Origin of the sequence: Hyphomonas sp. CY54-11-8 (genome assembly GCF_000682735.1) — a bacterium.
Taxonomy (GTDB): Bacteria; Pseudomonadota; Alphaproteobacteria; order Caulobacterales; family Hyphomonadaceae; genus Hyphomonas.
In genome coordinates, this window is record NZ_AWFD01000037.1 from 113993 (window position 1) to 170107 (window position 56115).

General features: G+C 62.1%; 57 protein-coding genes (2 of these 57 only partly in view). 18 read left to right on the forward strand and 39 right to left on the reverse strand.

Going from position 1 to position 56115, the window contains the following annotated elements; translation table 11 throughout:
* The 13 genes from ctrA to HY17_RS17700 form a co-directional block, all read right to left on the reverse strand.
* Positions 1-49 carry the 5' end (the start) of a response regulator transcription factor CtrA gene (gene ctrA, locus HY17_RS17640; RefSeq protein ID WP_034769101.1) on the reverse strand. The gene continues 665 nt to the left of window position 1, outside the view, so 49 of the gene's 714 nt are visible here — the first part of the coding sequence; it begins with the start codon at positions 47-49; its stop codon lies beyond the left edge, outside the window.
* A gap of 134 nt (positions 50-183) precedes the next feature.
* Positions 184-1026 carry an AAA family ATPase gene (locus HY17_RS17645; RefSeq protein WP_034769103.1) on the reverse strand — a complete coding sequence of 281 codons (843 nt, stop codon included), beginning with the start codon at positions 1024-1026 and terminating at the stop codon, positions 184-186.
* Between the two features lie 4 nt (positions 1027-1030).
* Entirely contained in the window at positions 1031-2041 is a 1011-nt protein-coding gene (locus HY17_RS17650; protein ID WP_034769106.1) for a flagellar biosynthesis protein FlhF, read from the reverse strand.
* A 213-nt stretch (positions 2042-2254) separates the two neighbouring features.
* Positions 2255-2521, reverse strand: coding sequence for a FliM/FliN family flagellar motor switch protein (locus tag HY17_RS17655; protein ID WP_034769108.1), 267 nt, complete (start codon positions 2519-2521; stop codon positions 2255-2257).
* The gene (locus HY17_RS17660; RefSeq protein WP_034769110.1) at positions 2518-2937 is read right to left on the reverse strand and encodes a hypothetical protein; all 420 of its coding nucleotides are present in this window, start codon (positions 2935-2937) and stop codon (positions 2518-2520) included. The genes HY17_RS17655 and HY17_RS17660 overlap by 4 nt, the downstream gene beginning before the upstream one ends.
* The gene (locus tag HY17_RS17665; protein WP_034769112.1) at positions 2937-3869 is read right to left on the reverse strand and encodes a flagellar motor switch protein FliG; all 933 of its coding nucleotides are present in this window, start codon (positions 3867-3869) and stop codon (positions 2937-2939) included. Before HY17_RS17665 ends, HY17_RS17660 begins: the two co-directional genes overlap by 1 nt.
* On the reverse strand, positions 3866-4528 hold the full coding sequence (locus tag HY17_RS17670; RefSeq protein ID WP_034769115.1) for a hypothetical protein: 663 nt from the start codon (positions 4526-4528) through the stop codon (positions 3866-3868). The genes HY17_RS17665 and HY17_RS17670 overlap by 4 nt, the downstream gene beginning before the upstream one ends.
* 82 nt (positions 4529-4610) lie before the next feature.
* Complete coding sequence (locus HY17_RS17675; protein WP_034769116.1) at positions 4611-4883, reverse strand: DUF1153 domain-containing protein; 273 nt, start codon at positions 4881-4883, stop codon at positions 4611-4613.
* Positions 4884-5089: 206 nt separating this feature from the next.
* Positions 5090-6175 (reverse strand): phosphotransferase, encoded by a 1086-nt coding sequence (locus tag HY17_RS17680; protein WP_034769118.1) that lies wholly within the window; start codon positions 6173-6175, stop codon positions 5090-5092.
* Entirely contained in the window at positions 6141-6797 is a 657-nt protein-coding gene (locus tag HY17_RS17685) for a hypothetical protein (RefSeq protein ID WP_034769121.1), read from the reverse strand. Before HY17_RS17685 ends, HY17_RS17680 begins: the two co-directional genes overlap by 35 nt.
* Before the next feature lie 15 nt (positions 6798-6812).
* Entirely contained in the window at positions 6813-7619 is an 807-nt protein-coding gene (proC, locus tag HY17_RS17690) for a pyrroline-5-carboxylate reductase (RefSeq protein WP_034769122.1), read from the reverse strand.
* 4 nt (positions 7620-7623) lie between these two features.
* Complete coding sequence (locus HY17_RS17695; RefSeq protein ID WP_034769124.1) at positions 7624-8127, reverse strand: YbjN domain-containing protein; 504 nt, start codon at positions 8125-8127, stop codon at positions 7624-7626.
* Positions 8128-8257: 130 nt separating this feature from the next.
* Positions 8258-8515, reverse strand: coding sequence for an accessory factor UbiK family protein (locus HY17_RS17700; RefSeq protein WP_034769126.1), 258 nt, complete (start codon positions 8513-8515; stop codon positions 8258-8260).
* An 89-nt stretch (positions 8516-8604) separates the two neighbouring features.
* Here HY17_RS17700 and lgt point away from each other — a divergent pair, with 89 nt between their 5' ends.
* A complete protein-coding gene (lgt, locus tag HY17_RS17705) occupies positions 8605-9561 on the forward strand; it encodes a prolipoprotein diacylglyceryl transferase (RefSeq protein WP_233348863.1) in 957 nt (318 codons plus the stop codon).
* On the forward strand, positions 9513-10604 hold the full coding sequence (locus HY17_RS17710) for a class I SAM-dependent methyltransferase (RefSeq protein WP_065383043.1): 1092 nt from the start codon (positions 9513-9515) through the stop codon (positions 10602-10604). Before lgt ends, HY17_RS17710 begins: the two co-directional genes overlap by 49 nt.
* Here the strand turns inward: HY17_RS17710 and HY17_RS17715 are convergent.
* Positions 10601-11023: a secondary thiamine-phosphate synthase enzyme YjbQ gene (locus HY17_RS17715; RefSeq protein WP_034769128.1), complete on the reverse strand. Its 423-nt coding sequence runs from the start codon at positions 11021-11023 to the stop codon at positions 10601-10603. The genes HY17_RS17710 and HY17_RS17715 overlap by 4 nt on opposite strands.
* A 108-nt stretch (positions 11024-11131) precedes the next feature.
* Here HY17_RS17715 and HY17_RS17720 point away from each other — a divergent pair, with 108 nt between their 5' ends.
* From HY17_RS17720 to HY17_RS17730, 3 genes are all read left to right on the forward strand, one after another.
* Entirely contained in the window at positions 11132-11980 is an 849-nt protein-coding gene (locus HY17_RS17720; protein WP_034769130.1) for a neutral zinc metallopeptidase, read from the forward strand.
* A gap of 113 nt (positions 11981-12093) precedes the next feature.
* A complete protein-coding gene (locus tag HY17_RS17725; RefSeq protein ID WP_034769132.1) occupies positions 12094-13380 on the forward strand; it encodes an O-acetylhomoserine aminocarboxypropyltransferase/cysteine synthase family protein in 1287 nt (428 codons plus the stop codon).
* A gap of 84 nt (positions 13381-13464) precedes the next feature.
* Positions 13465-14016: a GIY-YIG nuclease family protein gene (locus HY17_RS17730; protein ID WP_034769137.1), complete on the forward strand. Its 552-nt coding sequence runs from the start codon at positions 13465-13467 to the stop codon at positions 14014-14016.
* 76 nt (positions 14017-14092) lie between these two features.
* On the opposite strand, the gene rpoD is transcribed toward HY17_RS17730, so the two are convergent.
* The 4 genes from rpoD to HY17_RS17750 all read right to left on the reverse strand — a co-directional run bounded on the left by rpoD (position 14093) and on the right by HY17_RS17750 (position 19484).
* Entirely contained in the window at positions 14093-16078 is a 1986-nt protein-coding gene (rpoD, locus tag HY17_RS17735) for an RNA polymerase sigma factor RpoD (protein WP_034769138.1), read from the reverse strand.
* A 65-nt stretch (positions 16079-16143) separates the two neighbouring features.
* Positions 16144-18024, reverse strand: coding sequence for a DNA primase (gene dnaG / locus HY17_RS17740; RefSeq protein ID WP_051600277.1), 1881 nt, complete (start codon positions 18022-18024; stop codon positions 16144-16146).
* Positions 18025-18135: 111 nt separating this feature from the next.
* Positions 18136-18900, reverse strand: a complete 765-nt coding sequence (locus HY17_RS17745) for a PRC-barrel domain-containing protein (protein ID WP_034769139.1) — start codon at positions 18898-18900, stop codon at positions 18136-18138.
* Positions 18901-18986: 86 nt separating this feature from the next.
* Entirely contained in the window at positions 18987-19484 is a 498-nt protein-coding gene (locus tag HY17_RS17750; RefSeq protein WP_233348864.1) for a GatB/YqeY domain-containing protein, read from the reverse strand.
* Between the two features lie 133 nt (positions 19485-19617).
* Between HY17_RS17750 and carA the strand changes: the two genes are divergently transcribed.
* Entirely contained in the window at positions 19618-20805 is a 1188-nt protein-coding gene (gene carA, locus HY17_RS17755) for a glutamine-hydrolyzing carbamoyl-phosphate synthase small subunit (protein WP_051600278.1), read from the forward strand.
* Between the two features lie 26 nt (positions 20806-20831).
* The gene (locus HY17_RS17760) at positions 20832-21503 is read left to right on the forward strand and encodes a 2OG-Fe(II) oxygenase (RefSeq protein ID WP_051600279.1); all 672 of its coding nucleotides are present in this window, start codon (positions 20832-20834) and stop codon (positions 21501-21503) included.
* Here the strand turns inward: HY17_RS17760 and HY17_RS19735 are convergent.
* The gene (locus tag HY17_RS19735; RefSeq protein ID WP_051600280.1) at positions 21500-22087 is read right to left on the reverse strand and encodes a TetR family transcriptional regulator; all 588 of its coding nucleotides are present in this window, start codon (positions 22085-22087) and stop codon (positions 21500-21502) included. The genes HY17_RS17760 and HY17_RS19735 overlap by 4 nt on opposite strands.
* 223 nt (positions 22088-22310) lie before the next feature.
* A complete protein-coding gene (locus HY17_RS17770; RefSeq protein WP_051600302.1) occupies positions 22311-23282 on the reverse strand; it encodes a M48 family metallopeptidase in 972 nt (323 codons plus the stop codon).
* Between the two features lie 122 nt (positions 23283-23404).
* Here HY17_RS17770 and HY17_RS17775 point away from each other — a divergent pair, with 122 nt between their 5' ends.
* The 7 genes from HY17_RS17775 to HY17_RS17805 all read left to right on the forward strand — a co-directional run bounded on the left by HY17_RS17775 (position 23405) and on the right by HY17_RS17805 (position 31043).
* On the forward strand, positions 23405-24142 hold the full coding sequence (locus tag HY17_RS17775) for an MBL fold metallo-hydrolase (protein WP_051600281.1): 738 nt from the start codon (positions 23405-23407) through the stop codon (positions 24140-24142).
* 100 nt (positions 24143-24242) lie between these two features.
* Entirely contained in the window at positions 24243-24581 is a 339-nt protein-coding gene (locus HY17_RS17780) for a YMGG-like glycine zipper-containing protein (RefSeq protein WP_034769142.1), read from the forward strand.
* An 89-nt stretch (positions 24582-24670) separates the two neighbouring features.
* A complete protein-coding gene (locus HY17_RS20315) occupies positions 24671-25231 on the forward strand; it encodes a hypothetical protein (RefSeq protein WP_155843669.1) in 561 nt (186 codons plus the stop codon).
* A gap of 125 nt (positions 25232-25356) precedes the next feature.
* Positions 25357-28620, forward strand: coding sequence for a carbamoyl-phosphate synthase large subunit (carB, locus tag HY17_RS17790; RefSeq protein ID WP_034769146.1), 3264 nt, complete (start codon positions 25357-25359; stop codon positions 28618-28620).
* A 67-nt stretch (positions 28621-28687) separates the two neighbouring features.
* Positions 28688-29161, forward strand: a complete 474-nt coding sequence (greA, locus tag HY17_RS17795) for a transcription elongation factor GreA (protein WP_034769148.1) — start codon at positions 28688-28690, stop codon at positions 29159-29161.
* Positions 29162-30238, forward strand: a complete 1077-nt coding sequence (locus tag HY17_RS17800) for a mitochondrial fission ELM1 family protein (RefSeq protein ID WP_034769150.1) — start codon at positions 29162-29164, stop codon at positions 30236-30238.
* A gap of 73 nt (positions 30239-30311) precedes the next feature.
* On the forward strand, positions 30312-31043 hold the full coding sequence (locus HY17_RS17805; protein WP_051600282.1) for a LuxR C-terminal-related transcriptional regulator: 732 nt from the start codon (positions 30312-30314) through the stop codon (positions 31041-31043).
* A gap of 7 nt (positions 31044-31050) precedes the next feature.
* On the opposite strand, the gene mnmA is transcribed toward HY17_RS17805, so the two are convergent.
* The 8 genes from mnmA to HY17_RS17845 all read right to left on the reverse strand — a co-directional run bounded on the left by mnmA (position 31051) and on the right by HY17_RS17845 (position 38711).
* Positions 31051-32235 carry a tRNA 2-thiouridine(34) synthase MnmA gene (mnmA, locus tag HY17_RS17810; protein ID WP_034769152.1) on the reverse strand — a complete coding sequence of 395 codons (1185 nt, stop codon included), beginning with the start codon at positions 32233-32235 and terminating at the stop codon, positions 31051-31053.
* A gap of 92 nt (positions 32236-32327) precedes the next feature.
* Entirely contained in the window at positions 32328-33173 is an 846-nt protein-coding gene (locus HY17_RS17815; RefSeq protein WP_034769154.1) for a protein-glutamate O-methyltransferase CheR, read from the reverse strand.
* Positions 33174-33242: 69 nt separating this feature from the next.
* Positions 33243-33608: a PleD family two-component system response regulator gene (locus HY17_RS17820; protein ID WP_034769156.1), complete on the reverse strand. Its 366-nt coding sequence runs from the start codon at positions 33606-33608 to the stop codon at positions 33243-33245.
* Between the two features lie 86 nt (positions 33609-33694).
* The gene (locus HY17_RS17825; protein ID WP_034769158.1) at positions 33695-34342 is read right to left on the reverse strand and encodes a histidine phosphotransferase family protein; all 648 of its coding nucleotides are present in this window, start codon (positions 34340-34342) and stop codon (positions 33695-33697) included.
* 102 nt (positions 34343-34444) lie between these two features.
* Complete coding sequence (locus tag HY17_RS17830; protein ID WP_034769160.1) at positions 34445-34684, reverse strand: hypothetical protein; 240 nt, start codon at positions 34682-34684, stop codon at positions 34445-34447.
* Positions 34685-34727: 43 nt separating this feature from the next.
* Positions 34728-35075, reverse strand: a complete 348-nt coding sequence (locus HY17_RS17835) for a YdbL family protein (RefSeq protein WP_034769162.1) — start codon at positions 35073-35075, stop codon at positions 34728-34730.
* A gap of 19 nt (positions 35076-35094) precedes the next feature.
* On the reverse strand, positions 35095-35280 hold the full coding sequence (locus tag HY17_RS17840; protein WP_034769164.1) for a YnbE family lipoprotein: 186 nt from the start codon (positions 35278-35280) through the stop codon (positions 35095-35097).
* 77 nt (positions 35281-35357) lie between these two features.
* Positions 35358-38711: a YdbH domain-containing protein gene (locus HY17_RS17845; protein ID WP_034769166.1), complete on the reverse strand. Its 3354-nt coding sequence runs from the start codon at positions 38709-38711 to the stop codon at positions 35358-35360.
* Positions 38712-38900: 189 nt separating this feature from the next.
* On the opposite strand from HY17_RS17845, the gene HY17_RS17850 reads away from it, so the two are divergent.
* Complete coding sequence (locus HY17_RS17850; RefSeq protein WP_051600283.1) at positions 38901-40274, forward strand: M23 family metallopeptidase; 1374 nt, start codon at positions 38901-38903, stop codon at positions 40272-40274.
* A gap of 73 nt (positions 40275-40347) precedes the next feature.
* On the opposite strand, the gene clpB is transcribed toward HY17_RS17850, so the two are convergent.
* From clpB to HY17_RS17885, 7 genes are all read right to left on the reverse strand, one after another.
* Positions 40348-42963, reverse strand: coding sequence for an ATP-dependent chaperone ClpB (gene clpB, locus HY17_RS17855; RefSeq protein ID WP_034769168.1), 2616 nt, complete (start codon positions 42961-42963; stop codon positions 40348-40350).
* A gap of 195 nt (positions 42964-43158) precedes the next feature.
* Positions 43159-43830, reverse strand: coding sequence for a DUF4167 domain-containing protein (locus HY17_RS19740; RefSeq protein ID WP_051600284.1), 672 nt, complete (start codon positions 43828-43830; stop codon positions 43159-43161).
* A 196-nt stretch (positions 43831-44026) separates the two neighbouring features.
* Positions 44027-44881, reverse strand: coding sequence for a peptide chain release factor N(5)-glutamine methyltransferase (prmC, locus tag HY17_RS17865; RefSeq protein WP_175354408.1), 855 nt, complete (start codon positions 44879-44881; stop codon positions 44027-44029).
* Between the two features lie 35 nt (positions 44882-44916).
* Positions 44917-45993 (reverse strand): peptide chain release factor 1, encoded by a 1077-nt coding sequence (gene prfA / locus HY17_RS17870; RefSeq protein WP_034769173.1) that lies wholly within the window; start codon positions 45991-45993, stop codon positions 44917-44919.
* A gap of 52 nt (positions 45994-46045) precedes the next feature.
* Complete coding sequence (locus HY17_RS17875) at positions 46046-46480, reverse strand: MAPEG family protein (RefSeq protein WP_034769175.1); 435 nt, start codon at positions 46478-46480, stop codon at positions 46046-46048.
* Between the two features lie 49 nt (positions 46481-46529).
* Positions 46530-47816 carry an alpha/beta hydrolase gene (locus tag HY17_RS17880; RefSeq protein ID WP_034769177.1) on the reverse strand — a complete coding sequence of 429 codons (1287 nt, stop codon included), beginning with the start codon at positions 47814-47816 and terminating at the stop codon, positions 46530-46532.
* Positions 47817-47902: 86 nt separating this feature from the next.
* The gene (locus tag HY17_RS17885) at positions 47903-48739 is read right to left on the reverse strand and encodes a LytTR family DNA-binding domain-containing protein (protein ID WP_034769179.1); all 837 of its coding nucleotides are present in this window, start codon (positions 48737-48739) and stop codon (positions 47903-47905) included.
* 182 nt (positions 48740-48921) lie between these two features.
* Here HY17_RS17885 and HY17_RS17890 point away from each other — a divergent pair, with 182 nt between their 5' ends.
* The 3 genes from HY17_RS17890 to HY17_RS17900 are packed head-to-tail and all read left to right on the forward strand — an operon-like array spanning position 48922 to position 51319.
* Positions 48922-50127 (forward strand): acyltransferase family protein, encoded by a 1206-nt coding sequence (locus HY17_RS17890; protein WP_034769181.1) that lies wholly within the window; start codon positions 48922-48924, stop codon positions 50125-50127.
* A 56-nt stretch (positions 50128-50183) separates the two neighbouring features.
* The gene (locus HY17_RS17895; protein ID WP_034769183.1) at positions 50184-50789 is read left to right on the forward strand and encodes a DUF1214 domain-containing protein; all 606 of its coding nucleotides are present in this window, start codon (positions 50184-50186) and stop codon (positions 50787-50789) included.
* Positions 50786-51319 (forward strand): DUF1254 domain-containing protein, encoded by a 534-nt coding sequence (locus HY17_RS17900; protein ID WP_034769184.1) that lies wholly within the window; start codon positions 50786-50788, stop codon positions 51317-51319. Before HY17_RS17895 ends, HY17_RS17900 begins: the two co-directional genes overlap by 4 nt.
* 3 nt (positions 51320-51322) lie before the next feature.
* Here HY17_RS17900 and ispG read toward each other — a convergent pair whose 3' ends face one another.
* The 4 genes from ispG to HY17_RS17920 all read right to left on the reverse strand — a co-directional run.
* Entirely contained in the window at positions 51323-52456 is a 1134-nt protein-coding gene (gene ispG / locus HY17_RS17905) for a flavodoxin-dependent (E)-4-hydroxy-3-methylbut-2-enyl-diphosphate synthase (protein ID WP_034769186.1), read from the reverse strand.
* 83 nt (positions 52457-52539) lie between these two features.
* Positions 52540-53457, reverse strand: coding sequence for a helix-turn-helix domain-containing protein (locus HY17_RS17910; protein WP_034769188.1), 918 nt, complete (start codon positions 53455-53457; stop codon positions 52540-52542).
* 91 nt (positions 53458-53548) lie between these two features.
* Entirely contained in the window at positions 53549-55813 is a 2265-nt protein-coding gene (gene ptsP / locus HY17_RS17915) for a phosphoenolpyruvate--protein phosphotransferase (protein ID WP_034769190.1), read from the reverse strand.
* A gap of 25 nt (positions 55814-55838) precedes the next feature.
* Positions 55839-56115: the end of an aspartate kinase gene (locus tag HY17_RS17920; RefSeq protein WP_034769192.1), read on the reverse strand. It continues 971 nt past the right edge of the window; the window shows 277 of its 1248 coding nt (coding positions 972-1248); its start codon lies beyond the right edge, outside the window — the gene reads right to left on this strand; it ends in the stop codon at positions 55839-55841.

Consider the following 56115-nt stretch of genomic DNA (forward strand, 5'->3'; position numbering starts at 1 on the left):
CGATGGAACGCGCGACGGCGCTATCGTCTTCAATTAGCAGGACGCGCATGTGTCGTCTCCCGAATCAGCCTAACGACAAGCTAGTCGTTTTTATTAACTCTGAGAATCCTATAGGCTGTTTCTTTAACACTAGTTAACAGAGCCCTGCGATTCCCCGCGAAATCCCCCAAATCTTCACACAGATTAATTGCCAAGCTCCGCTGCCGGGGCGTCACCGATCAGCATCTGGCTGATGGCGATGGCGTCCTGAATAGGTTGAGCCTGAGGATCTGTGGAAATCAGTGTTTTCTGGCAGCGGATCGCATCGCGGACCTTCGGGTCGCGGATCACCACACCCGCGAGATGCGGGCGGAAGCCGAGGAATGTCTGGCAGGCCCGGGCTATTGCCTCATAAGTCCGCTGTCCGGCCGCACGGCTGTCGGCCTGGTTGATGCAGACTACCGGCTCGACATTCGGTGCATAGCCGCGCAGCACCTTGATGAAGGCGTAGGCATCGGTCATCGATGTCGGTTCATCCGTGATCACCATCAGCGCCTTGTCGGCGGCGCGGGCAAGCCGCATGCAGTTGGCTTCGATCCCGGCGCCAAGGTCGAGGACCACCTGGTCATATTGCAGGGCCAGCGCCGAGAGGCCGGCCGCGAGGCGGGCAACTTCTTCCGGCGGCAATTCGGCCAGCGCGCCAGAGCCTGACCGGCCCGGCAGCACATCGAACCCGCCACCTGCGGCGCCGCCATCGACCGGGGTCACGGCATCATCGAGCTCGACCCAGCCCGCGATCACCGCAGCAAGGTCTGTTTCCGGTGCAATGCCAAGCTGGACGTCGACATTGGCGAGGCCAAGGTCCCCATCCACCAGCAAGGTGCGTTTACCGGCCTGGGCAAAGGCTGAAGCCAAAGTGATGGCCATGAACGTCTTGCCGACGCCGCCCTTCCCGCTCGCAACCGCGATGATCGAAGCAGGCTCGACCCGCCGCGGTGTAGGCCGCGGCGCCGGACGTTCCTGCGATTTGCGCATCATGAAACTCATGGGATTACGCGGCTCCTTTCAGGGCGATCACGTCGCCCGGGGCGTCTTCCATCAACAGGGCAGCAAGGCGCATGGGCGCTGCCGGGACCAGTCCGCCACCGATGAACGGGGTGACTGCAAGATGGGAGAAGGCGATGCCGGCCGACGACAAGGCGGAAATGGCCCCGCCCCTCCTTCGGACAACATCAAGTTTGGTGAGGATGGCCCGCTTGATACCGGCGCGCGCGAAGCCGCGAGCGGCTTCAAGCTGATCATCCGGGTGGCCTTCGGCCGACATGACAAGAACAGGCTCAGCGCGGATGACCGAAATCAGGTCCTGCAGGCTGGCCATGTCGTCATCATCGAAAGGATTGATGGCTGGCAGGTCGATCACGCAGCGGCGGTTTTCGGTCTTCAGCGTTTTCAGTGTCGCAAACAGCTCATCCGGCGAGTGGCAGGTGCGGATCTGGCCCTTCTCCCGTTCGAGGTAGGCTGCCAGCTGGTCTCCGCCGGCCGTGCCGTCGAGATCAGCCGCAACGGGTGCGATTTCCGCCCGCGCCATAGCAGCGCGGCGGGTCAGTTTAGCAGCCGTTGCCGTGCGGCCGTGTCCCGGAGGGCCGACCAGAAGAATGTCGCGGTCGAGGCGCGCCGGCAGCGGATCGCAGGTCACGATGCGGGCAAGACCTTCGGCAATGGCCTCTTCCGGATCTGTCAGATGCTGAGCGCGGCCCGCACCTTCCGCAGCCGTACGATCTGCAAAGCGCTGCGGGGAGCCATGCCAGAGCAGCGCGTCACGCACGCGGCTGAAAAGCGGATTCTCAGAACCCCGGCCATGGCCGCCTCCGCGCGCATCGCGCAGGAACAGCGGCTCATTGGGAACCATGCCGACGCCGCCCATCTTGTCGACCGCCGCCCGGACTTCCACGCCACCATCAATTTCGCGCTCGGACAGGATGACCGCATCGGCTCCCATCTCGGCAAAAATCATCGCCTTGGCAGCCTCGAAGGTCTCGGCGGCGAACATTTTCATACGCATACGGCGGCGTCCTTACTCTCGAACAGACCCGCCTTCCCCGCGCCCCAGACGCGAACGGGCCACACTCTCCCGTAACCATTAGTGTCGTCTAAAGGTTAACAAATTCCTCTTCGGTGTTAGGAATTGCCGAATTCGGAAGGCGCAGACAGCCCATTCCTGCAGTGCCGGGCACACCGGCCTGCAACGCATTGTTAACCATGGGTTTTCCCGCAGTTACGCGGCTTCGCGCGAGTCCACGATCTCCGAAAGTGTCACCCCGAGTTGCCCATCTGCAACAACGAGGCGCCCACGCGCCATCAGCCGGTCTGACACGTAAATCTCGACCGGCTCATCGGTCCGCCGTTCCAGGGCCACGACGTCGTCGGCCGACATGGCGACCAGTTCTTCCATGGGCATGCGCACTTCGCCGAGCACCACGTCCACACGCACGGGCACGTCCATCAGGGACTTCTGCAAGGCAGGATTGGCGGGCTTGGTCATGGTCCATCCTTCTCGGTCGGGCGGTTGTTCTGGCTGAATTCCTGGCTTTGTGCAAACAGGTCTCCCTGTCCGTCAACGATCCGCTGGGCCGCGATTTTGACCAGGCGCAAGGCAGACTCCCGGAAACCGTCCGAATAGGCACTCGATTCCAGATGTCCTGCCAGAGATACCAGATTCGCGAGGGCGTCCGTCAGGTTTTCCGTTACCTGCTGCAGGCGTGCGTTCTGTTCGTCATGCTTCATCGACATGGCGGCTGCATGTGCCTCGGCGCGCGCCTCGGTCAGCAACATGGCCAGATCCGGCGCTGACAGCGTGATCTTTTCCTCAACAGGCAGTGCCGGCAATTCCGGCTCAGGCTGCGGAGTGAAATCGCTACGGAAATCGAACGGCTGCAGGGATTTGACGGCGCGCTGCATCAGTCGACCAGCTCATCATCTTCAACCTGGCCGTCTGCCCGGATGTCGCCGCGCTGCATGAGCGTACGGGCGAGTGCAACCAGTTCCTGGCGTGCCGCTTCAACTTCGCTGCGGCGGACAGGGCCGAGCGATGCAATCTCCTCGCGCAGCAGATCGCCTGCACGCTGAGTCATGTTGGCGAAGAAAACCGACGCCGTATCCGGCCGTGCGCCTTTCAGGGCCACGACGAGCACCGCGCGGTCTGCGGCCGACAGCAGGGTCTGCAGACCTGCTGCATCCAGGCTCGCCAGATCGTCAAACGTGAACATCAAAGCGCGCACCTTCTCGCCTGCCCCCGGTTCGGCGTGATCGAGCGCAGCAAGGAAAGTCTTTTCGGAGCGGCTGTCGAGCCGGTCGAAAATGCGGGCGACGCGTTCATGGCCATTTGACTGGCCGTCTCCAGCCCTGGCCGCGAGGATCGTGTCGAGCTGGGTTTCGAGGGCGCTGAGCGCCGCCGGATGTATCGGCCCAAGGTTCAGCAGCCGCTGCATTGCGTCGACGGCCAGGCGCGGCGGCAGTGCGCGCAGCAGGCGCGCCGATGCCTCGCCCTGCAACCGGGAAAGAACCAGCGCGACAGTCTGTGCATGTTCGCTTTCAAACATGCCGGCCAGCGTATCCGTGCCGGTATCTGACAGGCGCTGCCAGACGGAGGTTCCACGCCCTGCGGGCGTGCGTAGCCGCCGGTGCGCCACCATGAACTGGGAAACTGCCTCGGATTCCCCTTCTGCCGAAGGCCCAAGCGTATCCATCGCAGCGGTGAGGGCCTGCACTTCGGATTTCGAGAGTTCTGCCCAGATCGGCGCCGCATCCGGGCCCAGCGCCCGCATCAGCCGGGCAGATCGCATCAGGCCATCTGCTGGTGTCTCTTTGCGGGCAATCGTCAGCGCACTCATGCATTGCCTCCATTGCCGCTCATCCAGGCGCGAACGACATCTGCGGCGCGGCCAGGATCCCGGCGGGCAAGATCGGCAGCATCGTCATCGTGCGAGGGTGCAGAGCGGATGGCGGGTTCAGCAGGCTGCGACGTCATGCGGGCGGGAAGTGTTTCCTGTACCAGTTCGACGGGCGTCTCTTCTCTTCGCTCCGATTTGAATCCGATCCAGCCCGCGAGGCCAGCCAGCAAGGCCAGCAAGGACAATTCGGCCCAGTCACGCGGCAGCGGCGCACCCGTTACACCGGGCGCAAAGGCAATGCGCTGCAGATCCACCCGCTCGCCTTTGGCCGCATCGAGCCCGGCTGCCATGGAAATTGTGTTGGTGAGTATCCTGTCATCCACGCTGGCCTTGTCGTCGAGCAGCAACAGGACCTGCCGGATCGCGCCCGGTTGGCGAACGATGGAAATGCGGACATGCCCCTGCCCCGCCATCGCCTCGGCGACTGACAGGAGAGAGGCTTCAGACTGGGAAAGCGGACCGGGTGATGCTGGCGCACGGCTGACAATATCGCTGCCGCGCCATGCGAGCAGGCCGAGCGCCACGGCACATGCCGCGAACGCGAGCGCCCGTGTGGAAGGCGTCGCGCCGCGCGATGTACCGGATCTTCCGTGCGCCATACTGGACTCCCGTCATCCGGAGGAATCCGGATGCTTTCGCCAGAGTTAACGGGGCGCCCGTAAATTTGGGTTTAACAGCGCCCTAGCGGCGATACTGTTGCAGGCGGGTCGTGCGCAGGCCCTTGGCGCCGTGACGCAGGTAAAGACGCTCCCAGCCTTCGAACTCTTCATCCGTCAGATTGTAGCGGTCGCAAGCTGCCTTACGGCTGATCAAACCACCGGCAACGGCGGCAACCACTTCGGCCTTGCGACGGGTAACCCAACGGGAAATGTTCGGCGACGGGAGATCCGCCATGGTGAGCTTCTGGCCATCCGGGCCTTTCACGCTCATCGGTTTTGCATTCTGCTGTTCCATATCCACACCATTTTCCAATAGAGGGCGGACACTCCTTCTGGAGAGCCCGGAATATGGACACTACGCACTTCCCCTTAAGCCCACGCGTAACCCGTTATGAGAGTTTACGCGCGGTCATTAGGAGGATGTTTGGAAACCTGTTCCGGCCCGGCACACCAGGCGAGACTCTGCAGAAAATATTACACGATTGAGAAAAATCTGCGGTTTCAGGGCAGCAATTCGAGAGCATTATTGTCCCGCGCCTGCGCCGCGTGGCGCCGCAGCATGGTCAGGAACATCTGGTCGCCGCGCTCTGTCTGCTTGACCAGCATCGCCGCACCGTACGCCACCGACATGCCGTAGAAGCAGGTATACCGATAGTCGTCATAGAGCGCATCGAAACCGTAATCCGTGACCCCCTCATCCTGCAGCCGGGCATGATAGTACCGCAACAAGGCCTGCTCGTGCTTGGGCCTGTCATCCCGTGTCAGACCTGCCCCGATGAAATAGGCCACATCGCTGGCGGGCGCGCCTTTTCCGGCCGTCTGCCAGTCGACGACAGCCAGCGGCTTCGGTGAGCCCGGCTTGCCGAACAGCATATTGTCGAGGCGGTAGTCATTGTGCGTCAGCGCAAATGGACCCGGCCGCTCGATTTCCTGCATTTTGGGCAAGGCAGCGGTGTAAGCGTCGCCGACATCGATGTCTTCCTGTGCGAGCTGGGGACCGTAGCGGTCCTTGAATCCGGTCCAGAGCGCGACTGTCGCTTCCATGGTCAGGGCCGGCTCCGGCGCCACCGCGCTGCCCTGCAGCCAGGGATGCGTATCGAGAGAGGCATCGTTCCAGTGCGCCGCGTGCAGGATCGCCGCGGCATCCATGGCGCGTTCGGCTTCAGCCACGCTGCAGCCTGTCAGCTGGTTCCCCTGCTCGGCCGGGGCCATGTCTTCCATGATCAGGGCAAACCGGTTCGTGTCTGCGTCATAATCGGTATAGAGCGCCGTTGGCGTGATCCGCCCCGCCACCTTCGGGAAGGTGCGGTAGAAATTCACCTCGCGCTCATAGTGGCCGAGCATCTTGGCCGTCATCAGGCTGGCTTCATTGTCCGATGGGAACTTGCCGACCAGCGTCGCGGGTGCGCCGTCGCCTTTGCGGGCATAGTCGAAGACAAAGCGGACATTCTCGCCGATCTGGCCTGTGCCGATCGACTTCGCTGTGAGGCTGGAAACCTCCGCATCGATGCCAATTTCTTCGAAAAGCTGGTTGAACCAGTCCGGCGTCAGTTCAAGGGGATTGGTGTCGAGGCCGGGTCGGCTCATGGGTTTCCTCCGCATCGTCGGGCTCGTCCGACCCGCTCTTTGATTTTCCTGGGATGTATTTCTTCAGGCGCAGCATCCGCGCCTCGGCTGCGCGCAGGGCCTTGTCCAGCGCCGCCATGGTGAGGGCGAAATCGCCATTCTTGTCCTTGCGCCAGGCGCGCTCGGTCTGTGCGATCACAAAGGCGATGGCGGCGATCTTGAGGCCCAGCGGGGCGCCGCTGTCATCGTCCAGACCGGCCGATGCGAGGGCCCAGTGCGCACTCGCCGCCCTATGCGACGGCAGGCGCAGCAGCAGGCGCGGCGTCCGCTCGCGGTCCCGCATCAGCGCAACAGCACCGGCGCGGTAATCCTCCATCGCCTCGAAGCGCAGCATGATCACGTCGAACAGGCGCTCACGCGGAGACTCGCCGCCCGGTGGGCCTTCAGCAGACATGGCGCGATCAAAGTAGGCATCGAAGGCATTGACGAGGTCGTCTCGCGTGACGCCGTAGAACTCGCTCAGCGGCAGTCCGGCTTCTTCAGAAATAGCGGAGAGGGTGATGTCGCCCCAGGGCGTGTCCTCAGCGAGGCGCAGCGCGGCGAGAAGGCCCAGCTCGACGATGTCGCCTGTTTCCTCCTCCATGGTCTCGCCTGTCTCCTAATCGGTATCGCGAGACAGCTCCCGGTCGCGGTTGGCGGCGGCGCGGATAGCCTTTCGCATCAGTATGGGCATCCCACCCTCATCCATGAGGATGTCAAGAGCGGCCTGGGTGGTGCCGCCGGGTGAGGTAACCGCTTTTCTGAGCGCGCTCGGCGGCTCGTCCGACTGCACCATCAGGGCGGCAGCGCCTTCAATGGTGAGCGCGGCGAGCTGTTCGGCCAGGTCGGCCGGAAGACCTTCTGCCATGGCAGCATCGGCCATGGCTTCGGCCAGAAGGAAGATATAGGCCGGGCCGCTGCCGGAGAGACCGGTAACGACCGACATATGTTTTTCATCGACCGGACCGATGACAGCACCGAGCGGTTTCAGCAGATTTTCGGCGATTTCGAGCTGCTTCGCCATGACTGTATCGGACCTGGCGATGACTGAGACGCCCTTACCGATGGCGCCCGGCGTGTTTGGCATGACCCGAATGACGCACTTCGTGTCCAGGCGTTCGATCAGCTGCTTGATGCGCGTCCCCGCCATGATCGAGATGACCAGCGTGTCCGGGCCGATCCAGGCTTTCAGGCTGTCGGCCATCTTCGGGAAGACCTGCGGTTTCACCGCGACGATCAGAACGTCGACCGGTTCCGGATCGGGGTTCAGCCTAACCTTGCCTGCCTCAGCCCAGGCAGCGACGATTTCCGAGGGCTTGGGATCCTGAATGCGGATATCGGGCTTGCCCTTCCCGGCCAGCCAGCCACTGGCGAGCGCGGCGCCCATCCGGCCTGCCCCGATCAGGGCGATCGATTGCGCCGCCATCGCCTCAGGCTTCGCCGTGGGTTTCGAACATCACCGCATCGATGGCATCGCGCGGGGATTTTCCGGCCCAGATCAGGAAGTTGAATGCGGGAATGAAGCGCTCCACAGCGCTGACAGCGGCGGCCATTGCGCTGCGCACTTCGCCCAGCGTCGGCTCGTCGCGGTCCATCATCGGGAAAGTGTAGCGGAAAATGATCACGCCTTCGTCGGCCCAGTAGTCGAAATGGCCGAGCCAGAGACGCTCGTTCGCCATCATGATCAGTTCAGCGATCTGGGCGCGGCGCGCCGTCTGCGGTTTCACGTCCAGCGTCATGGAGAAATGGATTGCGGCCGGTTCCGGACGGTAGGCGAACAGGGCGCCAAGATCGCCCCAACGGGTCTCGGCGACGGCCTGCAGCGTACCTTCTTCGTCGCGCTCCGCCTGCCAGCCGCCTTCTTCCAGCGCCTGCTCGACCCGCTCCAGCGGATCGATCATGTTGTATTCATTGCGGGTCAGGCCGACACTCATTTACGCTCCCATCGCAGACTTGGGTATCGGGACAGGATTCGTCCCTCTGCGCTATCCCCACGCATGGACCATGCATACGCCCCTCAGCGGCGAGGTCCATCTGCTTCAACAGTTGCGGGAATAGCGGGACTCAGTCGTCGCCCGTATTTGCGGCAGCTTCGAGCTCTGCCACGCGCTTTTCGAGCGCCTCGACCTTTTCCAGCGCGGACACGGCCAGCGCCTTCAGCGCTTCCACTTCGTCCCGTCCGGCAAGGTCCATATCGGCGATCAGGGCGCGGACCCGGGCCTGCGCCGCCGTCTTGGCCTCTTCACCAGCGGTACGGGCTGCTCCGAGCGCGCCGGTCATCAGACCTGCGATGTCATCGAGCAGTGGATTTGTCGTCGCCATGAGGCTACTCCTTCGCGCGCGGGTGGCTGGCCTTGTCTGCCACATTCCGTAACAGATAGGTCCGGGGCAAGACAGGGAAAAGAGGCCGCATGTTCGACACGATGACGCTGCTGGGGGCACACCTGGCCGCCGGCGCCCTCTCCTTCCCCGAGATGAGTCCTGCGCTCTTCTCCATCGATTTCGGTTTTATCGGCCTCGGAAAGTTCCATCTGCGCTGGTACGCGCTGGGCTATATGGCCGGCATCGGCCTCGCCTGGTGGTATGCCGCTGCGATGCTGAAGCGCCCGGCCCTCTTCGGAGGGGAAAGCCCGCTGACCAAGGACCAGCTCGACGACATCATGTTCTGGATCATCCTGGGCATCATTCTCGGCGGCCGGCTCGGCTACATCCTTTTCTACATGGTGCCCTACCAGTTCGACGCGCTGATGGCCGATCCCGGCACGATCCTGCGGATATGGGATGGCGGCATGTCGTTCCACGGAGGGATCTCGGGCGTGGCCATAGCGCTGACCTATTTCGCGTGGTCGCGAAAGGTGAGCCTGTTCTCCATCGGCGACATCGCTGGCGTCGTGGCGCCGATCGGTATCGGCCTCGTGCGGCTCGCCAACTTCATCAATGCCGAACTCTATGGCCGCCACACGGATTCTCCCTGGGGCATGGTGTTTCCCGAAGGCATTGTGCCGGGTTCCACACCGCCGGCCTATAATTGGGACACCGGCAAATGGGTCTATAATGGCTTTGAAACGGCGCGATATCCGAGCCAGCTTTACGAGTCGGCTCTGGAAGGCTGGCTGCCGCTGATCGTGCTGTCCATCCTGATCTGGCGCTTCGGCGCTTTGAAACGCCCCGGCCTCGTCGCAGGCCTGTTCCTGCTGATGTATGCCTTCGGCCGCACGGTGGTGGAAAACTTCCGCATGCCGGACAGTTTCGTGCACGGCATGCCGGAATGGCTGACCATGGGCCAGCTGCTCTCCATCCCCATGTGGCTGGGCGGGGCATGGCTGGTCTGGAACGCGCTGAAACCGAAGGCCCGGAAGAACGCGTGACTCTGAAAGAACGCCTTATCCGCCTGATCGAGACGGGTGGCCCGATCCCCGTGTCGACCTATATGCAGCTCTGCCTGCACGACACCGCGCAGGGCTATTACGCGACGCGCCCCGGCATCGGGAAAGACTTCATCACCGCGCCGGAGATCAGCCAGATCTTTGGCGAACTGATCGGCCTGTGGCTGGTACACGAATGGAAGGCGATGGGGTCGCCGGCGGAAATCCGCATCGTCGAGATCGGCCCCGGCCGCGGCGTCCTGATGAAGGATGCACTGCGCCTCGCCATGATGGCGGGCGGCGGAAATTTTGCGAATGCGATGCGCGTGACCCTCGTGGAGCCGGCCCCGGCCATGCGAGAAATCCAGAACGAAGCACTCGCTGCAGCGCAGCCGGAGTTCGTCTCCACCCTCGCCGAAGTGCCGGCCGGGCCGATGCTGCTGGTCGCGAACGAATATCTCGACTGCCTGCCCGCGCGCCAGTTCCGACGTGATGGCGCCAGCTGGCGCGAATGCGTGATTGGGCTCGATGACAAGCGGGAACTTGTGTTCGGCCTCGCTGCCGATGAACAGGCCGCCCCGGAAGGCGCCGCAGACGCCAGCGCCGTGGTGGAAGTCCAGACAGGGATGGACCTGCTGGTTGCAGACCTCGTGACCCGTGACGCCCCGTTCCGGGCCTTGTTCATCGACTATGGCCCATCAGATACTGCACCAGGCGACAGCCTTCGTTCGTATAAGGATGGTGAACAGGTAGGCCCGCTTGCCCTGCCCGGCGAGTCCGACCTGACGGTGGATGTCGATTTCGGGCGGCTGGCACGCATGTCCGGCAAGGCCGGGCTGGACGTCGCCGGGCCTGCCCCGCAGGGCATGTTCCTGTTAGGCCTCGGCGCGCAGGCGCGCCTCAATCAGTTGGTGAAAGCCAATCCAGACGACGGCGAAGCCATCTTCAACGCCGCCCAGCGCCTGATCGACCCGAAAGACATGGGCGAACGTTTCAAGGCGATCTGCCTGTCGTCCGGCGGCTTGCCGGCCCCAGCGGGTTTCTAGCGTTCCAGCAGATGCGCCACGACCCGGCGATTGTGCGGGGCGTCGCGGTGTTCGAACAAATAGAGGCCCTGCCAGGTGCCAAGCGTCATGCGGCCGCCGATGACCGGAATGGAGATTGAGGTCTGCGTCAGCGCGGCCTTGATATGGGCGGGCATGTCGTCCGGCCCTTCGGTGCGGTGTTCCAGATAGCTCATCGACGGGTCGTTCGCTGGCGGCACAAGGCGGCGGAAGAAGGCCTTCAGGTCTGCCTGCACATCGGGATCGGCATTCTCCTGCACCAGCAGGGAGCAGGATGTGTGCTGGCAGAACAAGGTCAGCAACCCATCGCCGCCTGCCGCGCCCGACAGGAAACGCAGGATGGCCGGGGTGAACTCATAGAGGCCCTGCCCTGTCGTTCGGATTGAAATCGTATCGTGCATGCGGTCGCGCCGGATAAGCTGGCCAAAGGGACTGTCTCGTCCTCGCATGGATGTTAGGATGGCGGCAATGGCCGGGCGTGGGGCCCGGCGGATTTCAGGAGATGGCGGATGCGCTGGCAAGGTGGACGCAAGGGCGGCAACATTGAAGACCGGCGCGGCATGGGGCCCGGCAAGGTGGCGGGCGGCGGGATCGGCGTCATCATCATCGCCCTGATCGGCTATTTCGTGCTCGGCATGGAACCGGACGAGATCGCCAAGGTCGTGAGCGAACAGCCGGCCGGCAGCGCCAGCACGCAGGAAGGTGTCCGCGGCACGCCGGAAGATGAAGCCGGCCAGTTCGTCGACATCATCGGCGCCAATATCAATGATGTGTGGAGCCAGGCGCTGCGCGGCTATCGCGAACCCACGGTCGTGCTTTACGAACAAGGCACCGGCACGGGCTGCGGCTATGGCCAGGCCGCGATGGGGCCATTCTACTGCCCGGCCGACCAGACCGTTTATCTGGACCTCGGCTTCTGGCAGGACATGCAGACCCAACTCGGCGCGTCCGGCGCGGACTTCGCCAAGGCCTACGTCATCGCGCACGAATTCGGTCACCATGTTCAGAAGCTGACCGGCACCAGTGACAAGGTCCGCCAGGCCCAACAGGCTGCTGGCAGCCAGGAAGAAGCCAATGCCTGGTCCATCGCGCTGGAACTGCAGGCAGACTGCTATGCCGGCGTCTGGGCGGCCCATGCGGCGGAGGTGTCCGGCGGCGCGGTCGCGTTGGAACCCGGCGATGTCGAGGAAGGCCTGCGCACCGCTCAAGCCATCGGCGACGACATGATCCAGAAGCGCATGACCGGCAAGGTGACGCCTGAAGCCTTCACCCACGGCACGGCCGACCAGCGTGTCGAATGGCTGCGGCGGGGTCTCTCCACAGGCGATCCCGCGGCCTGCGACACGTTTAACCAATAGGCGCTCGTATCAGTAAGCCTGCGGCGAACTCGTCAGATTTCCTCATTGCTGCGCCCCTGCCGCTCCCCTAAAGACGGCAGAGAAAACGCAGGAACACGAAGCGAGGAAACGACATGACCGACGCACCGCAGGGCTTTGACACGCTGGCCATTCACGCAGGCACCGAGGCCGATCCGGCCACCGGCGCACGCCAGGTGCCGATCTATCAGACCACCGCTTATGTCTTCCGCGACGCTGACCATGCCGCCGCCCTCTTCGGCCTGCAGGAAGTCGGCTACATCTATTCCCGCCTGACCAACCCGACCATCGGGGCGCTCCAGAACCGGATCGCGGCGCTGGAAGGCGGCGCAGGCGCCGTCTGCTGCTCGTCCGGCCATGCGGCACAGATCATGGCCCTCTTCCCTCTGATGGCGCCAGGCCGCAACATCGTTGCCTCGACGCGCCTCTATGGCGGCACCATCACCCAGTTCAGCCAGACCTTCAAACGCTTCGGCTGGTCCTGCACCTTTGTCGACTTCGACGACCTCGACGCCGTGAAGGCCGCCATCGATGACGACACGCGCGCCATCTTCTGCGAGACCATCGCCAACCCCGGCGGCTATATCACCGACCTCGACGCCGTCGCCGCCATCGCCGACGAAGCCGGCATTCCGCTGATCGTCGACAATACGACAGCGACGCCTTACCTCTGCCGCCCGATCGACCATGGTGCGACGCTTGTGGTCCACTCGCTGACGAAATACATGACCGGCAACGGTACGGTGACCGGCGGCGTGGTGGTCGACTCCGGCAAGTTCGACTGGTCGGCCAGTGACAAGTTCCCGTCCCTCTCCCAGCCGGAGCCGGCCTATCACGGCCTCACCTTCCACGAGACCTTCGGCCCGGCCGCCTTTACTTTCCACGGCATCGCCATTGGCCTGCGCGATCTTGGCATGACGATGAACCCACAGGGCGCGCACTATACGCTGATGGGCATTGAGACACTGTCCCTGCGCATGGAGAAGCATATCGCCAACGCACAGAAGATTGCCGCCTGGCTGGAAGGCCATGAAGCAGTCGCGGGTGTAACCTATGCGGGCCTCGACAGCTCCCCCTACAAGGACCGCATTCCGAAAATCTGCCCGAAAGGCGCGGGCGCCCTCTTCACGGTTCAGCTGAAGGGCGGCTACACGGCCTGCACCAAGTTCGTAGCGGGGCTGAACCTGTTCAGCCATGTCGCGAACCTTGGCGATGCCCGTTCGCTGGTCATCCACCCGGCCTCGACCACACACCGTCAGCTGACGGAAGAACAGCAGATCGCCGCCGGCGCCTCGCCGGATACGGTCCGTCTCTCCATCGGCATCGAAGACGCCGACGACCTGATCGCAGACCTGGATCAGGCCCTGAAGGCGGCAGGTTGAACCAGATAGAAAAAATTCAACCAAAGCGTTCAACCTGACATAAGCGCTTGTCTGTCATCATCACCGGCTCGGAAAGGGCCGGTGATGATTTCAGAAGACATCCGCACTTCGCTGAAGATGGCAGCGCAAGCCTGGTCACCGGCCTCGCCGGCTCAGACAGGTGTGTATGCAGTCTACCTGAACGACGGCGCCAGTCTGCCTGAACTCGATGTTCCGCCGGACGGGCTGCTCTATGTCGGCATGACGAAAAAAGGCTTTGCAGCACGGGACCATTTCTATCCACAGAACGGATCGAGCGGCAGCACGCTCCGGCGCTCTCTCGGCGCCCTCCTAAAAGACGACCTGAATCTGACCGCCCTGCCCCGGGATAAATCCGGCCGATGGCAGAGCCACTATAATTACCGTTTCCCGGTCGAGGGCGAAGCGGCTCTGTCTGAATGGATGTTCCATTCCCTGACGCTCGCGCGCATCCCGTTCGAAGGGGACATTGCCAGCGCCGAGAGTAAGCTGATCGCACTGCTCAAACCGCCGCTGAACCTGACAGGATGGTCAAACAAGCAGCGCGCCATGTTGCTCGATTGCCGGCGCGTCTGCGCGAAGGAAGCGAAACAGACCTTAGGCGCATCTGCGGCCTGAGACGTCGGATAACGAGCAAAACAAAAAAAGGCGGCCTGTGAGGGCCGCCCTTTTTCACATTCGGAATGTTTCTGAACTACGTATCCAGGAAGCTGCGCAGTTTGCGGCTGCGGCTCGGATGCTTCAGCTTGCGAAGCGCTTTGGCCTCGATCTGGCGGATACGTTCGCGCGTCACGCTGAACTGCTGGCCGACTTCTTCCAGCGTGTGATCTGTGTTCATGCCGATGCCGAAGCGCATGCGCAGCACGCGTTCCTCACGCGGGGTGAGCGAGGCAAGCACGCGGGTCGTCGTTTCACGCAGGTTCGACTGGATCGCAGCGTCGACCGGCAGGAGCGCGGCCTTGTCCTCGATGAAGTCGCCGAGGTTTGAATCCTCGTCGTCGCCGATCGGTGTTTCCAGCGAAATCGGCTCTTTCGCGATCTTCAGGACCTTGCGGATCTTCTCCAGCGGCAGGCCCAGTTTCTCGGCCAGTTCTTCCGGGGTCGGCTCGCGGCCGATCTCGTGCAGCATCTGGCGCTGGGTACGGATGATCTTGTTGATCGTCTCGATCATGTGCACCGGGATACGGATCGTGCGGGCCTGGTCGGCAATCGACCGGGTGATCGCCTGACGGATCCACCATGTGGCGTAGGTCGAAAATTTGTAGCCGCGGCGATACTCGAATTTGTCCACCGCCTTCATCAGGCCGATATTGCCTTCCTGGATGAGGTCCAGGAACTGAAGGCCGCGGTTGGTGTATTTCTTGGCGATGGAGATCACGAGGCGGAGGTTGGCTTCCACCATCTCCTTCTTCGCGATGCGGGCTTCGCGCTCGCCTTTCTGCACCGTCTGCACGATGCGGCGATAGTCATCGATCGGAATACCGATTTCCTGCGCGATCTCGGAAATCTCCGCACGCACCTCTTCGATGTCGCCTTCCTTGGATTCAACGAAACGCTTCCACTTCGCCGAGATGCCCTTGACCTTCTCGGTCCAGTCCGGCTCCAGCTCGCGGCCGAAATAATTGCTGAGGAATTCCTTGCGCGGCACGCCATGCGCGTCAGCGAGGCGCATCAGCTTGCCTTCCAGCCCCATCAGCTTCTTGTTGATGGCGTAGAGCTGCTCCACCAGCGCCTCGATACGGGCGTTGTTGATGTGGATCGTCTTCAAATTCTCGACGATGTTGTTGGACAGCTCGTCATATTCGCTCTGCGCCTTCGGCGTCAGTTCCTTGCCTTCCATGCGGCGAGACACGAGCTTGTCCTGCAGCTTGCGGTAACGGCCGAAACCGTCAGCAATCTCGTCCAGCTTGGCGAGGACACCGTCACGAAGTTCCGCTTCCATGGCCGACATGGACATGGCGGCGGCATCATCTTCGTCCTCTTCCTCTTCAGCCTCTTTCTGCTGACGTTCGCGCTCGGCTTCGACTTCGTCGACTTCACCGCGGCGGGTCTTGGCTTTGGCTTCCGGCTCTTCTTCCTTCTCGACGGGCTTCGGCTCCGGCGGCGGGTTTTCCGCGCCATAGGTCGCCTCAAGGTCGATCAGGTCGCGCAGGAGGATCCGCTCATTGATGAGCTCGTCGCGCCAGACCATCATGGCTTCGAAGGTCAGCGGGCTCTCGCAGAGGCCACGGATCATGGCGTCGCGGCCAGCTTCGATGCGCTTGGCGATCGCAATCTCGCCCTCACGGGAGAGCAGTTCCACAGCGCCCATCTCGCGCAGGTACATGCGTACAGGATCGTCGGTCCGGTCGGAACCGCGCGCGTTGCCCTTCTTCGCAACGACCTTGCGGTCCTCGATCTTGGTCAGGGCCTTGCCCTGCTCTTCCGCTTCTTCCTCGGTCTCAACGACGGCAATGCCCATTTCCGAGATCTGGGACATCACGTCCTCGATCTGGTCGGAGGTCATCTCGTCATTCGGCAGAAGGGCGTTGATTTCGTCATGGGTGATGAAGCCGCGCTTCTGAGCGCGCTTCAGGACCTTTTTGACGTCCGTTGCGTTGAAATCGACAAGACCGGAATCGTTGTCCTTATCGTCGTTATCGCCGTCGCCCTGCGTATTCTTCTGCTTGGCAGATGCCATTCAATCTCTCTCCCGTGACGTACCGCGCGCTCATCCCGCCATACGTCTCAAAGTTTCGCGCCTCTTCAGCTCTCGCCGACTTTTCCTGCTGCCTCGTTCATGCGGGCTCTCAAAGCCCTTCGTTCCGCGACGAGCTGGTGCTTGCGCCGCCAGGCTGATGGCGACGACGTAGCATCCGCGCCAGCATCATCCATGCCAGCGTCAGCGTCCTGCTCAACGGAACGACCTGCAACCATGTATTGCTCGAGGGCTATGAGCCATTCCCGTGCCTCGGGTCCGTCGACCGTTATCGGAGGCGTGTGGGGATATTCGTTGAGCAGACTGGCAGCGCGCATGTTCCCTGCTTCCGCTAAATGGGCACTCAAAGCGCCGCGGTCAATAGGTTTTCCTGCATGAGCGAAATCCAGCACCGCATCGCGCATCAGGCTGACATCCGGATCGGCAAAGGCGGCCGCGGCAAGGGTTTCTGCGCCCAGGTCCAGCAGTTCCGGCGTGTCGACCGCCCGCACGACCTGTCCCAGGCCGCGCAGTTTGGCCGGTGCACCGCTTTTCAGTTCCACCTGCCCCTGGTCGCCTGACGCGGGAAACTGTCCCGTTCCGGGCCGCTTCCTGTAGTCGCCGTTGCCTTTTCCCTTGCCTCGGCTGGCCTGACGCAGCTGCCAGAAATGATCTCGCATGCGGGATTTGAGATCGCGCTCATAGGCGGCGCGGACGCCGGGGTGCTGGATCTGGGCCGCCGCCGCCATGAGGCGCGCCTCAAGACCCGCCTGGCGTTCCGGCGTGTCCAGCGCCTCAGCATCGCGCTCGCGCAGCCAGAGCAGTTCGGACATGGCGATCCGCCCGTCCAGCGCATCGGACATGGCACCGGGGCCCCGCGCTCGGATCAGGTCGTCTGGATCCATGCCGTCGGGCAGCAGAACGAAGAACAAGGAACGTCCCGGCTCGACATGCGGCAGGGCGCGGTCGATCGCGCGGTAAGCTGCGCCCAGTCCAGCACGGTCACCGTCAAAACAGAGGACAGGCTCCGGTCCGGCTTTCCAGATCAGGCTCAGCTGGTCTTCGGTAAGCGCCGTGCCGAGCGGGGCAACCGATGTCCCGAAGCCTGCCTCGGCGAGCGCGATGGCGTCCATATAGCCTTCGCAGACGATCAGCCCGCCGCCCTCGCCGCCGCCGAGGGCCTCGCGCGCCGTCTTGTAGCGGTAGAGTACGCGCGACTTATGGAAGAGCGGCGTGTCGCCGGAGTTCAGGTATTTCGGCTTGGCATCCGGCTGGAGCGCCCGGCCCCCGAAAGCGATGATGCCGCCGCGCACATCGGCGATGGGGAACATCAGGCGACCACGGAACGCATCGTACGGCTCCCCACCCCGGTCGCTTTCCTTGGCGAGCCCGGCCTCCAGGATCTCCTTGGTCGAGAACCCTTCAGATTTCAGGTGATCAATCGTCTTGCGCCAGTCATCCGGAGAATAGCCCAGCCTGTGACGCTTCCAGGCGGCCGGCCGAAGCCCCCGCCCTTCCAGATAGGTCCGCGCGGCTGCGCCTTCGGACGAAAGCAACCGGTCTTCGAAATAGGCCGCTGCGGCTTCGCAAACGGCTTGCAGGCGTTTGCGGTGATCGTATTCCTCAGCGGCCTGCGGGCTGGCCTTGGGCAGCTGCATGCCCGCTTCTTCGGCCAGCTTTTCCACGGCTTCCATGAAAGACAGCCGCTCTGTCTCCATGACAAAGCTGATGACATCGCCGCCAATGCCGGAGGAGAAATCCTTGAAGATGCGCTTCTGGTCATTGACGTAGAAACTGGGCGATTTCTCATTGGTGAAAGGAGACAGGCCCACCCACTCCTTGCCCTTCTTGGTCAGCTTCACCTTGCGGCCAATCACGTCCGAAGGCCGGATACGGGCCTTCAGCTCCTCTACGAAGCCGTCAGGGATGCGGATGGAAGGTGGCGCCATCCTGTCAGGATACCGCGTTCCCGCCTCCGGGGAAACGCGCCTTTTCACACTCGACCATGAAAAGAGGGCCCGGCAATGCCGGACCCTCCCCTGATCAATACAACTGGCGGATTATTGGCTGTCTGCCAGTACTTTGGCGTGGGCAAACGCTTCTGCATCAAGGTCGATGACGAGCGTGCCGTCCCCATCGCCCTGCTCGATGGTCAGGGCATCCGCATCGATGACGTATTTGGTCGTTCCGGCCAGCCCGTCTGTGATGACCGCATATTCCGGCGTGCCGTCGACCTTCAACACGAAGTCGTTCACGCGGGCGAGGTCATCGCCGAAGGTCAGCGAAGCGGTCGTGCCCATGGCTTCGGACGCGAGGCGGAAATCATTCACGCCATTCTGTTCGAACTCCGGCAGGCTTTCCAGCGAGGATTCCGAATAGGTCACACGGACATCCGGCTCGTCGTTATTGGCAACCGGCTCAATCAGCGCGCCCTCGAAACCGATGGCGCGGAGCTTGCCGCCGACACCGGCAACACCGCCGTCACGGATGATCAGTTTCGGCGTATCGCCGGGCTCGCCTATCCAGACATCGGCGACAGTCGCGATTTCATCACCGGCCGGGTTCAGCACTTCTGACCCGATCAGGCGCGAGGCCAGGATTTCGTCAGCGGCCAGCGTGTATTGCGCACGCTCTGCCGGCTCAATCTCGGCCCGTGTCATGTCTTTGAGATCAGCTGCGTACTGGTCCTTTGCCTGATCCGGTGTCGCTGCTGCCGTTTCCGCCTTCACCGGCGGTGTGGTTTCGGCATGACTGGTAGCTTTGGTGCAGGCGGCTGCGCTCATCATCAGGGCAACGGCACTGGCGGTAACAAGAAGGGGTTTCATGTGATCGTCCTTTCCATGGCTTGTGCCGGAAAGAACGAGATGACCCCCGGAGCGTTCCGAAGGTTAAGAAGGTTTCACTGAAAGGGTCAGCTGGCGCGCGACAGCGCCTTGCGGACAGCTTTACCGGCGGCACCGGACTCGATCATGCCGGGATAGCGCTCCTTCAGGGCGCTCATGCAGCGGCCAAGGTCCTTGAGCTTGGAGGCACCCAGGTCGCTCACGACCTCTTCCACGGCAGAGTCCAGCGCCTTGCCCTGCAGGGGAACCGGCAGGAATTGCTGGATGATCTCGATTTCCTCGCGCTCGCGGATGGCTTCTTCGAGGCGGCCGGCGTCTTCGTGCTCGCGGGCCGCGACTTCACGTTGGGCAACCATGGTCTCCAGCACGCGGCGCACATCCGCTTCCGGGCACCCTTCGCCATCGCCGCGTCCACGGGCACACACGTCCCGGTCGCGCACAGCGCAATCGATCAGGCGCAGCGTTGCCAGGCGTACGCCGGGCTGGCCCTTTTCGGTCTCAGATTTGAGGGCATTTCCAATGCGCGCCTTAAGCGACATCAATCCACTCTTGTCTTCTCGGCCCATGCCAAGTTTGCCTCTCATAAGCCCTGCCGCATCACTCGCTTGACGCCGCAGAGACTCCGCCCCAATACACCGGTCGAACTTCATGCGGATGGGTTAACGAGACCCTACGCGGCGCCCGGGAGGTGTGACAAATATGTCCTACTTGGCCAAAACTCAAGCGGCGACTTCAGCCACGGGAGCGATCGCCCTCGCTGACGGTACAGTGTTCCTGGGCCACGGCACCGGCGCCGAGGGCATCCGAACCGGAGAATTGTGTTTTAATACAGCGATCACGGGCTATCAGGAGATCCTCACGGACCCCTCTTATGCCTCCCAGATCGTCCTGTTCACATTTCCTCATATCGGCAATGTCGGGGCCAATGATGAGGACCACGAAGAGTCTTCGGAAGCCGGATCGCACGCGGCCCGGGGCGCCATTTTCCGCGAGCCGATCACACCGCCTTCGAACTGGCGGTCCACCGAAACCTTCGAATCATGGCTGCAGAAACGCGGTATTGTCGGTCTTTCGGGCGTCGATACCCGGGCGATCACCCGCCTGATCCGCGAGAAAGGCATGCAAAAAGCCGCGATCTGCCACCAGCCGAACGGAAATATCGACCTCGACGCCCTGATCAAGGCTGCCCGCGCCTGGGAAGGCCTGGAAACGGCCGACCTCGCCGCCGATGTCGATACAAGCGCCGAATTCGATAATTCCGAAAGTCTCTGGAATCCTGAAACCGGCTACGGTCATCTGGACACCCCGGCTTTCCACGTCGTCGTGGTCGATTTCGGCGTGAAAAAGAACATTCTGCGCAATCTTGCCAATGTCGGCATCCGGGCGACCGTCGTGAACGGCGATGCCTCGTTTGACGAAATCGCCTCGCACAAACCGGATGGTGTCGTCTTCTCCAATGGCCCCGGCGATCCGGCGGCCACCATCAAGCGGTCCGGAGACATGATCCGCGCGGTCATAGACAGCGGCCTTCCGATCCTGGGCATCTGCCTTGGCCACCAGCTGCTCGCGCTCGCGCTTGGTGCGAAGACCATGAAAATGGCGCAGGGCCATCATGGCGCGAACCACCCGGTCAAGGATCTCTCCACCGGCAAGGTCGAGATCGTGTCGATGAACCATGGCTTCACCGTTGACCCGGCGAGCCTGCCGGCCGGCGTGGAGGAAAGCCATCGTTCCCTGTTCGACGGTACGAATTCGGGTCTCGCCGTGAAGGACCGTCCGATCATTTCGGTCCAGCATCACCCTGAAGCGAGCCCCGGCCCGCAGGACAGCTTCTACCTGTTCCAGCGCTTCGCCGACCTGATGGAACAACACCGGGCCGGAAAGTAATCGGCTCCTTTTGAAAGTTTACGGCCATGACGGCCATTGCCTCTGAGGTGCCCCTGCCCGGCGACAATCGCATGGGCGCAATATTGGGTGACCTCTCTTCGAAGGGCTGGAGCTGGCAACCGCACATGTTGCCGGAAGAGCTTTACCTTGCGCTTCGCACAGAAGTGCTCGCCGCAAACGCGGAAGACGATCTCGCCCCTGCCGGGATTGGCAGGGAGACGGACTTCCAGCTCGACCGGACCATCCGAAAATCCCGGATTGCCTGGATGGATGGGTCGACACCGGCGCAGGCAGGTTTCCTGCAGTGGACAGAGCAATTGCGGCAAGCCCTCAACCGCGGTTTGATAATCGGCCTGTTTGAATTCGAAGCCTGCTTCGCTGTCTACCAGCCGGGGGAATTCTACGACCGCCACCTCGACAGTTTTGAAGGCGCGCGCAACCGGGTCGTGTCACTCGTTGTATATCTCAATGAGGACTGGACCGAGGAGAATGGCGGCGCCCTTGTCGTCTGGCCCGAAGGCGCGGACGAAACAGCACAACCGGCAGCTCGTATCCTGCCGGAACGCGCGGGCGTCGTATTCATGCTCTCGGAAACCGTTCCGCACGCTGTTGAAGTCACACAGGCATCACGGTTCGGCATTGCCGCCTGGTGGCGCGTGAATCCTTCCATTCAGGGACAGATCGACCCCCTGACCTAACTCAAGCTTCGGATCATGATCTCGAACGCTTCGTAGACTTCGTCAGGCGTCAGGCCATCAACGCCCTCCGCGAGGGCAAACCCCGCACCGTTCAGGGCGGATTGCACCAGAACCGAATAGGCATTTACGCGGCTGGGGGCGATACGCCCACGTTCCGCCAGCGTTTCCATCGCCCGGCGTACATTGCTTTGGCCAAGATTACGGTTGGACTCGTACCAGCCCTGCAAGCCCAGTACGACGGGGCCTTCATAGAGCACGATCTTGAAATATTCCGGGCGCGCCGCCCATTTGAGATAGACCCGGGCGCCGGTCAGAAACTGAATATAGGGATCGTGTTCCCCGCTCATTTTGCGGGCTTCGGAGACGGCCTCCTCCCCCATCTTGGTCTGCAGGTCTGTCCAGACTTCGCGGAACAGATCCAGCTTGCTTGGGAAATGGTGGAACAGGGCGCCCTTCGTCACGCCCGCATCGGCAACGATGTTTGCAATGCTGGCGCTAAATCCGTCTTCGGCAAATCGCTTCCGGGCCGCGTCAAGAATGGCGGCTCGAGTGGCTTCTGCCTGTTCTGCAGTTCGCCTGGGCATGGGTCGTTATTTTCGTTGCTACCCTATCATACCAGTGGTACGTAACATTTCAAAGCGCTCCGGAGGCATTTCATTGCCCGCAGCGTGTTTTTGGAACCGCGTATGTATCGAGCTGGGTGGGACTGGCCTCAGGCTAGCGCGGGACGCCAAGGAACTGCGCCCGCCTGCAAAGGTATGGGCGCAGTTTTATGTTCGGCGGTCCATTTATCCGGCCCGGAACTTTCTACCGCAGCGCGCCGCAACGGCTTTCATATTCAGCGATCGCGTCAGGCATCCATTTGCGGAAGTTCTCGGCCCGGGTCTCGCTGGCAGGATGCGTGCTCATCCATTCCGGCGGACGCTGACCACCGCCAATCTCGCCCATGCGCTGCCACAGCTCTGGCGCCTCGCGGGGGTCGTAACAGGCCCGCACCAGCAGATCGAGACCGATCTTGTCTGCCTCGGTTTCATGCTCGCGGGAGAATTTCAGCATCCCGCCCTGTGCCGCAATGCCAAAGGCCTGCATGACGGCGCGCTGTTGCGCAGGGTCCATGTCTCCCATGGAAACGCCAACTGCCATCTGCCCCATCTGCATGACCTGCTGCTGGCTCATACGTTCCGCGCCATGGTGCGCAAGCGCGTGACCGATCTCATGGCCCATCACGACGGCCAGCTTGTCCGGATCCGCCAGGTCATCCATGCTCACGCGGCCATCATGATTGCCGGTGATGTCGAGGATACCTGTATAGACCGCCACATAACCGCCCGGCAGGCAGAACGCGTTGGGCGTGGCGGACTGAACAACATAGTAGGTCCAGTCGAACTTGTCCGCGACCGGGGTGAACGCGTATCCATCACCCCGCAATTCCTGCTCCAGCTCCACAGCAGCCGCCTGCAGGCGCGCGCCGATCTCACGCACCGTCGCCGTCAATGCCGCTTCCTCTCCGGAACAGGCCTCATTTGCACACAAAACAGTATTTCCCTGGCTCTGCTCCTGATTCAGGATCTGCAGATAGGATTGCTGGCCGAGCTTCACTTCCTGCTCAATCGAAACCGTGTTGAGCTGTGACCGGCCCGAGAACGGAACGGGCTTCTGGTTCATCTGCCAATAGAGGAACAGGCCAAAAGCGGCGATCAGAAGGAGGCCAAAACGGCTGCGCAGCAATCGCGCAATGCCCCCTCCGCCGCGATACATCCCGCCAGGTTGGGTCGGCATGCGCACGAAAGCCTCCTTGTCCGCCGTCTTCAACGCCCGATGAGTGTTAGCGGAGAGCCCCCGGCAGGAAAAGCGCCCCCGGCACGCTTTGCGTTCCCAGCTGGACCGACTATGTAGCAAACATGACTGAGACACCCGCCAACCAGCCGAAGCTCGAGATCCGGATCATTCCGGTCACGCCCCTCCAGCAGAACACGTCCATGATCTGGTCGACCGAGACCATGGAAGGCGTGTTCATCGATCCGGGCGGCGAAGTGGACAAACTCATGGGCGCTGCCGAACAGTTCGGCGTGAAAATCGTGGCCGTCTGGCTGACGCATGGCCACATGGACCATGCCGGCGCGGCCGCAGCGGTCGCAGAACGGACCGGATGCCCGGTGATCGGCCCTCATGAGGACGACCAATGGCTGCTCGACGAGATCGAGACCCAGGGCGCGAAATACGGCATCAAGGACGGCAAGAACGTGACGCCAGACCGCTACCTACATGATGGCGACGTTCTGGATCTGGCGGGTAACAAGTTCGGCGTCGTGCACACGCCCGGCCACACGCCCGGCCACGTGGTGATTTACTCGCAGGAAGGCGCGCTGGCATTTGTGGGCGACGTCCTGTTCCGCGGCTCGGTCGGCCGGACGGACTTCCCGCGCGGGAACCAGCAACAGCTGATCGATTCCATCACCAGAAAGCTCTGGCCGCTGGGGCCCCAGATGCGGTTCGTGCCCGGGCACGGCCCCCTCTCCACCTTCGGACAGGAACGGCAGGACAATCCTTTTGTGGCCGACGAAGTGACGGGATATCAGGGCGCCGAGAAGCAGGCACCGGATGAGATAAGCCAGAAGCTGTCCAAGCGCTGGAGCTGATCCGGAAGGTTCAACCCCCTGAGTTCATCGTAATGTTGCGCGGGGAACCGGCGCGGGTGCGAGCCGTTGTTGCGGTCATAGCCACCCGAAAGGACCCCAAATGACCTTCCCTGTGAAACTGATGGCCATTGGCGCAAGTGCAGCCATTCTGGCCGCCTGCACCTCGAGCGGCACGACTGAACGTAACGCAGCCTATGGCGCCGCAGCGGGCGCTGTCGCCGGCGCTGTGATCGGCAACAATGTCGGCGATGGCGACGCAGAACGCGGCGCAATTATTGGCGGTGCCATAGGTGGCGCTGCTGGCGCGGCCAAAGGCTGCACCGAAGCCGACGACTGCGACATGCCTGGCGTGAAAGATCAGGAAACCGAACGCGATTCAGATGGTGACGGCGTCGCGAATGCCTATGACCGCTACCCATATGACCGGTCGCGCTGGTAACAGGCCCGGCAATTCACAAAGCCGCGGCCCCGTTTCTTAAGAAGCGGGGCCGTTTTGTTTGCCCACCCCTTCAGACAATCGGGGGCAAAATGAAACATCGCGGAACCAAATCTACCTTGGGGCGTTTACCGCGGGTTACATCAATTACGGATTACTTTTTCAAGCGCATGATGGCCCCTCCTCACGTCCCCTCCTTTCCCTTTACTGTGTCAGATCCTGAACCAACCTCTCCTGAAACCGAGGTAAAGGCACGTGTCTTTGCCTGGTGTTCTGCCTGGAGCAGTATTGAAGGCAAGTTCCAGCGAAACAGGTTGGATGAAATCGCGTCGGGCGGCACAATCCGGATGACGACCGATTTCGGTGAAGTGACATGCTTCAGCGTTTCACTGGACGCTTATGCGGCCTTCTGGGCCCCCTTCCTGACTGAAACATTTTCAGAGTGGTTTCTCATTGTCGACTCGCCGCTCCAGGTCACCGTCGGCGACAGATATGCAACGGCTTGTTTCGATGCGCAGCTTCAGGGCATCATGCATGACGGAGACCGGAAATCGCATCGCCAGACCATGCAGCAGACCTATACGAAATCCGGCGGGGCCTGGCGCCTGGCTCAGGAACAGACAAAGATTGCGCCGGGCAGTTCATACCTCTGACCGCCTGAAGGCGGAATTCTCCGGCAACGAACTGCAGCGCGCGCAGACTTTCTGACCGACTTCACCTTGCTCAAGCCTCCGACTCTGCTATGACGCAGCCGTTTGACCGCTAGGAGTTGGGGCACATGCCAAAGCGCACAGATATAAGCTCCATTCTCGTTATCGGCGCCGGTCCCATTATCATCGGACAGGCCTGCGAGTTCGACTATTCCGGCGTACAGGCAGTGAAAGCCCTGAAGGATGAAGGCTACCGCGTCATCCTCGTGAACTCGAACCCGGCGACGATCATGACCGATCCGGAGCTGGCCGACGCGACTTATATCGAGCCGATCACACCGGAAATCGTCGAGAAGATCATCGAGGTGGAGAAGCCGGACGCCCTGCTGCCCACGATGGGCGGACAGACGGCGCTGAACTGCGCGCTGGACCTGCACTATGCCGGGATCCTCGAGAAGCATGGCGTGGAGCTCATCGGCGCCCGCGCTGAAGCCATCGAGATGGCTGAGGACCGCGCCCTGTTCCGTGAGGCCATGGACCGGATTGGCCTGGAAAACCCGCGCGCGACCATCGTGTCGTCGCCGCGCGACGAAAAAGGCAAGTATGACCGTATCACCGGCCTCAAACGCGCCATGGACGCGCTGGAGACGGTTGGTCTGCCGGCCATCATCCGGCCAGCCTTCACGCTCGGCGGCACAGGCGGCGGCGTGGCGTACAATGTCGAGGAATATGAAGAGATCTGCCGCTCGGGGCTCGCTGCCTCTCCCAATGCCCAGATCCTCGTCGATGAAAGCCTGCTCGGCTGGAAAGAGTATGAAATGGAGGTCGTCCGCGACAAAGCGGACAATGCCATCATCATCTGCGCCATCGAAAACATCGACCCGATGGGCGTCCATACCGGAGACTCCATCACCGTCGCCCCTGCTCTGACGCTCACCGACAAGGAATACCAGGTGATGCGGAACGCCTCGATCGCAGTGCTGCGCGAGATCGGCGTGGAGACTGGCGGGTCCAACGTCCAGTTTGCCGTGAACCCGGAAGACGGCCGCCTGGTTGTCATCGAAATGAACCCGCGTGTGTCGCGTTCCTCTGCCCTTGCCTCCAAGGCAACCGGCTTCCCGATCGCCAAGATCGCCGCAAAGCTCGCTGTCGGCTACACGCTGGACGAGCTCGACAACGACATCACCGGCGTGACGCCGGCTTCCTTCGAGCCGACCATCGACTATGTCGTCACCAAGATCCCGCGCTTTGCGTTCGAGAAATACAAGGGCACCGAGCCGGTCCTGACGACCGCCATGAAATCGGTCGGCGAAGCCATGGCGATCGGCCGGAACTTCAAGGAAAGCTTCCAGAAGGCGCTGAACTCGCTGGAGACCGGCCTGACCGGTCTGAACGAAATGGAATTCGAGGACGAGACGAAGCTGCGCGCGGCCCTGGCGATCCAGTCACCCGACCGCATACGCGTTGTCGCCCAGGCTTTCCGCTCCGGCCTCAGCGTGGACGAAATCTACGCCATCACCTCCATCGACAAATGGTTCCTGCGCCAGTTCGAAGAAATCGTTGCTGAGGAAAACAAGATCCGTTCGCAGGGCCTGCCGGACGACGCCTACGCGCTGACCGACATCAAGGCGATGGGCTTCTCCGACAAGCGCCTCGCCGAACTGACCGGCAAGACCGAACAGGCGGTACGCGACCAGCGTCACGCCCTGGATGTGCGCCCGGTCTACAAGCGCATCGACACCTGCGCTGCCGAGTTCGCGGCGAAGACGCCTTACCTGTACTCCACCTATGAGCACCCGCTGTTCGGCCAGGACAAGCCGGACTGTGAATCCCTGCCCACCGCACGGGAAAAAGTCGTGATCCTGGGCGGCGGCCCGAACCGGATCGGCCAGGGCATCGAGTTCGATTATTGCTGCTGTCACGCCGCCTTCGCGATGGAAGACCTCGGCGTCGAGTCGATCATGGTGAACTGCAATCCGGAAACGGTGTCCACGGACTATGATACGTCCGACCGCCTGTATTTCGAACCGCTGACCGATGAACACGTGCTTGAGATCATCAACAAGGAAAGCGGCACCGGCCACCTGCGCGGCGTGATTGTCCAGTTCGGCGGACAGACACCGCTGAAACTTGCCAGCCCCCTGCACCGGCAGAACATTCCGATCCTCGGCACCAGTCCCGAGTCGATCGACCTCGCCGAAGACCGCGAACAATTTGCTGCCTTGCTCGACAAGCTCGGCATCCAGCAAGCGCCGTCCCGGACCGCCAGAAGTGTGGATGAAGCCCAGATCAAGGCGAACGAAATCGGATACCCCGTCATGCTGCGCCCGAGCTTCGTGCTCGGCGGCCGCGCCATGGAAATCGCACGCGATGACGACGATCTGCGCAAGTTCGCAGCCGAGGCGCTTCAGGTTTCCGGCGACGCCTCGCTCTTTATCGACCGCTACCTGTCCGATGCGACTGAAGTGGATGTCGATGCGATCTGCGATGGCGAAAACGTCCACGTCGCAGGCATCATGGAGCATATCGAGGAAGCCGGTGTTCACTCCGGCGACTCCGCCTGCGCCTTGCCGCCCTTCACGCTTTCGCCCGCCCTTCAGGGCCGGCTGGCCGAGCAAACGATCGCACTTGCACGTGAGCTGAAAGTGCGTGGCCTGATCAATATCCAGTTTGCAGTGAAAGACGACGAGATCTACGTTCTGGAAGCGAACCCGCGCGCCAGCCGGACAGTCCCGTTCGTCGCCAAGGCTGTCGGTGCGCCGATTGCCGCCATCGCAGCGAAGGTCATGGCCGGCGAGAAGCTGACGGAATTCGACCTCACTCACGCCCACCCCCGCCGGGTCGCCGTGAAGGAAGCGGTCTTCCCATTTGCCCGCTTCCCCGGTGTCGATCCGCAACTGGGGCCTGAGATGCGGTCGACCGGCGAAGTCATGGGCTGGGACGATGATTTCGGTACCGCCTTCCTCAAAAGCCAGATGGGCTGCGGCGTCATTCTGCCGACCGAGGGCGCCGTGTTCATCTCGGTGAAGGATTCGGACAAGACCGGCGTTATCGAAGCGGCCCGCGACCTTGTTGAGCTTGGCTTCACCCTTGTCGCCACGTCAGGTACCGCCGCTCACCTGGAAGCGGAAGGCCTGCCCGTTCGTGCCATCAACAAGGTCAATGAAGGCCAGCCCCACATTGTGGATGCTATGATCAATGGCGAAATCCAGCTCGTGTTCAATACGACCGAAGGCGCAACATCCATTGCAGATAGCGCCTCGATCCGCCGGACGGCTGTGGCCCGCAAGATCCCTTACTACACGACGCTGGCGGCTTCGATCGCCTCGGTTCGTGCGATCTCCAGCATGACGTCGCGGGAAATCTCCGTACGCGCCTTGCAATCGGCGTGACAACTCCCACTTGACGACGTTCACATTTGCGACAACGATTTTCGCCCAATTACAGAGGTGACACCCTATGGAACGCATTCCCATGACCGCAGAAGGCCATGCTGCGCTTCAAGCTGAGCTCAAGAACCTCAAATCGGTTGAGCGCCCGAACATCATCGCGGCGATCGCTGAGGCGCGTGCGCACGGCGACCTGTCCGAGAATGCCGAATACCATGCCGCCAAGGAGAAGCAGAGCTTCATCGAAGGCCGTATCAGCGAACTGGACGACAAGCTCGCCCGTGCAGACGTGATCGATGTCTCCAAACTGACCGGCGGCAAAATCCGCTTCGGCGCAACGGTGTCTCTGATCGACGTCGATTCCGAAGAGGAATCTTCCTACAAGATCGTCGGTGACGATGAGGCAAACGTGAAAGAAGGCAAGATTTCCATCTCTTCCCCGATTGCCCGGGCCCTGATCGGCAAGGAAGAAGGCGACGAAGCCGAGGTCGCGGCACCTGCCGGGGCGCGCGCCTACGAAATCGTCAAAGTCGAGTATTTGTAAATGTCGGGGCCGGGATCGCTCGGACCCTCAGTCTGGGCGGTCTCTGACGGCCGCGCAGGCAACGCTGCCCAGGTGCGCGCAATCGTGCAGGCATTGGGCGAGACACGCCGCTGGATGAAGATCGGGCATGTTCCAGGGGAAGCGCACCGCGCCGAACCGATCGTCCTGACACCACGTATGCCTTGGACCTGGCTGCCGGCAGACAATTGGCCTTCGCCACTTTCCGCGCTACCTGCTGACCAGCGCGCTGTACTACAAGCCCCCTGGCCGACCGTCTGGATCGCCGCAGGCCGCCGGTCTGCTGCTTTTACACGTGCTGTGAGAGAGTGGTCTGGCGGGCGTACACTGACCGTCCAGATTCTAGATCCACGTATTCCGCCGGACAATTTCGACCTTCTTGTGACGCCCAAGCATGACGGCGTGACGGGACCGAACGTGATCCAGACTGTTGGTTCCCCCTCCTATTTTTCTCCGCATGCGATCGAAGAGGCCGCACAGGCCTTTGCGGATCTCGCTGACGAACGCGGCAAAAGCGCGATCGTCATCCTCGGCGGCAACAGCAAAACCCACACCTTTACGGAAGCGGCAGCCGACCGGCTCGACGCCCAGCTGCGCGAGCTTGCCGGAAAAGGCTGGCGTCTGCGGATGACGGCGTCGCGGCGTACGCCTGATTCGATCCGGGCGCGGTTCCGCCGATTGGCCGATGAGATCGGCGCAAAATTCTGGTCGGGCACGGAAGATGGCCCGAACCCGTATATCGCCTGGCTCACCTTCTCCGATGTCGCCATCGTCACCGAAGACAGTGCCAACATGCTTTCGGACGCGACCTGGCATGGCCTTCCCCTGCATATTGCAAAACTGGAAGGGCGGTCCGACAAATTCGACAAACTGCATGAAAGCCTGATTGCACACGGTGCGGCGCGCTGGTTTGACGGCACGCTGGAAACCTGGACCTACGCGCCTCTGCGCGAAGCAGACCGGGTCGCCGACGCCATTGTCGATAGACTTCTGGAGCGCTACCCGCAGCCCGATATGGGGCAATCGGACATGGTTGCCGCGCCCGATTGGCTGAGTTGATCGCGCCAGCCCCGCTTTTTCTTGCGTTTTGATTTTCCCTGAGGCCTTATGTCCCTGACTTTGGGGACAAGGTATGGCGCGCGACATCGAGCCACTTCGCCAGTTTTTCCGGGATTGCCGTGACGCGGCAACGCTCCTGGACCTCCGCACTGCTGCAGCAAACTATTTTGAAACGACGCATGTCGTGATGGCGAGCTACATACATTATCCGCCGGTCGGCGCCCGTGATTTCGATGGGCAGATCCGGGTCGGAGAGTTTGGTTATCCGGAAAGCTGGCGGGAAACCTACCTCGCGGAAGAGCTGCACCTGTGCGACCCGCTGGCCCGCAGGGCCGTGAATTTCACCCGTCCCTATTTCTGGACCGAAGCCCCGCAATTGCCGAACCTGACACTGGAAGAACGCGAATATCTTCAGCGCGTCGCCGCGCAGAATATGGGCGAAGGGATCGGTATCCCCCTGTTCGGTCCCGCCGGGCGAAACGGTTACGCCGCGCTGGGTTTCGGCCAGGCAGAACGCCCGCCCGCGGATGAAGTGCTTGAACTGCAGGCAGCGTCTCAGATGGGCCATCTCGCCTATTGCCGTCTGCTGCTGAAGGATCTTCCCAACGGCACCGTCCTGTCTGCCCGCGAGCGCGAAATCCTGCGATGGGTCGCGCGTGGGCGAACCAATTCGCAGATTGCAGAAGTTTTACAGCTGTCACGGAATACGGTCGAAACCTATATCCGGCGCTGTTTTGAGAAGCTCGACGTGAACGACCGTGTCTCCGCGGCTCTGCGGGGCATCGCGCTCGGCATGGTCGACTGACAGCCTGTCAGGCTGCAGCGACGCGGTCATCTGCCGGGATAGCCTTCAGGATAAATCCGCCGCCAAGGATGCGCGTACCGCCATCAGGATCATACAGCACCGCTGCCTGTCCGCGTGCAACACCCTCTTCCGGCTCTTCGAACCAGATCACCGGCGTACCGTCATGCCAGCCAAGCCGTCCGGGCACAGGCGGGCGCGTGGACCGCACACGGACAAGCACAGGGGCGCCCGCATCGGCAGCAGATTCCAGGCTACCAGCCCCAATCCAGTTCAACTCTTCGAGCAGCAGGCCGGACGTCATCAGCGCTTCACGCGGGCCAACGACAACGCGGCGGTTCGGCGCGTCGATCTTCACAACAAACAACGGCTCTCCGGTGGCGACACCAAGGCCTCGGCGCTGGCCGATCGTGTAATGAATGACGCCATTATGCTCGCCCAGCACGCGTCCATCGAGATGCACGATCTCGCCGCCGCGCCCGGCACCGGGACGGAGTTTTTCAACAACATTCGCATACGACCCTTCCGGCACGAAGCAGATATCCTGGCTGTCCGGCTTCGAGGCAACTGGCAGATTAAACCGGTCAGCCAGTTCCCGCACTTCCGTCTTCGGCAGGTCGCCCAAAGGAAAGCGCAGGAAGTCCAGCTGCTCGCGGGTTGTCGCAAACAGGAAGTAGGACTGATCGCGCGACGCATCTGCCGCGCGGTGCAGTTCCGGTCCATCTGCGCCATCCGTACGGCGGATATAGTGCCCTGTGGCGAGGCAGTCCGCACCAAGGTCTTTCGCCGTTTTCAGGAGGTCAGAGAATTTGACGGTCTGGTTGCAGCGGATGCAGGGGATTGGCGTCGAACCGGCAAGGTAAGTGTCGGCGAAATCCTCCATCACCTGCTCGCGGAACTTCGACTCGTAATCCAGCACATAGTGCGGAATGCCGATCATGTCTGCGACGTTCCGCGCATCATGGATGTCTTGCCCGGCGCAACAGGCGCCTTTCTTCTCGATAGCAGCGCCGTGATCGTACAGCTGCAGCGTGATGCCGATGACATCATAGCCTTCAGCCTTCAGCATGGCGGCCACCACGGAACTGTCGACCCCGCCTGACATGGCGGCGACGACGCGGGTATCAGCCGGCGCTTTTGCGAATCCAAGGGAATTGACGCCGCCTGTCCAGGCAGCCGTTTTCGTATCGGTCATCTCTCACTCCCACCGGGTTCAAGGCCCGGAGCAGCCAAGGTTGAGGCGCGCATATAGCGGCTGGATGACCAAAGGTGAAGAGCCGGGCCTGCTCAGGCTGCGGAGGTGGCCGTTTTCGGAGTGCCGTTCGAGGCGATCCAGGTGCCGCGGAAATCGCGCGACGGCTCCAGCTGGTTCGTCAGGCCGATCAGGCTCTCGCCCTGCCCCAGAATGACCAGACCGCCCGGCATCAGCTGCGCGGCAAGCGAGTCAGCAACGCGGCTGCGGGCCGACCGGTCCATGCCGGACAGCACGTTGCGGCACAGGATGACATCGAACTTGCCGAGCCCGCCGGCGCTCTCGAGCAGATTGTGCTGACGGAAACTGACCTTGCTGCGCAGTGCCTCGGAGATTTCCCACTGGCCGCTATCGGTGCGGGTGAAGTGGTGCAAAAGACGGTGAATGGAGAGACCCTTCTGGACTTCGTAATGCCCATAGCGACCGGCCCGGGCCCGCTCTGTGGCCGTCTTGCAAAGGTCGGTGGAGAGGATCTCGATCTTGGCCCCGCGCAGGGCGGAGGGCAGATCGTCCTCCAGCAGCATGGCAAGCGAGTAGGCTTCCTGGCCCGTGGAGCCACCGGCAATCCAGATTTTCACCCGGCCTGTATTACCGGCCTTGAGGCGCATGGGCAGGATATCGTTGACCAGGCGGTGCAACGTGTCGCGTTCCCGGAAGAACCACGTGTCCTTTGACACCAGCGCCGCGGCGCATTCTGCAGCGAACACCGGATTAGCGCGGGATTTCAGGCAATGAACCAGATCGTCCAGCGAGCCGAAGCCTTCCCGACGCGCAATCGGCGCCAGACGGGCTTCGATCAGATAGGATTTCGATCGCGGAATCGCCTGACCCGACCCTTTCAGGGCCAGATCTGCCAACTCGTTGAACACCCCATCCTGCATAATTGGCTCCGGTCCCGGGCTGATGCGCTCGCAAAAGTTACCGGTACAGCAAGGATTATTAAGAAATACTTAGATCAGCCCGACTTCGGCGAACTTGCTTTCAAGAATCTCTGCGTCGAACGGCTTCATAATAAACTCATCGGCACCGGATCGTAGCGCCTCGCCGACATGTTCTGCATCATTCTCGATCGAGCAGAACATGACAACCGGCTTTTTACCACCCTCTTCCCGCCGCAGGGCGCGCAGGAAATCGAGGCCGTTCATCACGGGCATGTTCCAGTCCAGCAGGACAGCCTCGGGCATCTGCTTGCGGCAGATATCCAGAGCTTCCGAGCCATTTCCCGCTTCGACCACTTCGAAGCGCAGATCCTTGATGATACGGGCCGCAACTTTCCGCACTACGCGGGAATCGTCGACTATCAGGCACGTTTTCATGAACCTTTTCCCCACTGGAACACCATCTCTGGACGCTCGCCGAAGTGTCTTAACAAAATCTTTCAACGCCCGTCCGGCGAGCAGGCTCAGCCTTCGGCGCGCAGCCCCGCGGCCATGAAGATCACCTGACCGTCGCTCGCCTTGGCGGTAAACTCGCCTTCGAGGCCGTCACAGATCATTTTGGCAAACAGCGGTTGAATGTTTTCGGCCCGCCAGCCTTCAGTCGGATCGGTGCCTTCGATTGCCGCAGTCACTTCTTCCTTGAGGCGGGCGCGATCCCCTTTTGCCGTCAACGTGATCGTCAGGCCGCCCGCTTCGCTGCGGATGCGGACGCTGACCACACCGCCGCGCGGCAGGGATTCTACCGCCAGCATGACGAGGTTCATCATCAGGCGAACGTGAGAAAAGCTCAGATGGTCCGCCTGAAGGTCCCACTCGACGCTCGGCTTGTGGCTGCTGACAAAAGCGTCGGTAATCTTGCGGGCTTCATGAATATCCGCCGCACCGGCATTCAGGCCGATGGACCCGAAGGCATAACGCAGAAACTGGATGCGCGCAGCGGCTTTTTCCGCCCCATCATGCAGCAGCGCCTCTGCCTGGGCTTTCATTTCATGATCGCCCGGCTCGTCCATGAGGTCGAGTGCATTTGTGACCGAGGAAATCGGCGAAACGAGGTCGTGGCAAATGCGCGACGCAATGTACGCAGACAGGCGCGCAGGATCGATCGATGACATGGTCAGCCCTGTAGAAGATAGTGTGACAACGGCGGCAGGATTGGGTGCTCCGCCGTTTGTGTCAATCAAAGCTGCGTGAAGATACCGTCACAGCTGCAGGGGTCACAGGGTTGGGTCGTCCGGCCGGTCGATATCGTCGTGTCCGTGGCGTGCCGAGTAAAATGTCAGGAAAAACAGGCCGCCCGACAAGCCAACGGTGAGCACCGCGCCGATAATATAGGCTGCCCAGCCATGCCCGCTGATCCCGTCGCTGCCACCCATCCAGAAACGTGGCATGACAGCAAGCACCACTGCCAGGACAGCGATGCAGGCGAATATGACGGCGATGGCTTTACGAGACATGACCCTACCCTAGAGCCGAAGCCGGGCCGGGCAAGTCACGATGTCACTTGCGTTTCCAGACGCCGGACTCGTCCATGTAGTACTCGCCGGCATCCAGCTTCTCGATCTGCTTCTCACCGGTCAGGCGGGCGACTTGCGCAGGCGTCGTCCCCGTCTGGGCAGCGACCTCGGCATATTTGGCCGCGCGGCGATTGTTGATCTCATTGACCTTGCGGACAATGGCCGGATCGGCGGCGCCCACGACACCCAGAAGGCCGTCGATGGTTTCACCCACCTGGCCGGCATCTATGGCGGCATCGATCACGGGGTCGCCCGCAAAAGCGGCAGGCGCCACCGCAAAGGATGCGATGGCGAATACGGAGGCGGCAGCGAAAGTGCGAAGGGATGTCATGAAATGTCTCCTCTCTTCGCTAGAACAGATCCGGGTTGTCCGCGATCAGTTCCTCGACTTCCTTGTCGAGGATGATGCGCACTTCCTGGGTGATATTGAGATCGATCTTGATCGGCTTGTCCGACGGTTCGATCTTTATCGTATGCGTGCAGGCAGCCAGGATAGCAAATCCGGCGCCGGCAAGGAGTGTGTGTCGAAGGGTCATGGGCGTGGCGGCCTCCTTGAAGCTTGCGCCACCATGCCATGGCGCGGCTTAACGTCAATCAAGGACATGGTTGTCCCCTATTCATCTTCGGCGATTTTCAGCCCGCGGTCCGTCAGCACTTCCTCAACGACGAAATCGGTCAGCTTCTGCTGGTTGGTGTAGAACTGGCTGGAGCGGAAGAGTTCCGCCAGCGCCGAATCCACAGCGATGTTGAATTCAAAGGGCTGGCCCTTCACAATATGGGCGTTCGACCCATAAGTGACGTCGTTCCGGCTCTTGCCAGCCAGTTTCAGCGTGATCTTCACCCGGTCGGTCACATCCCCGTCCAGCCCGACCTCGAGCACCGTGAAGTCAAAATCCTTCAGCGCCTCGAATGCGAGGCGGACATTGGCGTCGGACTGGGCCGCAGAGTCTGCGGCATCTCCCAGATAGGCAACCCGACCGCCGCTATCGTCCGCAAAAAGCCGCGCATCACGAACCAGGACTTTCGTCCGTTCCACATCGATCGGGAACCGGCCAGACACTGTGCCTTCTGCCTCGATCTTAGGAAGCTTCAGGATACGGACGAGCTCGGCCAGATCGATCGCATCTGCCGTCACTTCGACATGTTGCGCATCTGCACCAAGGGCCCAGTCAAACGGGGCCAGCGCCAGCGTTCCGCCAGCAAAGGGAAAGGCCGCAGAGTCGACCGCAAGGACTTTCCCGCCTGAAAACGCAAACACGATCCGGCCTTCGCGAAGCGGAACGCCGGGGTTCATGCCGCCAACCGTCAGCACCTGGCTCGGATCGGTGGAGAGCGTAAACAGATCCGCAAAGTGAACCTGCCCATTCACATTCTCCACCCGCCCGAGGCGAGTCGTCTGAAATCCGAAGTCCGTGACGGACACATCCGCGGTGCCGGCCAGACGCCCGCCATCTATCTTCACATCGGAAGCGGCTTCCATCTGGCCTGCCGCATCTGTGTAAACGCCGCGCAAACGCTCCGACAGCATGACGGGCTGCAGTCCGCCTTTCTTGAATTCCAACACGCGCGTGGCGACCCGCGCCGTGCCGTCGAGCGTCAGCACATTGATGTCTGCCGTGATGTCGCCGACCGGCACATCATTGGCTTTCAGGCGTAGCGGACCACTGAGCGCCAATTGCCACTCATGCATCTGCGCCGTCAGATCAGAGACGAGCGGCTGATAGACCGGGTCATCGCGGAAGTCCCGGATCAGGACCGATCCACCTGCGAGGTCTCCGGACAAGCCGCCAGAACCGATTTCGCCATCGAAACTGATTTCCTTAGCGGTCACCTTTGCCGGGATCAGTGTTCCGCCAAACACCGTATTGCCCAGCGTCGCGGCAAGCGCAGGCACTTTGCCTTTCGCCGTCACAAGGCGGACATGCGGATTTGCCGCATCAATCGACAGTGTACGGTCTCCAATATCCATTGGCAGGGTGAGATCAGGCGAGGAAAGCGACAGGGTGAAGCCTTTACGCACCGACCAATCGATCGCGGCATTCGTCAGGTTGAGCTGACCGGTGACCGATTTTGATTCAAATGGCCAGGACAATTTGCCAAGGGAGGCTGTACCGGATGCATCCCCGTTCCCGGGCTTCATGAACGCGCCTTTGCGCGGACAGAGGTTGAGCTTGTTTGGCTGGAACATCACGCTGCCGAGCTTCACGCCTTGCGTATCAAACCGAAGGCATGGCTCATTCACTGGCTCAACGCGAAGCCCCTCTTCCCGATTGATCACCTGGATTGTGCCGCTCAGCCGAGAGTCGGAGAGCTCAATCCCGAACACGGGTCCGGACAGCGACACCCAACCGCCTGCATTTACGCTCAGATCATCTGGCTTCGAGCTGACTCTTAGTGATGAGAGATCCATACCAAACCGTGTTCCGTTCACGGACCAGGGGGACAGATCCACAGAGCGCGCATCGATGAGCAAGCCGCTGCTTCCAAATGCCAGTGAGTTGAGGTCTGCAGACACTCGTGGCGCGCCGCCGCCTTTCAGGGACAGCTCGCCGCCAATTGAGGCCGTTCCGCCATTCAGGCTGAACCAGGGCTTGTCCGTCCGCTGTGACGACACGGACAAAGCCAGACCGCTCGCCGCCTTGAGCGACGCAGTGTCCTGCGCATCGAGCGTCAGATTCCCTTCGCGCACTGTCACACCGACCTGCGCCTGAGCATCGAAATCAGACAGCGCCTGGCTGAAGGCCGCTCTCAGACTGTCACCATGCGCCGTCAGGGGAGACGGCAGTTTCACGCGGCTGAGCGGGCCCTCTGCAAATGTTTCGGTCAGGGCAGCATCTGTGGCGGCGATCTGGCCAAAGAAGCGGACACCCTCCGCTTCCGTCCAGGCAACTTGGCCTGCCGCGGACAGGTCACCCGCCTTGCCTTGCGGTATCGAGACATCCTTCAGGGAAAAATCCGTTGGCCCAGCAATCGTGCCGTCCGTTTTGCGCATTGAGGCTTCGACACGGGCCTTGCCCGCGGAATAGCCACGCCACCCCGATTTACCGGATTCCAGTTGAATGTCTGCCTCGGTCAATGCGTCGATCAGCGCCTCTCGCGTCGCATCGGCCACCCGGTCCAGTTGCGCATGACCACTGGTCTCGAGGCCGGAGAGCGCAAAGTCGGCGCCAGAGGCTTCCGTTATCCGCCCCTCCCAGACCAGCCGCGCGGGCGCCTCTTCATCGAGACCTGACTCTATGGTCGCTACCAGCTGGGCGTCGATCAGGCTCACATCGTCAGTGCGCATTTCTTCGAGGGTGAGGTTCACGCGGCCTTCCAGCTGGCCATTCCGCGCAACAAGATCCGCAACACCGCCAGACCAGCGAAGGTATCCCTGCGGTTCGTCCAGATGGGCCGGGTCCAAAACGATGGAGGCTGTGGCATCCTTCGGAAACAGACCGTTCGCCGAGACACTGGCGCCGACCTCACCGGCGCTCGTCCGGATCAGGATGCGACCATCGCGAATGTCGATCGCCGGAAGCGCCCCACCGCCGCTACTGCCACCAGACGGCACCAGCCGCTCAAGCCCGTAAAAGCCGATTTGTCCGTCAGTGAGCGCCCCGCTCACAACGGGCGCTTCCAGCTCAACGCCAGCAACACGCGGCGTGAATAGCCCAGGCCAATCCAGGCGGACGCGAGCCCAAGGCGCTTCGAAAGCCGTCTGGCCCTGCCCTTTTACAGCAAGATCACTGATCGCAGCGCCATTGAGCCCCAGCTCGTCAAACCGGGCCGTACAGGCGAGGTTCCGTCCGGCGCACCAGTCGGCCAGCACCTGACGGGCAATGCTTTTCCGCATCGCCCAGCCAGCAATCAGGCCGAGCAGTACCAGCAGCACAGCCCCTGCCAGCACATGACGTGCCCAGCGCGCACGCGCCGATGGCGCCTTGCGGCCTGTTTTGCTAAAATCTCCGTCATCTGCCTGCGTCACTGACTCATCCGGCTTGCGTCCGGCTCGCTGTGGAAATTAGAATCTTGCCTGAAAGGGGAATTCCTTTCCGGCCTTGTTTCAAAAGCCTTAATAGGCAAAGGCGATAACAATTTGGCGAATAAACGTCCGTCTGCATGGGATTTGCAGGCAGGAGGCCAGGGTGGCGAACAAAATGGAGGGGCTTGCAGCATGCAAGACACTCAACAGACGACCGAACCCCAGGCGCCAGCGCGCTCGACTCTTTCGCATGGCGTGAAGAGCCTTGTTGCGCTGCTGGTACTGGGAACAGGCTCGGCCCTTGCGGGTCTGCTGATCGCCGGACCGAACGGCCAGAACGGGCCGGGCGCCGCAGAAGCAGCCCCCGCCCCACCGCCGCTGGCGACGACCCTGCTGACCGCCACAGATATTGAGCCACCCGCAGCGCCGCTGCAGACGGCGACCGGCACGCTGGCCCGCCGCGAGACGCTGACCGGCCTCGTCCAACGTCTCGGCGCCCCCGCAAACGAAGCGGCCAGTGCCCTTCAGACCCTTTACGACCAGGACCTGATCGATCCGCGGCGACTTCTGCCCGGTCTTGAAGCCGAAGTATTCCTGGATGACGGGCATCTCAGTGCCCTCAACGTGAAGGCCGAGGCTGGGCGGAACCTGTTCATCAAACGCGGCGCGGACGGCGGCTGGACCGCCGCGGCCCTGAATGCGCGTCTGATTCCGCAATATCACCGCGTCGGCGCCCCGATCGAAACCTCGATCTATGAAACGGCATTGAACCTCGGCGCGGGGGACCAGCAAGTCGTCGACTTCGCCTCCGTCTTCGCCTACGACGTTGACTTCCAACGCGAAATTCACCCAGGCGACTCCTTCGAAATGGTGTACGAAACGTACACCGATGAGGCCGGGCACCCGGTAAAGACCGGCAACCTGATCTACGCCGCCCTTAACGGCCAGGCCCTGACGCGCAGCTTCTACCGCTTCGCGCCCTCAGACGATGGCGAGACCGATTACTTCGATTTCAATGGTGAAAGCGCCACGAAATTCCTGATGAAGACGCCGATCAACGGCGCGCGGCTTTCCTCTTCCTTCGGGAACCGCGTCCATCCGATTTCCGGCTATACCCGCCTGCACAAGGGCACGGACTTCGCCGCGCCGACCGGCACACCGGTTTATGCGGCCGGTAACGGCACGGTCGAATGGGCCGCCCGCCGCGGCGGCTATGGCAATTACATCATCGTTCGCCACGCCAATGGCTACAAAACAGCTTATGCCCACCTGTCGCGCTATACCCGCGGCCTGCGCAAAGGGCGCCGTGTGCGTCAGGGCGAAATCATTGGTTATGTCGGATCAACAGGCGCCTCCACAGGACCCCACCTGCACTATGAGGTGTACATCAATGGCAAGCCGGTAAACGCGATGAAGCTGAAACTGCCCACCGGCCGCAAACTGGCCGAGACGCCGCTCATGATGGATGAATTCCTGAAAACCCGTGACGAGATCGATGCGATCCGCGCCGAAGAGGGCGGGTCCCTGCTCAGCGTCTCGCTGCCAATGAACCCACCCTCCCCCTGAGGCACAGCAAACCCGCAGAAAAAAGAAAACGGCGCAGGTTTTCCTGCGCCGTTTCCGTTTGATGTGACGTTGCTTAGTTCAGAACAGCTGCGCCCTTGGCGAAGTCGTTCGGGACGCCGTTGATGGAGAGCTGATCGCCTTCCACGCCGATCTTGATGGTTTCGCCATCATGGATCCGGCCTTCCAGAAGCAGCCGGGCCAGCGGGTCCTGAAGCTCCTTCTGGATCACCCGCTTCAACGGACGGGCGCCATAGACCGGGTCATAACCGCGGGCGGCCAGCCAGTTGCGGGCGTCGAGGCTGAGCTCCAGCTTCATCTTCCTGTCCTTCAGCAGGCCTTCGAGGCGCTCCATCTGGATGTCGACGATGTGGTCGATCTCGCCGCGGCCCAGCCGTTTGAAGAAGACGATCTCGTCGATCCGGTTGATGAACTCCGGACGGAAGTGCGCCCGGATGGCCCCCATCACCGCATCTTTCGCACTCTCGGAGATATCGCCTTCCTCACCTGAGGCCAGCGCATCGGCGCCGAGGTTCGACGTCATGATGATGATCGTGTTCTTGAAGTCCACGGTCCGGCCCTGGCCATCCGTCAGGCGGCCATCGTCCAGCACCTGAAGCAGCGTGTTGAACAGGTCCGGGTGGGCCTTCTCGACCTCGTCGAACAGCACGACCTGATAAGGACGCCGGCGGACCGCTTCGGTCAGCACGCCGCCTTCATCATATCCGACATAGCCGGGAGGCGCGCCGATCAGGCGGGCCACGGAGTGCTTCTCCGAGAACTCCGACATGTCGAGCCGCAAGATGGCCGTGTCGTCGTCAAACATGAATTCGGCGAGCGCCTTGGTCAGCTCCGTCTTACCGACACCGGTCGGACCGACGAACAGGAACGAGCCGATCGGACGGTTCGGGTCCTGCAGGCCGGCACGCGCGCGGCGCACGGCGTTGGATACAGCTTCAAGGGCCGGGTCCTGGCCAACGACCCGCTTGCGCAGGGCGTCCTCCATCTTCAGCAGCTTCTCGCGCTCGCCTTCCATCATCTTGTCGACGGGAATGCCCGTCCACTTCGAGACGACCGCCGCGATGTCTTCAGGTTTCACAACTTCGGAGACGACACCGCCGCCGCCATCTTCGCTGCTCTCGGTTTCCCGGATCAGTTTTTCCAGCTGCGGAATGGTCGCGAACTTCAGCTCGGATGCCTTGGCGAGATCACCCTGGCGCTGGGCTTCGGCCATTTCGGCATAGGCCCGGTCCAGCTGCTCCTTCGCAGTAGCAGCGCCTTTCAGCTTGTTCTTCTCGGCGCTCCAAGCCGTCGTCAGCTCGTCGGAATGGGCCTGCAATTCTGCAATCTCTTCCTCAAGCGTGTTGAGACGCTCCTTGGAGGCTGCATCCTTCTCTTTCTTCAGCGCTTCGGCTTCGATCTTCAGCTGCAGCAGGCGGCGGTCGATCTCGTCCAGTTCTTCCGGCTTGGAGTCCACCTGCATGCGCAGGCGTGAGGCCGCTTCGTCCATCAGGTCGATGGCCTTGTCCGGCAGGAAGCGGTCCGTGATGTAGCGGTTCGACAGCGTGGCCGCCGAAACGATCGCCGCATCCGATACGCGTACGCCGTGGTGGGCCTCATACCGGCCCTTCAGGCCACGGAGGATCGAGATCGTGTCTTCCACGGTCGGCTCGTCCACGAACACGGCCATGAAACGGCGGGCAAGTGCCGGGTCGCCTTCGACATATTTCCGGTATTCATCCAGCGTCGTGGCACCAACACAGTGGAGCTCACCGCGGGCGAGCGCCGGCTTCAACAGGTTCGAGGCGTCCATCGCCCCGTCGCCCTTCCCGGCCCCGACCAGCGTATGCATCTCGTCGATGAACAGGATGATGCCGCCTTCGGCCTGCTGCACTTCGTTCAGCACTGCTTTCAGGCGTTCCTCGAATTCACCGCGAAACTTCGCGCCGGCAATCAGCGCGCCCATATCGAGGGCGAGCAGCTTCTTGTCCTTCAGGCTTTCCGGCACATCCCCATTGACGATACGCAGGGCGAGACCCTCGGCAATTGCTGTTTTACCCACACCGGGCTCACCGATCAGGACAGGGTTGTTCTTGGTCCGGCGCGACAGGACCTGGATCGTGCGGCGGATTTCCTCGTCACGGCCGATGACCGGGTCGAGCTTGCCGTCGCGCGCATCCTGGGTCAGGTCACGGGCATATTTCTTGAGGGCTTCATAGCCTTCTTCGGCATTGGCGCTGTCGGCTGTGCGCCCCTGGCGCAGCTGGGCAATCGCCCCTTCCAGCCCTTTTGGTGTCACACCAGCATCCTTCAGAATATTTGCGGCCGGATCACCGGTGAGGCCGGCAATCGCCAGCAAAAGGCGTTCGGTTGTTACGAAGGAATCGCCTGCCTTCTTGGCCCCGGCTTCAGCATCCTGGAACAGTTTCGCCCCAGCCTGCTCAAGGCGCAGGCCGGTGTTCGAGCCGGAAACTTTCGGGATCTTGCCGAGCGCCGTGTCGACGCCCTGAACCACAAGTTCAGGCCGGCCGCCGCTCGCACGGATGAGGTTCACGGCCAACTGGTCGCGATCCTCCAGCATTTCTTTCAGGACATGGGCAGGTGTCAGAACCTGATGGCCAGCCGCCAATGCGGCTGTCTGAGCGCCCTGGATAATGGCCCGGGCCCGCTCGGTATATTGCTCAATATTCATGTATCATCCCCTTTCAAAGGCAGATTTGTTTCGGGATTCCAGCGCCCCGCTTAGCGGCAGTGCCATTGTCCTTCATAGCCAATGTGGGAACAGATTCCGGTGTTGCAACTCCCCTGCGGCGGGAAGGCTCACACAAGAAAAAGCCCGGCCGCCTGAAGCGCACCGGGCTGTTTGTTTGCGACGGAGCCTGTTCGCTCAGTCGGTCGTTTCGGCGGACGTTTCCGCTTCCTCGTCCTTGGCCTTGCGGCGGCCGCGGGAAACCGTCTTCAACACACCATCGGACGGATCGGAATCGTCTGAAGACTCATTTTCCCCGCTCTTGTAGGTCTTGCGACGCGGGCTCTTGCGGCGCGGCTTCTGCTTGTCGTCCTTGTCGTCATTGTCCGAAGACGCGCTGGATTCGTCGGAGGCGGTATCCTCATCGATGACCCGCATGGCGTCATCGCCGCTGTCGTCCTGCTTCGACGGAGCATCACGGCGCTCGACGCTGGCTTCGGTCTTTTCAGACTCGTCCTTTCCGGACTCATTCGAATTGTCATCGCCGTCATTGCGGGGATTGTCACGGCGGTTCTGGTCGCGCTCATCGCGGCTGCCGCCGCGCTGTTGCTGCTGGCGATCCCGCGCTTCCTGCTGCTTGGCAACGATGCGCTGGTAATGTTCGGCAAACTGATAATAGGCTTCCGAGAGAATGCGGTCACCGCTGGTCTGGGCATCGCGCGCATACTGCTGGTACTTTTCAAGCACCTGCTGGGCAGACCCACGGATTTTCACGTCCGGTCCGACAGATTCGAAGTGCCGGTTCGGATTGTTGAAATTGTTCTGGTTGTTACCGCCTGACCGGCGGTTGCGCCCGCGTGAGCGTTTCATGAAGTCAGTCCCATGTTCATGCGCCTGCTAGTCTGTGCAGGCATTCCGTCGCGCTGGCCCTTTGTTCAGCTGGCCACAGCCCCATTTTTTGCGCGAAGCCTGTGATCGAAGAGGGAAACCAACGGAACCCGCTCATCTCATTTCACACGATTCTTCTATCCTGTAATGCCTTGGCCGCCAAGCGAAAATGTAAGTATCACTTTTCGAGTTTCCGGCCCCATACGGCACGATCATTTCCGCCAAGGTCTTTTGAGACCCCGATTTCGGTAAATTCTGCCAACTCGAGCAATCCGGACACCGCTTCTTTCTGGTCGTGGCCAATCTCGAAAACCAGCCACGCACCGGGTTTCAGATAGTCCCTGGCGAGTTCGATTATCTCCCGATAGGCGAACAGCCCGTCCTCGCCACCGTCCAGCGCGGAAACCGGATCATGCGCACGGACTTCCGGCGCAAGACCGGCAATCTCGCTGCTGGCGATGTAGGGAGGGTTGGAAATTACCAGGTCCGCCGTCTGCCAATCCCGCCAGTCTGCCCAGCTTCCTTCGAAAACGGTCGAACGGTCCTGAAGCTTCAGCCGGGTGAGGTTTTCACGCGCCAGGCTCGCCGCCTGCGGACTCGCCTCAACGCCGACACCCCGGACGCGCGGACGGTTGGCGAGGATGGCCGCCAGAAGGCAGCCCGTTCCCGTACCAAGGTCTGCGACAATCATCGCCTCCCCTTCCGGGATCCGGCGCAGGGCGGCCTCCACCACCACTTCACTGTCCGGTCGCGGGATCAGCGCGCGCCCATCGCAAAGGAATTCGAGACCATAGAACTCGGTCGAACCGAGAATGTGTTGGAGCGGTTGCCGTGTCTGCCGCTTACGGAGCATTTCGCCGAAACGGTTTGCAACCTCGTCAGGCACCGCGTCCGTTTCGGCAGAGATCAGCCCCGTGCGGGACAGGCCGGACGCAGCCATAAGCATCCGGCGCACCTCATGGCCGGCTTCTTCGATGCCGGCTTCGCGCAGGCGGTTTACGCCGTCGCGGAGAAGCTCCTGATAGATCTGCACGCCGGATACCTCCATCCTGACGCCTGCTTCGGCGGTTAGCCTGCGTCTTCCATGGCAGCGAGCTTGCGCGCCTGGTCTTCCGTAATCAGCGCTTCGATCACGTCCTGCAGCTTGTCGCCCGAAATGATCCGGTCCAACGAATAAAGCGTCAGGCCGATCCTGTGATCGGTCACGCGGTTTTCCGGATAGTTGTAGGTGCGTACTTTCTGGCTGCGATCGCCGGAGCCGATCTGGCTGGCCCGCGCCTCGGCACGCTCGGCATCGGCTTCAGCTCGCTGCTTCTCATAAAGCCGGATCTTCAGCTGATCCATCGCCTTCTCACGGTTCACGTGCTGCGACTTTTCGGAACTCGTCACCATGATACCCGTTGCCAGGTGCGTGATGCGCACTGCGGAGTCGGTCGTGTTGACGTGCTGCCCGCCTGCCCCGGAGGAGCGCATTGTATCGATACGGATGTCTTCCGGCTTGATGTCGATCTCGATATTTTCCGGCGCGGGCAGCACGGCGACGGTTGCCGCGGATGTGTGGATCCGGCCCTGCGTCTCGGTGGCCGGAACGCGTTGCACCCGGTGCACGCCGCTTTCCCATTTCATATGGCCAAACACGCCATCGCCAGACACGTTGGCGACAATCTCCTTGTAGCCGCCCGCATCGCCCGGTGATGCATCGACCACGTCCACCTTCCAGCCCATCAGCTGGGCATAGCGCGAATACATGCGGAAGAGGTCACCGGCAAAAATCGCCGCCTCGTCCCCGCCGGTTCCGGCGCGGATTTCCAGCACAATATCGGCCGTGTCATCGACATCCTTCGGCAACAGGAGGATCTGCATTTCCTGCTCAAGCTCAGGCAGCTTCTCCTTCAGTTCCTCGATTTCCATCTCGGCCAGCTCGGCCATTTCCTTGTCACTGCCAGATGCCAGCGCCTGGGCCTCTTTCAGACCCTTGCGCGAATTCAGAAGGTCCCTCGCCTTTTCGACGACGGGCTTCAGTTCCGCATGTTCCTTCGACAGCGCGATGATCTCGGCCGTATCCGAGGTCGCGCCCATGCGCGCCTCGACTTCTTCAAATCGGTCGATCACCTGCTCGAGGCGGGAATTAGAAATGCTTGCCATGGCGGCTTCTCTAGAGCCGTTTACGGCAACTGGTAAGCCCCTTCCGGCGGTTCTATGCCAGCGTGAGGATGCGGACCACTTCCTTGCCGGCCAGGATGAACAGCGTCAGCGAGCCAAGCGCAAACATCATGAACCGCAGCGTCACTTTCGGCGACAGGATCTGCACGAAGGAATGCACCACCCGCAGGCCGACATAGGCCCAGGCGAGGTAGGTCGCGACATGATCGCCCCCGCCAGTCAGCGCGGCGAAGAACATCAGGGCGTAGAAGATCGTCGGCTGTTCGTGCAGGTGGTTGTAATTGTCGGCCACCGACCGGACGTTCGCCGGCATCCTGTCGACATAAGTGCCGGGATGGCGCGCTTCGTCAGGATTGATCTGCGCTTTCTGCATCGCCGGAATGCGCGTCGCATACATCCACAGCCACATAACAAGCGTCCACACCACAAGGGCGAGAACAGGGTAAAGAAATCCAACATTGATTGGCATGGGTGCCCTCCCTAAGCACTGTTTTTCTTACGCTTACTGCGCTTTGCCTTTAGTGAACAGCGTATTGTGAGGCGCCTTCCCCGACGAGGTGAGTGTGCAGGAACACCGTGAAAGCGTCGATATCCTCCGACACCACGCTGTGCCCGCCGGGGCGCAGCCACCAGGAAATTCCAGCTGCCGGATCGAAGTCCCGCATACCGGACGCAGTCAGACCGGCATGCCCGGTCGCTTCATAGGCTGCGCTTGCCGCCTCTGCGGCCCGGAAGGAGGAATTCGGGTCAGACCAGACGTCGCGGCGGCCATTGCCCAGCAGGACCGGCGTCGGTGCGACCAGCGCCAGAAGTTCGTGCTGATCTACCGGGATGTCCTCCAGTCGGTCGGTCCAGTCCTGTGCTTCGGGCGCCAGCCAGTGCGGATAGGCTTTTGCCATCCGATCAAGGCGTTCGCCGGTCAGCGACCGCGACAAGGAGGCGCCCGCAAAGCCTGACTGGTGCGCCACGACAGCGGCAATGCGCCGGTCCCAGACCGCTGCCATCAGGGCCGACTTGCCGTGCCGGGAATGCCCCATCACGCCAATACCCTTCGGATCGATGCGCGGATCTGCATCGAGCACGTCAACGGCGGCAGAGAAACTGTAGGCCCAGGCCATCAGGGCGGATGTCGGGTTCACCGGCCCGCCGAGCGCAGCCATGGTCGGCGGGGCTTGCTTGCGGCTGTCCGGCACGAAATCGGAAGCATAGAAGCTGGCATAGGCAAGCCCGGCATCGAAATACCGCTCCACCGGCGCCAGCGCGATATAGGTGCCGAAGATCTGCGTTGCGGCCCAGCCGGGAAAGCCTTCCATCATGCCGCCGTCGCAGACCTGCCCTTCGGCATTGGTAACCGGCTCGTCCGGGAAAACGGAGCACGTGTCGGCAAAGGTCTGGCTGATCACAATGGGTACCGGTCCCGACGCCTTCGGGAAGGCGGTGACGAGGGTAAATGTCCGGGCCCCATCGCCACTGCCGATGGTGATTTCCACTTCTTCCAGCGTGCCGCGCCCATCCAGGTATTCCGGGTCGATCATCTGCCAGTCGCCATAGCTGACCGGCATGCCGGCAGGCCATGGCCCGTAGAGCACGTCCTCGAATTTCTGCTTCAGCGCCTCACGCTGCGGGCTGCCTTCCGCCGTAATCGCGGGCAGGTCCAGCGCAGGCACTGGGGCGGGCTTGTTGTCGGTGTCGAGGCTCGCATAATTCATGCCGAGCATCGTGCAGCTCGACATGACGAGCGCCACGACAAGGATCAGGACGAGAAGCGGCAGACGGGCGAGGAACCAGAGTATAGGGCGGATCATAGATTACCTGTATTCATGAACTGCCTCACCGCCGGCGACCCTTACCAATATTCCCGGTCCGGGCCAGTCCCCTCACGAAATAGTGCTTATGCGGTTTGCGCATAACGGTCCCGGTAGCGGCGCGAACCTGGCACGGTTTCGCCGGTATCGAGCTCGATCATCGCATCCCCCTCCCCTGTCGGCGTGATGACCATGGCATGATCAAGATTGACTATGTGAGATCTGTGGACGCGCACATGGTGACCGCCGGTCTCCTCCAGTAGACGTTCCAGCTCTGTCAGCGTCATGCGGACCAGATGCGTCTTTCCGGCCGTGCTCACCTCGACATAGTTTCCCGCGGCCTTGGCATGGATGACGTCCCCTGCATTCAGCATGATGGTCCGCCCGCCGGATTTCAGCATCAGGCGCTGCTCGCGCGATGCCACTTCATCCACGGCGCGGGATTCGAGCCTGTTCTGCATCGCCATGCGGGCCAGCGCGAAGGTCAGCATCGTGATGCCGTAGCCATAAGCGTCCTTGCGCCCCTCATAGATCCAGTTGATCGGATCGGAGAGGCCGAATGTGTAGGTGTGATCCAGGACCAGCGGATAGGTCAGCTTTCGCAGCAGGACGAAGCCGAGCACGTGCAGCACGGTAAAGGCGAGGCAGGCGACGAGATGTACCGGCACAGACCAGCGCCAGCGCCGCAGCGACAGCGGCGCAATGTCCAGGATGCGGGGAAAGAACGGAACGAGGCACAGGAGGGAGAGATGCGATGCCCCCTCCCGCACCCATGGCTCCAGCCGGGCATGCCGGTCCTCCAGTTGGATCGAGGTCGCCTGGATCACGAATGAGGCCAGCATGAAAATGACAAAGCCCGCCAAGGCCCAGCGATCTGCCTGACGGTCGGCTTCGGTCTCGGGGTGGCGAGTCGGCGCATTCATCTCGCCACTCCTGCCACATTCCTCGTGAGAACCGGAAGGCAAACGGCAAAATTTCATCCCTCAGTGCCGCCGTTCATCCCCGGGATGGGCCGTTTGTCCCACCGATCCACCCCATAGCCCTTCCCCGCTGACGTGCCACAGGGCCAGCGGCAGTGTGCGCTCCAGAGACAAGGAGTTACCCCATGCCCGCACCGCCCAAGGCCCCTGCCTTCCCCCGCCGTTACGATCTCGACTGGCTGCGCGTCATCGCTTTCGGCCTGCTCATCTTTTACCACACCGGCATGTTCTACGTGACGTGGGACTGGCACGTGAAAAGCGTGCATGTCAGTCCCGGCGCCGAATGGGCGATGATGCTGCTGAACCCCTGGCGCCTCGCGCTCCTTTTCTTCATTTCCGGCGTCGCCCTGCGCTTCGCGGCGGACAAGCTCGGCGGATCGAAACTCGCGCGGGAACGCGTCGTTCGTCTTGGCCTGCCCATCCTGTTCGGCATGATTGTCATCGTGGCGCCGCAGAGCTGGCTGCAGCTGGTGGAAAGCGGCGAGTTCTCCGGCAGCTTCTGGCAGTTCTGGCCGCAATATCTCGATTTCGGGTCCGATTTCTCCATCACGACCCCGACGTGGAACCACCTCTGGTACGTCGTCTACCTGCTGGTCTACACGCTGATGCTGGCCCCGGTCGCTTCGCCGCTGGCCCGGTTCATGACCGGCACCGGGGCGCGCATCACCGAATTCCTGTTCGCTGGCCGTTGGGGGCCTTTCGTCGCCCTTGTCCTGCCGGTGACCCCGTTCATCCTCTACCGCTTCACGCTCGACCCCTATTTCCGGACGACGCATGATCTGACAAATGACTGGGCCAATCACGCCCATAGCCTGACCATTCTGATGATCGGCTTCCTGCTGGCCAAGGACCGCAACTTCTGGAGCGCGATCCGCCGGGTCCTGCCCTTCGCCGTCACCGGCATGTTGCTGCTAGGCGCGGTGCTCACCCCGCTCTGGGCGAACTGGGACGCCATGGCCGAAAGCGCCGACTGGAACTGGCTGGTCTGGCCAGCCCGTATCGCACGGATCTTCTATGCCTGGCTGGCCATTGTTTCCATGCTCGGCCTGGCTCAGCGCTACCTGAACCGCCCCAGCCGCGCACTCACTTATATGACCGAGGCGATCTTCCCCTGGTACATTCTGCACCAGACGATCACGGTCATGGCCGGCTACTGGCTGACCCGTCAGGGCCTCGGCGTCTGGGTCGAGGTGCCGCTGGTGATCCTCGCCACATTCGGCGGCTGCGCCCTGCTGCACGAACTGGTCATCCGCCGCGTCGGCTTCCTGCGTCCCCTTTTCGGACTGAAGCCGGCCGCGAAAATGTCCCGTGTTCCCGTCCCGGCGGAATAGGCTCTCCCGATCAGTTTCATGTTTGCGCAGCGCGGCGGCCCCGCTAACCTGCCGGCATGAAACTGATCCCTCTCCTGATTGGCAGCGTCCTTGGCCTCGGCGCCGGTGCCGTCTCCGCCCTCGTCATGGCGGGCATGATTGGCTCCGGCGTGCGGCTTTCCGGCGGGGTCGATGCCGGCGGCTGGCAGAGCGACTGGACTATCGGCTCCGCAAGCGCAAATCCGTGGACGCGCGCCCGCATCGCCCGCCACGGCCTGCTGGCGCTGACCAAGGAGGAAGCCGTCTACTTCACCCGCGCGACGGATCAGGACGGCACTCCATTGAAGGAAGCTTGCACCTACCGGGTCAGCGGTACGGCCATGCCGGCGCTCTGGTGGTCCGTCACCCTCTATGACGGGGACAGCCGCCTTCCGCCCAACACGGACGATGCGCTTTCCTACGATCTGACTGAAGCCGCTGCTGAAGGCAGCGCAGAGGCATGGGCCTTTACTGTTTCCACAGACCAACCGGATGACGGCGGCTGGGTCTCCAGCCGCGCCGCAGGCGATTTCGACCTGACCCTGCGCCTCTACAAACCGTCACCAGCCCTGCTGGCCGATCCGGAAGCAACGCTTCCTGCGCCGAGGATCGAGCGGGTGTCCTGCGGAGGGCAAGGATCATGAAAAGTTTCCTGACAGGTCTGGCCGCGTTTCTGCTCATCGGCGCCCTGGCGCATTTCGTCGTGCTGAATGCCCTGCCCGGCAAGATCATGACCAAAGTCCGTGACCGGATGATGGAAGGCGGCCTGACGGAGAATGTCTGGCGGATGAGCCCGCGCACCAGTCCGGAAACGCAAACAGTGGTACGCCCCGCGCCCGATCTTGCCTACACCATTTGCCTGATCGACCTGTCATCCGGACCGGTCGAGCTGACCGCGCCCGCCTGGCCCGATTACGGGTCCCTGTCGGTGTTCGCCGCGACGACGGACAATGTCTATGCCGGCTCACTCGACGCCCGCGCCTCCGGTACACCGATTGTGCGGCGGGTCATCGTCGCAATGGACGGGCAAGCGGTTCCGGAAAAGGGTTCCGCCGATGTCGTTCGTGTGAAACAGCCTGAGGCTCTGGCCCTCGTCCGACGGCTGGCCGCGACACAGGAGGCCTATGATGCCGCCGCCGCGCTGGTGCCGGACAGCAGCTGCAAACCGCTCTAGCGATTACTCCGCCGCAACTTCGGCTTCATCCCGTTCGGCGCGCATGCGTTCGGCCTTCTGCTCGACGAGGTCGACAATGTGCTCGATCATGTCGGCATTGGAGACATTGTGATCCGGCCGTCCGGCCACGAACATCTTGCCGCTTTCCTTGCCGCCGCCGGTAAATCCGAGATCAGTCAGCGCCGCTTCGCCCGGGCCGTTGACGACACAGCCGATAATGGACAGCGAGATCGGCTCATGAATGTGCGAGAGACGCTGTTCCAGGATCTCGACCGTCTTGATCACGTCGAAGCCCTGGCGCGCGCACGAGGGGCACGCCACAATGTTCACGCCGCGCGTGCGCAGGCCCAGCGACTTCAGCATTTCGAAGCCGACTTTGACTTCTTCCACCGGATCGGCGGAGAGAGACACGCGGATCGTGTCGCCGATGCCGGCCCAAAGCAGCGCACCCATGCCGATCGAGGATTTGACCGTCCCCGTACGAAGCCCGCCGGCCTCTGTAATGCCCAGGTGCAGCGGCGCATCCGTCGCTTCGGCCAGCTGCTGGTAGGCCGCGACGGTGAGGAACATGTCGGAGGCCTTCACCGAAATCTTGTATTCGTGGAAGCCGAGATCATCGAGAATGCGCGCATGGTCGAGCGCGCTCTCCACCATCGCATCCGGGCATGGCTCGCCGTATTTTTCCAGCAGGTGGCGTTCCAGGCTGCCGCCATTCACGCCGATCCGGATGGAGCAGCCATTGGCGCGGGCCGCCGCGACGACTTCCCTCACGCGGGCTTCTGAGCCGATATTACCCGGATTGATGCGCAGGCAGGCCGCGCCCGCATCTGCCGCCTCAATGCCGCGTTTGTAGTGGAAATGGATGTCCGCCACGATCGGCACAGGGCTCGCCTTGCAGATTTCCGGCATGGCGGCGGTTGCGTCTTCCGTCGGGCAGGACACACGCACGATGTCGGCGCCGGCCTCTGCCGCGCGCTGGATCTGTGCGATGGTGGCCGCCGCATCCTCGGTCGGCGTGTTGGTCATGGTCTGGACGGCGATGGGGGCATCCCCGCCGACCAACACATCGCCGACACGGATCTGCCGGGACTTGCGCCGCGTGATGTCGCGCCATGGACGGATCGGATTGTGGCTCATGTCATGTGCCTCTGGTGCCTCAAGGCCCCTAGATGGCGCGTTCGCGCCGATCCGGCAATGCGTTTACGGAAACTTCAACTGCCTCAGCGGGTCGCTTTGCTGCCGCCATTGGCCGCCATGGCCGGGGCGGAGACTTCCGCGGCACGGGCCAGCTGCTCGTCCACACTGACGGAGAACATTTCCGCGCCGTCCGGGCCAAGCGGGCTGACCACGATGTCGCCGACCCGCCATTCGAACGCGCCGCCGTCGCGGGCCGACACGGTCCAGCCGGCGTTCAGGCGCGGGAAATAGGTCTCGCCTGCCGCCATGACGCGGCTGCGGAAGATCGTGCCGTCGGCGCCGCGCACTTCCAGCCAGCCCTGACGCACAGCGACCAGTTCCAGCGGCAGCGTATCCGGCACCGGGCGCTGCGATTCAGACTCTGCGAACAGACTGTCTCGGGCGCCGTTAACCGCCACGATGGCCGCCGATTCAGTGACTTCCGGCGCGGGCCGCATGAATTGTGACACGCCGATTGCGCCGGCTGCGAGCGCCACAAGGGCAGCCGCGGAGGCGAGTGCCAGCGGCCAGCGGGCCTTTTCAGCAGCGATCTGGCCCATTTTCGGGACAGGTGCCGCCTCTTTCACTTCCTGAACGGCGCCGCATTCCTTGGTGTAGATTGCGATCACGTCCTTCTCGGGCAGCCCGAGGAATTTCGCATAGGTGCCGAGAATGGCTGTCAGGTAGCCACCGCCTGGAAGTTCACCGACTTCCATGCGCTCGATCCACATCAGATAGTCCCGGCGCAGCAGGGTCGCGGTGGAAACATCCTGCAATTCCAGGCCTTTGACCTCGCGCACCCGGCGCAGGACCTGGCCCATGCGCAGCTCTTCGCCCTCATAGGAGCGGGACTCGAAAATCTCTTTGGCGCGCAGGAAGCGTTCGGTGTCAGTCAACGGTTTGCCTTCGGTCCCTGCCGCGGGCCCGGCCTGATCGTGAAGGGTGTCGTCGTCGTGTGCCATGTTCGTCCAGTACAGCCGTGATGGTTCTGATTTGTCCCACCATCGCGCAAGAAATGGTCCATGAGTGAGGTTAACTCACAGAGCCAATCTATCAACCTTCCGCCAATTCCACGCCATGTTCAGCCGCAAGAGCTAACAACTGGTTACGGAACGCATCGTTCGGTTTATCGAGCGCATCCATGAAATCGGCCCGAAACGCTGTAAGATCAAGGCTTCTGATCATACGTTTGACTGGACCGATCGATCCAGCAGACATTGAAAGATTGGTAAACCCGAGCGCAACGAAACAGAGCGCCGAGAGGCTGGAACCGGTCGCCTCCCCGCAGGCGGACATCCCGATTCCGTGGGTTCTGCACTCTTCGGAAACCATATTCAGGAAGCGCAAAGCGCTCGGTGAAACAAGGTCGTACCGATCCGAGACAGACGGCGTCATGCGGTCGGCGGCATAGAAGAACTGCATCAGATCGTTGGTGCCAACCGACAGGAACTCTGCCTCGCCGGCCAGTTCCTTCAGGCTGAAGGCCAGCGCCGGGGTTTCCAGCATCACGCCGACCTCGATGCGAGACGGACGTTTGCCAGTCGCTTCGTAGGTCCATTCGACTTCCTTCATCAGCAGCTCTTTGGCTGCAAAGAATTCGCTCGGCACGGTCACCATCGGGAACATGACCGTCAGCGCGTTCTCCCCCGCAGCCCGGATCAGCGCGCGCAGCTGGCGGCGGAACAGGCCGCGATGGTCCAGCGCAAACCGGATGGACCGCCAGCCGAGCGCGGGGTTTTCTTCCCGCTGCAGGTTCAGCGCCGGCAGCACCTTGTCGCCGCCGAGGTCCAGCGTGCGGAAAATCACCTTCTTGCCCAGCGATTTGTCCAGCACGCGGCGGTAGAGCTGAACCTGATCGTCCAGCCGCGGCAGCGTTTCGGAGACCAGGAACTGGAATTCGGTCCGGAACAGGCCCACGCCGTCAGCGCCGGTCTGGTCCAGCGTGTCGAGGTCCAGCTCCAGGCCCGCATTCAGCATCAGGCGGACGTCTGTTCCGTCTTTTGTCCGGGCGGGCTTGTTGCGCAGGGCGGCATAGGCGGCCTGACGCTCAGAGCGCAGGGCCACCCGGTCCTTGTAGGCGTCATAGAGCGCATCATCGGGGCGGACGTGCAGCACGCCCTGCTCTGCATCGACGATCAGCCAGTCGCCCTGATCGATCCTAGTCGTCAGGCCCTCGATGCCGCCCAGCGTCGGAATGCCGAGCGCGCGGGCCACGATGGCGGCGTGGGACGAGGCTGCTGCCTCTTCCATCAGGATGCCGCGCAGGCCGGCATTCGCATATTCCAGCAATTCCGCCGGGCCGAGGCGCCGGGCCACCAGAACACTGCGTTCCTCGCTGATCTCCGGACGGCCTTCGTCCCCGCCCAGAATGCGCAACAGGCGGTTGTCGAGGTCTTCGAGGTCATGCAGCCGCTCGCGCAGATAGGGGTCACGCGCGCTTTGCAGGCGGGCGCGGTGTTCGCGGCGGGCCCGGTCGATCGACGCTTCAGCGGAAAGGCCCGAACGCACACCTTCCTGCAGTTTCTCGGCCCAGGACGGGTCATGCGCCAGCAGGCGATAGGTCTCCATCACGTCGCGCGGGTCGTCGCCCAGCACAGCGCCATCGATGGCCATCATCCGGTCAATCGATTTCCTGAGGCCGCTCAGCGCGCGGGTCAGCCGTTCCGCCTCAAGCTCCTGATCGCTGGCGAAGAATTTCGCCGCCGGCACGACCGGGTCATGCAGCACCGCGCGGCCATAGCCGAGGCCTTCGCAGAAAACGCGCCCGCGCAGGGAGACGGGATTGCGGGTCCGCTCATGCCCGTTGCCATTGTCGAGGTGTTCGGGATCGATCCGGTCGACGATCTCTGCCAGCACCATGGCGATGGTCTGCAGCGTGTCGATCTCTTCATCGCCATAGACCCGTTCGGTCCTGTTCTGGGCGGTCAACACGCCGATCACCCGGCCGCCCCGCAGAATGGGCACACCGAGGAAGGCGTGGAACGGGTCCTCCCCCGTTTCCGGGCGATAGGAGAAGGAGGGATGACGCGGCGCATCCTGAATCGCCATCGGTTCGGCCCGGCGGGACACGAGGCCGACAAGGCCTTCATTGGCCGACAGGCGGGTGTTGCCGACCGCTTCCGGCTTCAGGCCCTCGGTCGCGATGAGGATAAGCTGGCCGCCGCGATCGCGCAGGTAGATCGAGCACACATCCGCCACCATGGTGGAGGCGATCAGCCGGACCACATTGTCGAGCCGTGAACGTGCTTCTCCATCCTCTGCCATCATCTGGCGGAGGCGGTTCATCAGCAGACGCGTGGCAGGTAGATTGTAGGCCATCTAGTCCTGCTTGTCGCAGGCGGTCTTACTCGGCGTCAAGGCCGAAGGCAGTGTGCAGGGCCCGCACGGCCAGTTCCGTATAAGGCGCTGCGATGAGGACCGAAATCTTGATTTCGGACGTCGCGATGACATCGATGTTGATGTTCTTCTCCGAAAGCGCGCGGAACATCGTCTCGGCGACACCCGTATGGCTCTTCATGCCGACGCCGATGATCGAGACCTTGGAGACATCGCGTGTGACTTCCATCGACTCAAAACCGAGCTCGTCCTGCATCTTTTCCAGCGTCTCTTTTGCGAACGGG

Bases quoted from the DNA above. Each gene is read 5' to 3' on its own strand.
- HY17_RS17645 (WP_034769103.1), bottom strand. From the start codon at position 1,026: ATGAGTTTCATGATGCGCAAATCGCAGGAACGTCCGGCGCCGCGGCCT.
- HY17_RS17650 (WP_034769106.1), bottom strand. From the start codon at position 2,041: ATGCGTATGAAAATGTTCGCCGCCGAGACCTTCGAGGCTGCCAAGGCG.
- HY17_RS17655 (WP_034769108.1), bottom strand. From the start codon at position 2,521: ATGACCAAGCCCGCCAATCCTGCCTTGCAGAAGTCCCTGATGGACGTG.
- HY17_RS17660 (WP_034769110.1), bottom strand. From the start codon at position 2,937: ATGCAGCGCGCCGTCAAATCCCTGCAGCCGTTCGATTTCCGTAGCGAT.
- HY17_RS17665 (WP_034769112.1), bottom strand. From the start codon at position 3,869: ATGAGTGCGCTGACGATTGCCCGCAAAGAGACACCAGCAGATGGCCTG.
- HY17_RS17670 (WP_034769115.1), bottom strand. From the start codon at position 4,528: ATGGCGCACGGAAGATCCGGTACATCGCGCGGCGCGACGCCTTCCACA.
- HY17_RS17675 (WP_034769116.1), bottom strand. From the start codon at position 4,883: ATGGAACAGCAGAATGCAAAACCGATGAGCGTGAAAGGCCCGGATGGC.
- HY17_RS17680 (WP_034769118.1), bottom strand. From the start codon at position 6,175: ATGAGCCGACCCGGCCTCGACACCAATCCCCTTGAACTGACGCCGGAC.
- HY17_RS17685 (WP_034769121.1), bottom strand. From the start codon at position 6,797: ATGGAGGAGGAAACAGGCGACATCGTCGAGCTGGGCCTTCTCGCCGCG.
- proC (WP_034769122.1), bottom strand. From the start codon at position 7,619: ATGGCGGCGCAATCGATCGCCCTGATCGGGGCAGGCCGGATGGGCGCC.
- HY17_RS17695 (WP_034769124.1), bottom strand. From the start codon at position 8,127: ATGAGTGTCGGCCTGACCCGCAATGAATACAACATGATCGATCCGCTG.
- HY17_RS17700 (WP_034769126.1), bottom strand. From the start codon at position 8,515: ATGGCGACGACAAATCCACTGCTCGATGACATCGCAGGTCTGATGACC.
- lgt (WP_233348863.1), top strand. From the start codon at position 8,605: ATGTTCGACACGATGACGCTGCTGGGGGCACACCTGGCCGCCGGCGCC.
- HY17_RS17710 (WP_065383043.1), top strand. From the start codon at position 9,513: ATGGCTGGTCTGGAACGCGCTGAAACCGAAGGCCCGGAAGAACGCGTG.
- HY17_RS17715 (WP_034769128.1), bottom strand. From the start codon at position 11,023: ATGCACGATACGATTTCAATCCGAACGACAGGGCAGGGCCTCTATGAG.
- HY17_RS17720 (WP_034769130.1), top strand. From the start codon at position 11,132: ATGCGCTGGCAAGGTGGACGCAAGGGCGGCAACATTGAAGACCGGCGC.
- HY17_RS17725 (WP_034769132.1), top strand. From the start codon at position 12,094: ATGACCGACGCACCGCAGGGCTTTGACACGCTGGCCATTCACGCAGGC.
- HY17_RS17730 (WP_034769137.1), top strand. From the start codon at position 13,465: ATGATTTCAGAAGACATCCGCACTTCGCTGAAGATGGCAGCGCAAGCC.
- rpoD (WP_034769138.1), bottom strand. From the start codon at position 16,078: ATGGCATCTGCCAAGCAGAAGAATACGCAGGGCGACGGCGATAACGAC.
- dnaG (WP_051600277.1), bottom strand. From the start codon at position 18,024: ATGGCGCCACCTTCCATCCGCATCCCTGACGGCTTCGTAGAGGAGCTG.
- HY17_RS17745 (WP_034769139.1), bottom strand. From the start codon at position 18,900: ATGAAACCCCTTCTTGTTACCGCCAGTGCCGTTGCCCTGATGATGAGC.
- HY17_RS17750 (WP_233348864.1), bottom strand. From the start codon at position 19,484: ATGGGCCGAGAAGACAAGAGTGGATTGATGTCGCTTAAGGCGCGCATT.
- carA (WP_051600278.1), top strand. From the start codon at position 19,618: ATGTCCTACTTGGCCAAAACTCAAGCGGCGACTTCAGCCACGGGAGCG.
- HY17_RS17760 (WP_051600279.1), top strand. From the start codon at position 20,832: ATGACGGCCATTGCCTCTGAGGTGCCCCTGCCCGGCGACAATCGCATG.
- HY17_RS19735 (WP_051600280.1), bottom strand. From the start codon at position 22,087: ATGCCCAGGCGAACTGCAGAACAGGCAGAAGCCACTCGAGCCGCCATT.
- HY17_RS17770 (WP_051600302.1), bottom strand. From the start codon at position 23,282: ATGCCGACCCAACCTGGCGGGATGTATCGCGGCGGAGGGGGCATTGCG.
- HY17_RS17775 (WP_051600281.1), top strand. From the start codon at position 23,405: ATGACTGAGACACCCGCCAACCAGCCGAAGCTCGAGATCCGGATCATT.
- HY17_RS17780 (WP_034769142.1), top strand. From the start codon at position 24,243: ATGACCTTCCCTGTGAAACTGATGGCCATTGGCGCAAGTGCAGCCATT.
- HY17_RS20315 (WP_155843669.1), top strand. From the start codon at position 24,671: ATGAAACATCGCGGAACCAAATCTACCTTGGGGCGTTTACCGCGGGTT.
- carB (WP_034769146.1), top strand. From the start codon at position 25,357: ATGCCAAAGCGCACAGATATAAGCTCCATTCTCGTTATCGGCGCCGGT.
- greA (WP_034769148.1), top strand. From the start codon at position 28,688: ATGGAACGCATTCCCATGACCGCAGAAGGCCATGCTGCGCTTCAAGCT.
- HY17_RS17800 (WP_034769150.1), top strand. From the start codon at position 29,162: ATGTCGGGGCCGGGATCGCTCGGACCCTCAGTCTGGGCGGTCTCTGAC.
- HY17_RS17805 (WP_051600282.1), top strand. From the start codon at position 30,312: ATGGCGCGCGACATCGAGCCACTTCGCCAGTTTTTCCGGGATTGCCGT.
- mnmA (WP_034769152.1), bottom strand. From the start codon at position 32,235: ATGACCGATACGAAAACGGCTGCCTGGACAGGCGGCGTCAATTCCCTT.
- HY17_RS17815 (WP_034769154.1), bottom strand. From the start codon at position 33,173: ATGCAGGATGGGGTGTTCAACGAGTTGGCAGATCTGGCCCTGAAAGGG.
- HY17_RS17820 (WP_034769156.1), bottom strand. From the start codon at position 33,608: ATGAAAACGTGCCTGATAGTCGACGATTCCCGCGTAGTGCGGAAAGTT.
- HY17_RS17825 (WP_034769158.1), bottom strand. From the start codon at position 34,342: ATGTCATCGATCGATCCTGCGCGCCTGTCTGCGTACATTGCGTCGCGC.
- HY17_RS17830 (WP_034769160.1), bottom strand. From the start codon at position 34,684: ATGTCTCGTAAAGCCATCGCCGTCATATTCGCCTGCATCGCTGTCCTG.
- HY17_RS17835 (WP_034769162.1), bottom strand. From the start codon at position 35,075: ATGACATCCCTTCGCACTTTCGCTGCCGCCTCCGTATTCGCCATCGCA.
- HY17_RS17840 (WP_034769164.1), bottom strand. From the start codon at position 35,280: ATGACCCTTCGACACACACTCCTTGCCGGCGCCGGATTTGCTATCCTG.
- HY17_RS17850 (WP_051600283.1), top strand. From the start codon at position 38,901: ATGCAAGACACTCAACAGACGACCGAACCCCAGGCGCCAGCGCGCTCG.
- clpB (WP_034769168.1), bottom strand. From the start codon at position 42,963: ATGAATATTGAGCAATATACCGAGCGGGCCCGGGCCATTATCCAGGGC.
- HY17_RS19740 (WP_051600284.1), bottom strand. From the start codon at position 43,830: ATGAAACGCTCACGCGGGCGCAACCGCCGGTCAGGCGGTAACAACCAG.
- prfA (WP_034769173.1), bottom strand. From the start codon at position 45,993: ATGGCAAGCATTTCTAATTCCCGCCTCGAGCAGGTGATCGACCGATTT.
- HY17_RS17875 (WP_034769175.1), bottom strand. From the start codon at position 46,480: ATGCCAATCAATGTTGGATTTCTTTACCCTGTTCTCGCCCTTGTGGTG.
- HY17_RS17880 (WP_034769177.1), bottom strand. From the start codon at position 47,816: ATGATCCGCCCTATACTCTGGTTCCTCGCCCGTCTGCCGCTTCTCGTC.
- HY17_RS17885 (WP_034769179.1), bottom strand. From the start codon at position 48,739: ATGAATGCGCCGACTCGCCACCCCGAGACCGAAGCCGACCGTCAGGCA.
- HY17_RS17890 (WP_034769181.1), top strand. From the start codon at position 48,922: ATGCCCGCACCGCCCAAGGCCCCTGCCTTCCCCCGCCGTTACGATCTC.
- HY17_RS17895 (WP_034769183.1), top strand. From the start codon at position 50,184: ATGAAACTGATCCCTCTCCTGATTGGCAGCGTCCTTGGCCTCGGCGCC.
- HY17_RS17900 (WP_034769184.1), top strand. From the start codon at position 50,786: ATGAAAAGTTTCCTGACAGGTCTGGCCGCGTTTCTGCTCATCGGCGCC.
- ispG (WP_034769186.1), bottom strand. From the start codon at position 52,456: ATGAGCCACAATCCGATCCGTCCATGGCGCGACATCACGCGGCGCAAG.
- HY17_RS17910 (WP_034769188.1), bottom strand. From the start codon at position 53,457: ATGGCACACGACGACGACACCCTTCACGATCAGGCCGGGCCCGCGGCA.
- ptsP (WP_034769190.1), bottom strand. From the start codon at position 55,813: ATGGCCTACAATCTACCTGCCACGCGTCTGCTGATGAACCGCCTCCGC.